Here is a 57,671-nt window from a genome sequence, read left to right as displayed (position 1 = left end):
CTGTGGATTCTGCTAGAGCACACCACGCTTGGCCGCAGCCTGTATCTGCTGGGCTCCAACCAGCAGGCGACGCAGTTCAGCGGCGTCAACACCGCCCGGGTGCAGATCGCGGTTTATATTCTGTCCGCCCTGCTCGGCTGGGGTGCGGCGCTACTGATGATGGCAAAATTCAACTCGGCCAAGGCCGGCTATGGCGAATCCTACCTGCTGGTGACCATTCTGGCTTCGGTGCTCGGCGGCATCAATCCGGACGGCGGCTTTGGTCGTATTCTCGGTCTGGTGCTGGCGCTGATCGTGCTGCAAATGATCGAAAGCGGCCTCAACCTGCTCGGCGTCAGCAGTTATCTGACCATGGCGCTGTGGGGCGGCGTGCTGATCCTGTTTATCGCATTACAAAATCGAAAAGCCTAGGTTGTGCTGCGCACTGTTAACCGGTGCAATCTTATACGGAGAAAAATAATGGCGAGTTATTTTATTGGCGTAGACGTCGGAACCGGCAGTGCACGCGCAGGCGTTTTTGACCTGAACGGCCGGATGGTAAGCCAGGCCAGCCGCGAAATTGACATTTATCGGCCAAAGGCGGATTTTGTCGAGCAGTCTTCCGACAATATCTGGCAAGCGGTGTGCAACGCGGTGCGCGACGCCGTCAACCAGGCCGACATCAATCCGATTCAGGTGAAAGGACTCGGTTTTGACGCCACCTGTTCGCTGGTGGTGTTGGACAAGGAAGGCAAACCGCTGACCATCAGTCCGTCCGGCCGCAGCGAGCAAAACATCATCGTGTGGATGGATCACCGTGCCATTACCCAGGCCGAACGCATCAACGCCAGCAAACACCGGGTGCTGGACTTCGTTGGCGGCGTGATTTCCCCGGAAATGCAAACGCCGAAGATGTTGTGGCTCAAGCAGCATATGCCGACCACCTGGGCCAACGCCGGTTACCTGTTCGATCTGCCCGACTTCCTGACCTGGCGCGCGACCCAGGATGCGACCCGTTCGCTGTGTTCGACGGTCTGCAAATGGACCTATCTTGGTCACGAGCAACGCTGGGACAAGAGCTATTTCAAGCAGATCGGGCTGGAAGACCTGCTGGAGCACGACGCGGAAAAAATTGGCAGCGACGTCAAAATCATGGGTGAACCGCTCGGTCATGGCCTGACGCAACGTGCCGCCAGCGAAATGGGCCTGATGGCCGGCACCGCGGTCAGCGTGTCGATCATTGATGCCCACGCCGGCACGCTCGGCACCATTGGCGCCACCGGCGTTTCTGGCGAAGTGGCAGACTTCGATCGCCGCATCGCGTTAATTGGTGGTACCTCGACCGGCCATATGGCGATGTCGCGCACCGCGCGCTTTATCGGCGGCGTGTGGGGGCCATATTACTCTGCCATTCTGCCGGAATACTGGCTGAACGAAGGCGGCCAGTCCGCCACCGGCGCGCTGATCGATCACGTGATTCAGTCGCACCCGTGCTATGCAGAACTGCTGTCGCAGGCCAAAGCGCATAACCAGACGATATATGAAGTGCTGAACGCCTTGCTACGCCGCATGGCGGGCGAACCGGAGAAAATCGCCTTCCTGACCCAGGACATTCATATGCTGCCGTACTTCCACGGCAACCGTTCGCCACGCGCCAACCCGACGCTGACCGGCACGCTGACCGGCCTGAAGCTGTCACGCACGCCGGAAGACATGGCGCTGCACTATTTGGCGACCATTCAGGCCATCGCGCTGGGCACCCGCCATATCATCGAAACCATGAATCAGAGCGGTTATAGCATTGATACCATCATGGCCAGCGGCGGTGGCACCAAGAACCCGATTTTCGTGCAGGAACATGCCAACGCCACCGGCTGCGCCATGCTGCTGCCGGAGGAAAGCGAAGCGATGCTGCTGGGCGGCGCCATGATGGCTACCGTGGCGGCCGGGGTGTTCGATACCCTGCCGGAAGCGATGAATGCCATGAGCCGCATCGGCAAAACCGTGACGCCGCAAACCAATGACATCAAGCGCTACTACGATCGTAAATACCGCGTGTTCCACCAGCTGTATCACGATCATATGAAATATCGCCAATTGATGCAGGAGGACGCATGAGCCAACAGGAGTGGCAACGCGCTAGCGAGGCCTGGCAACTGTACAGTCGCGAGCTGGCGCAGCTCGATCAGCGCATCGACGCCGCCGATTGGCAACGCCTGATGACGCTGTTAAGCGGCTGCCGGGGCAAAATTGCGGTAACCGGCGTTGGCACCTCCGGCATTGCGGCGCGTAAAATCGCCCATATGCTGGCCTGCGTCGAACAGCCGGCCATTTTTCTGGACGCGACCGATGCGGCGCATGGCGATCTGGGGTTTTTACGTGCCGACGATCTGCTGATCATGATCTCGCGCGGCGGCAATTCCGAGGAGCTGACGCGCCTGCTGCCGACGCTGGCCGCCAAAGGTGTGACGCTGATCAGCGTCACGGAAAACCCGGACTCCGCCATCGCTCGCGCCGCGCAGCTGGTGATCGCCACCGGGGTGAAAAATGAGGTAGATCCGCTGAATATGCTGGCAACCACCTCGATCGTGCTGGTACTGGCGATTTTCGACGCCGCCTGCGCCTGTCTGATGGTGCGAAGCGGCTACGATAAGGACCGGCTGCTGGCGGTACATCCGGGCGGCAACGTCGGCAAAAGCCTGCGCGAAGAGCATTAACGCTGCCATAAGGCCCGGCACGCCGGGCCCATAGTCCATCAGGCTTTATTGATCGCCGCGATAATCACCAGCCGATCGTTCAACTGCCGCTTCAACTGCGGATCGTCGGTGCCGGCAATTTGCTGTTTTAGCATCGCTTCCTGCTGACGGCGCGCCTGCGGATCGCTGAACAGCAATCCTTTTACGTTAATCGACGCCACGTTGCTGTAACGTCCATCCGCCGTGGTCGGCACGCTGATTTTACCGTCATTCAGCAGTTTTTCGACGATGTGACGTTCACGGTCATAGCCCGTCAGCCCAACCAGTTGCCAGCGCTGCTGCGTACTTCCCTGGTATTGCCCTTGCTTGACCTCGGTCAGATAACGCAGGGTCAGATTACGTATGGTGCCGGCCTCTTCGCCGTACTGCGCCTTGCTGTCGGACAATACCGGAAACTGCATCCCCTCCAGCGCGCCGCCCTGCTGCGTCAGGTGTCCCATGCGGTAACTGTTCATCCCCAGGCGTATCGGCATCTCGTCGGTGACCGGCGTGCCGTCGTTCATTTTCAGCTCGATAATGCGCTGCCCCACCGGCTGGCGCAGATCGATTTTATAGGTGACGCCGTCGAAGAAATCATTGGTGGAGTATTTGGAGGCGCGCCGCTGCGGGTTGAAGCTGTATGTCACGTCGCCGTCGTGCAGCTGATTGAAATAGCCTGCCGACCATTCCATATACTTTTTCAGTTCCTTGCCGCTGAGCTGATAGACGGTAATTTCACCACCGGCGTACTGATAATTAAAGGCAATGTCCTTGGCGGTGATGGTACCGACGTTAAGCTTCGGCCGATCGTTGTCTATCTGCAACGCAATCACCTGCGCCTGTGGCGCGTAATAGCGGCTGGCCTGCTGATACAGCCGGCTGATGCCGGTATCCTGCACGTGAACCTGTGGAATGCCCTTCACCGCATCCGGCGGCACCAGGTCCTGGCCGGACAGTTGGGCAATCGGCCGGTTGGCATTGGCGCGCAGGATAGTGTGGTACGGCTGATAGATTTGCTCCAGCTTTTTGTCCGACGCAACGCCCTTGATCGGGTAGGTGTAGCTGTCTTTGTTGACCAGCAGGTATTTGCCGTTGTGCTGCTCAAATTGCAGATCGATGCGCGACAGCGCGCGGCCGTACTTATCCGGTTCGGTGACAATCACGCCATTAATCACTTCCTTATCCACCTTGACGTGCATATGGCCGGCAACGATCGCCGCCAGCTCCGGGTTGGCGCGCGCGATATCGCCCACGCCGGTGCCCGGCCGCTGATTCTCGTTGTCGATACCCATATGCGCCACCAGCACGATGGCGTCCACTTGTCCCTGAATCTGCTGAATGACCTGCCTGACCGCCTGCACCGGATCGGTGAAGTTCAATCCCTTCACCCGATCGGTGCCCTTGGCGAATTCGGCGGTCATCGGCGTATCCATGCCGATAATGCCGATCTTCACCCCCTGACGTTCGATGATTTTATACGCCGGCAGATAAGGCTTGCCGCTGTCCCACAGGATATTGCCGGCCAATGCGGTGCCGGTGAACTGATTGATCGAGGTCGCCAGCGGCTTGAGACCAAAGTCGAATTCGTGGTTGCCCATCACCCAGACGTCATACTCCAGCGCATTAAAACCGAGGATCATCGGGCTGGTTTTTTCGTTTTTAAACGTTTCGACAAAATTACCCTGAATGGTGTCGCCGGCGTCAACCAGGATCACGTTCGGCTGCTGGGCGCGGATCTGCTGGATCTGAGTGGCGATCTGGCTCAGGCTGCCGGCCAGATTTTCGGTGTCGGTGGAATAATCCCAGGGTACGAAGGTACCGTGCAGATCGGAAGTGCCGAGAAGGGTGATATTGACAGGTTCAGCGGCCATCGCGGAGGTTCCCAGGCAAAGCAATACGGCAAGCAGCGTGTTTTTCATTTTTTATCTAATTATAGGCGGGGGAAATGAAAGGGAATCATGCGATCCACTTTGCATTTTATCCAGAGTGTTTTCAGGTTGATTCAGAGAAATGGGAGGTAGCTCAATGAATACTCCTCCCGATATTCGTCAATGCTGTACCAGCGTCGCAAGTACCGGGAGCTCGCCGAAATAATTGGCCTGGCGGCAAGTTGGCGCTGCAGCGTCAAGTATGAAGGGGATCCGGCATATAGATGTCGAAACGGTGATTTTTGGTGGTCGTCGCCGCATGTGCTGGCACGTTCGCCAATGGCGGCGCGTAGTCCGGGCGCTTCACCACGATGCGTTTGGTCGCCAGGCGGCGCGCCGGTGCCAGCAGGCCATCGGCGTCGTCGTCGCTACCCACCAGCGACTGGAATACCCGCATCTCTTTCTTCACCAACGCACTTTTCTGTTTGTGCGGATACATCGGATCGAGGTAGACCACTTCCGGCCGCGGTTCGAGTTCCGCCAGCGCCGTCAGGCTGGAGGCATGCAGCAGCGTCAGGCGCTCACGCAGCCATGGACCGATTTCAGCGTCCTGATAGCCGCGCTGCAGGCCGTCGTCGAGCAGTGCCGCCACCACCGGATTGCGTTCCAGCATGCGTACGCGGCAACCGAGCGCCGCCAGCACGAAGGCGTCGCGCCCCAGCCCGGCGGTGGCGTCCACCACATCCGGTAAATAGTTGCCTTTGATGCCAACCGCCTTGGCTACCGCTTCACCCCGACCGCCACCAAAGCGTCGCCGGTGCGCCATCGGACCGGTAACAAAATCGACGTAAATCGCCCCGAGCTTCGGCTCGTCGCGCTTGCGCAGCTCCAGCCGTTGCGGCGTCAACACTAACGCCATCAGCGCCTGGTCGTCCGATGTCAGTTGCCAACGATCGGCCAAAATAGACAAGGCGCCGGGATCGGCGCCTGCTTCACACAATAAACACACGCTCACGTGTCGAGTTACCCTTTGATTCCGTAATGGCGCAGCATAGCATCCAGCTGTGGCTCACGGCCACGGAAGCGTTTGAACAGCTCCATTGGCTCTTCCGAACCACCACGCGACAGAATGTTATCCAGGAACGACTGGCCGGTTTCAGCGTTGAAAATACCCTCTTCTTCAAAACGCGAATAGGCATCTGCCGACAGCACTTCCGCCCATAGATAGCTGTAATAACCTGCCGCATAGCCGCCGGCGAAGATATGGCTGAACGCGTGCGGGAAACGGCCCCAGCTCGGCGACGGCACCACCGCGACCATTTTCTTCACCTCGGCCAGCAGCGGCAGGATCTGCGCACCGGTTTGCGGATCGTATTCAAAGTGCATGCGGAAGTCGAACAGGCCAAATTCCAGCTGACGCAGAATGAACAGCGCCGCCTGATAGTTTTTAGCCTCCAGCAGCTTATCGAGCAGTGCGGTTGGCAGCGGCTCGCCGGTCTGATAATGACCGGAAATAAATGCCAGCGCTTCCGGCTCCCAGCACCAGTTTTCCATAAACTGGCTTGGCAGTTCGACCGCATCCCACGGCACCCCGCTGATGCCTGCGACGCCGGCGGTATCGATTTGCGTCAGCATATGGTGCAGGCCATGGCCAAACTCATGGAACAGCGTCGTCACTTCGTTATGGGTAAACAGCGCCGGCTGGTCGCCCAATGGACGGTTGAAGTTACAGGTCAGGTAGGCCACCGGTTTTTGCAACTCGCCGTTGGCTTTGCGCAGGCTGCCAACGCAGTCATCCATCCAGGCACCGCCACGCTTGTTCTCGCGCGCATACAGATCCAGGTAGAAGCTGCCGCGCAGCGCGCCGCTCGCATCGAACAAATCAAAGAAGCGCACTTCCGGATGCCAGGTATCAACGTCTTTACGCTCTTTGGCGCTAATACCGTAAATGCGTGTTACCACTTCAAACAGCCCATCGACAACGCGCTGTTCCGGGAAGTACGGACGCAGCTGTTCGTCGCTGATCGAGAACAGGTGCTGTTTTTGCTTTTCGCCGTAATAGGTAATGTCCCACGCTTCCAGCTGATCGACGCCATAATGCTGTTGGGCAAAAGCACGTAGCTGGGCCAGTTCCTGCTCCGCCTGCGGGCGGGCGCGCTTGGCCAAATCGTTCAGGAAGCCAATGACCTGCTGCGGGGTTTCCGCCATTTTGGTGGCCAGTGATTTGTCGGCGTAGGTCGCGAAACCCAGCAGTTGCGCCAGTTCGTGACGCAGCGCCAGGGTTTCCGCCATCACTTCGCTGTTATCCCATTTGCCCGCATTCGGCCCCTGATCGGAGGCGCGGGTGGTGAACGCGCGGTACATTTCTTCGCGCAGCGCCTGATTGTCGGCGTAGGTCATCACCGGCAGGTAGCTCGGCATGTCCAGCGTCAGCAGCCATCCTTCCTGCTCTTTGGCCTGCGCCATCGCCTGTGCCTGTGCCAATGCGCTGGCCGGCAGACCGCTCAGTTCGGCTTCGTCGGTAATCAGTTTGCTCCAGCCCATGGTGGCGTCGAGCACGTTATTGCTGTAGGTCGAACCCAGTTCAGACAGCCGCGCGACGATCTCACCGTAACGACGCTGTTTTTCCGGCGACAGGCCAATGCCCGACAGCTCGAAATCACGCAGCGCGTTTTCCACCGCCTTGCGCTGCGGCAGGGTCAGTTGAGCGAACGCATCACCTTCCTTCAGATTGCGGTAGGCTTGATACAGCCCTTCGTGCTGGCCTACCCAGGTGCCGTACTCCGACAGCAGCGGCAATGCCTGCTCATAGGCTTCACGCAGTTCCGGGCTGTTTTTTACCGAATTAAGGTGGCCGATAGGCGACCAGATGCGCGACAGGCGATCGTCAGACTCCGCCAGTGGCTGCACCAGATTATCCCAGGTGAACGGCCCCGGCTGCGCGACCACGCGTTCTACCTCGGCGCGGCAATCGTTCAGCGCGGATTGCACCGCAGGCACGATATCTTCAGGGCGAATAGCGGAAAACGGCGGCAGGGAAAACGGTGTCAGCAACGGATTTGTCATAGGGCAGTCCTGATTAGCGTTGGGGCCCGCCGCAACCGACGGGCCTTAAAATGCGTATGATTAACTAACATGGAGCCAAGCGAGGCGAAAATCAATGGTCGGCATTGATGGATAGTGCCTTAAACCACGCGTTAATAGCGCTGTCCGACACCGCTGGAGATGCCGGGTTATCAGAGGGTGCGGCATGAACGCGCCCATCCTGATCCGACAGATAGCTGGCCAGGCGGTGGCCGCGCTGGCATAGCGACAGGCTATCCACCCGCGCGCAACCACCATCACGTTTTTGCCGATACCCCGAGGGTTGCCTTATTCCCTGCGCTAATGCAGTTCAGTTTTTCCCGGCCAGACAGTTTATACTGTGCAGATTATATGCCTTATTGAAAGCTCCTCTCATGGAGCACAAGGAACCGTCACCAGCCATGTTAAGTTATCGCCACAGTTTTCACGCCGGCAACCATGCCGACGTGCTGAAGCACACCGTTCAGAGCCTGATCATCGAGTCGCTGAAAGAAAAAGACAAACCGCTACTGTATCTGGACACCCACTCAGGTGCGGGGCGCTATCAGCTGAGCGGTGAGCACGCCGAACGGACCGGGGAATATCTCGAAGGTATTGGCCTGCTGTGGCAACGTGACGATATTCCGCCAGAAATGGCCGCCTACATGAGCGTGGTGCATAATTTTAACCGCAGCGGCACCTTGCGTTACTACCCGGGCTCACCGCTGATTGCCCGCCAGTTGCTGCGCCCACAGGACAAGATCCACCTGACCGAGCTGCACCCTAGCGACTACCCGTTGTTGCGCAGCGAGTTTCAAAAAGACGAGCGCGCCAAGGTACAGCGCGCCGACGGCTATCAGCAGTTGAAATCACAGTTGCCCCCGACATCGCGCCGCGGGCTGATCCTGATGGATCCGCCTTACGAACTGAAAACCGATTACCAGGACGTGGTTAAAGGCATTCAGGAAGGTTATAAGCGCTTTGCCACCGGCACCTACGCACTGTGGTATCCGGTGGTGCTGCGCCAGCAGATCAAGCGCATGCTGAAAGATCTGGAAGCCACCGGCATTCGCCGCATTCTGCAAATCGAGCTGGCGGTGAAGCCGGACAGCGATCAACGCGGCATGACCGCCTCCGGCATGATTGTCATTAACCCGCCGTGGAAGCTGGAACAGCAGATGAAAAACGTGCTGCCGTGGCTGCACAAGGTGTTGGTGCCATCGGGCATTGGTCACCATCTGGTGAACTGGGTGGTGCCGGAATAATCCTGCATGGCGCGCACTGCGCGCGCCTTATTCCTGCCTATCACAGCCATTGACGCAATCTTTGCGACAAACCCGCATCAGGCGTTAAACTCTTACGTTCTTCAAATTACACAACTCATGGAAAACCCAGATGACGAAACATTACGATTATCTAGCAATTGGCGGCGGCAGCGGCGGTATCGCATCGATCAACCGGGCAGCCATGTATGGCCAGAAATGCGCGCTGATTGAAGCCAAAGAACTGGGCGGCACCTGCGTTAACGTGGGTTGTGTACCGAAGAAGGTGATGTGGCACGCGGCGCAGATCGCCGAGGCCATTCATCAATATGGTCCGGATTATGGTTTCGATACCACCGTCAACGCGTTTGACTGGAAAAAACTGATCGCCAACCGTACCGCCTATATCGACCGTATCCATACCTCTTACGACAACGTATTGGGTAAAAACAAGGTTGATGTAATCAAAGGCTTCGCCCGCTTTGTTGACGCTCATACCGTGGAAGTCAACGGCGAAAAAATCACTGCCGATCATATCCTGATCGCCACCGGTGGCCGCCCAAGCCATCCGGATATTCCGGGGGCGGAATACGGCATTGATTCCGACGGTTTCTTCGAGCTGGACGCGCTGCCAAAACGCGTTGCCGTGGTCGGTGCTGGCTACATCGCGGTGGAAATCGCTGGCGTGCTGAATGCGCTTGGCGCTGAAACCCACCTGTTCGTGCGTAAGCACGCGCCGCTGCGCAGCTTCGATCCACTGATCGTGGAAACGCTGGTAGAAGTCATGAACACCGAAGGGCCGACCCTGCACACCGAATCGGTGCCGAAAGCCATCGTCAAGAACGCTGACGGCAGCCTGACGCTGCAACTGGAAAACGGCAAGGCATGTACCGTCGACAGCCTGGTATGGGCGATTGGCCGCGAGCCGGCTACCGACAACCTGAATCTGGCCGTGACCGGGGTGAAAACCAACGCTCAGGGCTACATCGAAGTGGACAAGTTCCAGAATACCAGTGTGAAAGGCATCTATGCGGTCGGCGATAACACCGGCGCGGTTGAACTGACGCCGGTTGCGGTCGCCGCCGGTCGCCGCCTGTCCGAACGCCTGTTCAACAACAAGCCGAACGAGCATCTGGATTACAGCAATATTCCAACCGTGGTGTTCAGCCACCCGCCAATCGGCACCATCGGCCTGACCGAGCCGGAAGCGAAAGAGAAATACGGCGAAGACCAGGTCAAAGTGTACCGTTCTGCGTTCACCGCCATGTACAGCGCCGTGACCCAGCATCGTCAGCCGTGCCGCATGAAGCTGGTATGCGTCGGCGCAGAAGAGAAGATTGTCGGGATCCACGGTATCGGCTTCGGTATGGATGAAATGCTGCAAGGCTTTGCCGTCGCAGTGAAAATGGGCGCCACCAAGCAGGACTTTGATAACACCGTGGCGATCCACCCAACCGCAGCGGAAGAGTTCGTCACCATGCGCTAACGCGGCAAAGCGGCCATCGGTCGCTGTCGGTGTCGGTGTCTCAACGGTGTGACACCGCTTTCTCTCTAGGCCAACGGCTACGGCAGTTGGCCTTTTTTATCAGCCTGTCCCGCCTAAAACCCGATAATAACTGATGTCAAACACTGCCAGCAGCAACAAGGTAATTATTGTGGTGATTAATAAAAACTTCATATAATAAAAATGACATTATAGAAAAATGAAAGAAATAATATTTATCGGCAAGCCAGTTTGATTTCAAATGCTTAAAGCGTTTTTTCTGTCTTTTACTTTTTGACCAGCGCTGAGGTTAATCCTAATCATTCGGTAACGTTACCTGATACGTTGACAATAAACGGTTGTTGGTTAAGTTTGTTGGTGAATATATCCACTCTCAAACAGGAAGAAAAATGGCAATCGATACTTTTTTAAAGGTTGAAGGTGTTACCGGTGAGTCCCATGATTCCAATCACAAAAACTGGACCGATGTACTGTCATTTACCTGGGGTGCCTCTCAGCCAGGCAATATGTCGGTTGGCGGTGGCGGCGGGAGTGGCAAAGTCAATTACCGCGATTTGGAAGTCCAGGCGCTGATCGATAAATCTACACCGGCCATTTTAAAATTCTGCTCCAGCGGCAAACACGTCAATAAAGTTGAAGTCTCTATTTGTAAGGCCGGTGGTAGCCAGGTGGAATATGCCCGCATTGTGCTGGAAGACGTGCTGGTGACATTGGCCGATTTTACCGGCGTCGGCCATACCGATAATATTCTGGTGAAATACCGCTTCCAGGCGTCGAAAGTCAACCTGCATTATTGGGAACAGACGGATAAAGGCACCAAGGGCGCGGAAACCAAAGCCGGTTGGGATATCAAACAAAACAAAGAAATATAACCTGACCACGGGGGGGTTCTATGGCAGACCCAACACTGGATATCGAATCCGTTTTAAAAGGCAGCCTGCTCAGCCAGGATGACCTGCGGATCATTCTCGCCTTTATTAACGAGCTGGACGAAGAGACGCTGGCGCAGTTCGAAAACGATACCGACTCCGGCATCATGAACAACTTCATGGAGTTACAGCGCGCCAACCAGCGGCGGGAATCGTTGGAGGATTACGGCGCGCCACGCGACGATGAAGCGAGCATCGGCTTGCGCAATATGAATGGCAACGTGTTGCAAGACAACCCGTCGGTTTTCAACAGATACAACACCGCGCTCAAGGGCTACGGCGGTAACGTCTATGACGATACGCAAAAAAGCAATTACTCCATGGCCGCCGCAGCGGTAGGTGCCATTGGCGCACTGTCGGGTTCCGGCGCCGTTTTTGCCGCCACCGCCGCCGCCCAGGCCGGCCAGACGCTGATGACCAATATCTATGTCCGTTACGCCATGACCGCCGTTGGCACGCTGGGAATTTCGAGCGGCTGCGTGCTGGCGGTACGCAACTTTCTGTCTGACCGCCAGGTAGGGCAAAATAAGAAGCTGATAGACGCGATGAAAAAGATGGCGAAAAGCAGAAACAAGCTCACCACCTTTTTCAATGAAACCCGCGTCAAAATCCTCAAAGATGAGGAAAAAGCAAAAAAAAGCGCCATGACCTATATGAGCCGGCGCCCACTCGATCTGGCCAATGGTGGGGATGTCAGAACGCGGATGGAACGGCTGTTTTCTACCGTATTGCTGACCGATACCGCGCCGATGAAGGCGAAAATCCTGTTGCTCAGCAATGAGCAGTACGTTTCTTTAACCGATGATAGCAATCGCCCGACCTATATCTCCAAAAGTGACCTGAAGCTGATGGGTGAGATTTCGGGTATGTTCTAAATCGTCCCTTGCCCTGCTGCATCGAATAGCACGCAAAAGGGTGCTATTCTAACAGCAGGATGCTGTGGATCCCGTCCCAATGGCCGGCTTTGCTGGCCGTTGTCTTTTCTGTGACATCCTCCGGCATGACTCGCTGTTTTTGTCGCCGTTTAGCCTGCTAAATTTATCCATTGACTCTTGCCTGCCGTTGCGGAGAACCCCCCGATGCTGTCAACCATAATCAGAACTATTACGTTGGCGTTATTGGCCCTGATCGCTAGCCAAACCTCCGCGTTGAGTTTTACCCTGGAAGTATCAGGCAATATCAGCCGATTCACCGACCCGGTGAACAAACGTTATGTGTTTACCGACCAAGAGCTGTTCGCCATGCCCATGAGCAGTATTGCCACCACCACTTCATGGACGCCAAAGCGCAAATTTGACGGCGTGGCGGTGGCGGATATTCTGGCCAAGGTCGGCGCCAGGGGGCAAACGCTATCCATGCATGCGCTCAATGATTACTACATTGATATCCCGCGTTCGGACGTGGAGAAATACCATATTATTCTCGCCTACAAAATGGACGGAGAAATGCTGAAGATCAGAAACTTCGGGCCCCTGTTTCTGGTCTATCCGCGCGACGCCGCCGGCGCCGAATTAAATTCGCCTTTATATAACTCGCGCTTTATCTGGCAGGTCAACAGGATTGTGATCAAATGAAGTTAACCCAGTTCAAAAGCGGCGGCCGTCTGGCTATTCCGGCCATCTTCGCCGCACTGTTTCTTGTCGCTTCAACCATCACGCTCTATTACTACAGCGCGACGTTGTCGAAGAAAGGGTTATATGCCATCGCCGGTACGCAGGAGAATTACTCGTGGTCGATCGCCAAATTCTCGATCAAGCTGGCAGAATTTGAAACCTTCGTCGAGCAACAGAAAAATTCGCCCAAGGTTGATATTGAGGCGCTCAGGCTGCGTTTCGAAATCCTGTATTCGCGTTTTTACGTGCTGGAAACGGTCTCCGAGTCCACCCAGCCGCTATATCGCGAACCGGGTTATCCGCAGGTCATTCAACACATGCTGAAAGAAATGGATCGACTTGATCGGCTCATCAGCGCCTCGCCGCTCGATCTGTCCAACATCTCCCAAGCCATGCAGCACATGAAACCCTACGCGATCGAAATGGCCAACCTGGCTGACCATGCGGAAGTGAAACAGCGCACCGTGGCGTATGATGATTACATCGAAAAAAGGCTGATCATTTTTTATGGCCTGGTGATTATCATGTTCTCGGTGATTGCCCTGGTTGCCATTACGCTTATCGTGCTGCGTCAGCAACGTATCACCATTGAGCAACAGGCGAAGGCTATCGAAGCGGAGAAAGCGACCCGCACCAAAAACGCCTTTCTGGGAGCCATCGGCCATGAATTGCGCACTTCGCTGCAAAGCATCATGTCGGCCATCGATGTGTTGATGAACACCAAGGTTTCAGCCGAGCACGTCGATACCTTCCAGCGCCTGGAAACGGCAGCCCAGCAGATTGAAAGTCAGATGAAAGATCTCACCGACTACGCGCATCTGGACAGCGGCATGATGGAGCTGCGCATCGTGCCGTTCAACGCCGAGCGCCTGATCCAGGAAACGGCAGATGAAATCGGTATGCTGACGCGCAAAGCGCATATCAAGCTGCTGTGCGAAGTGGATTTTAGCCACGCGCAGGTGTATTCCGACCCGCTGCGCATACGCCAGATTCTGGTCAATCTGCTGACCAACGCCTATAAATACACCGAAAACGGCTCTATCACCGTGCATGGCTGCCTGCGACGCCAGCCGGGCGGTAATGCGCTGATCATTGAAGTGACCGATACCGGCATCGGTATCGAAGAAGAAAAACTCGGGCAGATCTTCCAGCCGTTCACCCAGCTCGACCAGTCACATACCAAACAATACGGCGGCGTCGGCATGGGGTTGGCGATCGTGCAGGGCCTGGTCTCGCTGCTGCAGGGCAGCGTCACCGTTTACAGCGAACAGGCCAAAGGCAGCACCTTTATCGTCAGCATTCCGGTTGACCTCGGCGACGCGCAGCCGGATCAGGCGGAACACCCGTTGACGCCGGCGGCCACCCGACTGAAAGAGCAGCAGGTTCTGGTGGTGGATGACAATAAATCGGTGGGCGACGCCTTCGCCGCGCTGCTGGATAAGCTGGGTTATCGCCATGAACAGTGTGATTCACCGGAGCGCGCGCTGCAAAAGCTGCTGCGGCGCCCTTATGATGCGCTGTTGCTGGACTTGCAGATGCCCGGCATCGACGGCGCGGCGCTGGCGAAAAAGTTGCGTAACCAGCGCGGCCCGAATCGGCATATTCCGATCATCGGCATCAGCGCCTATACGCCGGAGTTGCTGACCGCCGAGCAACGGGCGATGTTTGATGACTATTTAATGAAGCCAGTACGCATGGACGCGCTGTCCAACGCACTGGCGGCGCTGTTCGCTAAAGGTTGAAACAGCGTTGCAATGCGGCTTCAATCACGTGAAGCCGCACCGGTTTCTCGTACGGCCCCAGTACGTCGTAATCACGCATCGCCTGCGCAATCTCGGATTCGCGCAGACCGGTGCCAAGCTGGCCGGTCAGCACCAATACCGGCGCGTCGGGGTTGTCGGAGGCACGAATGGCTTCGATGCACGGCACCGCCGTTTCCTGCCCTATCAGCCAATCCACCACGTAACCGTCGAACAGGCTTTTCGATAACGCCTGACAAAACGCCGCCACGTCATAGAACGCCACCGCATGGAAACCGCGGCTATTGAGGTATTTTGTCAGCTCATCGGCCGCCTGATGGGAATCGTCTAATACCGCAATGCTCAGTCGCTCGTCATCGGCACTGTGCGGGCGGATCTCAATCAGCTCGACGCAATAACGGTTGCCGGTCGGCGCATCATCAACGCGATAAATCACCCATTGATCGTCATGCTGCAACGCCACGTAATCCGATAACCGCCCGCCATTCAGTTCGTGACCAATATAGGCGACACAAGGCAGTTCGACGCCAGCCACAGAAAAGATGGCATCCCGTGCAATAGTTTGCGCAGGGGCGTCACTGTCCACATTCATATCGACGATTGCCGCCGGGGTTTCATCCAACGCCGCTGCCACGCTGTTGATCTGTTCCAGCGTCCAGGGGCTTTGCCCCTTCAGTTTGCGGTGCGCATGCGAAAAACTCAGCGCCAGAATGCGGCTGAGTTCTTTTGCCTGTTGACGCTTGCCTATCCCATGATGAAGAAAAAGCGCTCTGACCCGGTTTGCAATCGACTGTGAATCGAATTTCTGGTGATTGTTATCCATTTTTTCCTTCGATTTTTTTCTAATTTTTCAGTCGCTTTGGAGTAAATAGGTGTTCAAGCTTGATACAATGTTAGCATCATATGCAATCTTATTCTCAAAACATTGCTTGACATACCAACTTCGATAGTCAAACATGGTATCAGAAGCTACACACAGCAACACACTATAAAAATAATACAAGAAACACAGTTATAATAACCATAATGACACCAGGGAAATCTGTTCAGGTGGTCGGTTCTGAAGAAAAACACGACAGAACAACGACATACCGTCCGGAGTAAAAGCCTTTAGCGCTAATAATAAAGATGTACCCCCCATTTTAACCGGTCCCCGTCAGGGGACCGTTTTTTTTTGCCGTCTCAACGTCAGGAAAGATCGATCTGTAATGCAATGCAATGTTCTCGACCAATCGTCAGGCCAGGTCCCAAGCGCCGCATCACCAGCCCCAGGTGTCGCATCATACGTTCAACCCCGAGTGTCGTCACCGTCACATAGGCTGTTAATTGCTGCTGACGTCCATACGCCATCATCTGTTCGATCATCTGCCGCGTCACACTGGAAAATCCCAGCCCACGATCGTTGGGTGCACAGTTGATAAAACGTGACAGTTCCCACACCGCTTCACTGCACGGTGGCTGATGGCAGCCCAACAAAGAGGGGAAGGTATTTTTCAGCATATAGGGTCCGGTGGTGGGCAGCATTCGCCAACAACCGTCGATCCGTTCACCGTCCTCATGCAGCAACAGCAGATAAAGGGGGTTCAACGCATCGTAAGCATCGATCTCCATACCATCGTATAGCACCACATCCCAACGCTTTTTATAATAGAAGGTGTCGGCACGTAATTGGTGCATATGCCGCAACAGGTTGGCATCGATAGCCGCTCGAGCCGCGATTAACGTTTTCATCATGCTCCTGACTCTGGGATAAAGATAAAACTATTATCGATATTAGAATTAAGGAGAACTATCTGTTTAGATAGTTGACATTCCGATCATCATTATCGCGCCGTTATTATATATTCCCTGGTGTAACTCCGGGTATTATAAGGTCAACGAGCCGCTGGCAATGGCTTTGATGATTGCCGCGCCACGAGAACTGACGTTAAACTTTCGACGAATATTTTTGAAATGAAAGTTCACGTTGGCCTCCGAGCAATTCAGTATGCGTGATATCTCCCACGTGGTTTTACCGATGGTGAACCATTTGCACACTTCTATTTCACGCGGGCTTAATACCGTGGCGGTCAATTTGTTTTTCTCATCAAGTAATCGAATGCAATGATGCAACAAAATATCCCGCAATATATAGAGCTCCCCCCATCGCTGCTGCATTAACTCGCGATAGTCGCGCTGACGTTGCCGACCCAGCGACAGGCTCAAGATCCCCTGTTCTCCCTGTACGCCATGCAGTGGAAACGATACGCCATGCGCCAGTCCATAATACGACGCCTCCTGCCAAAAAGGCGCCGTTTCCGCCGTTATCGGGCACGCCTGCCATTCCAGCGGAAACAGCCCGCCCAGGCAGTGTGCAACGGTCGGGTCGGTATTGATGTATCCCAACCGCGTATAGGTTTCGCGCCATGCCGGCGGATGGTTGGTCAACACCACCGCCTGGTTTATGTCGCGCCCGTGGCCAGTCACACCCAGCAAATACCCGTCAAAACCAATCGCCTGACATCGCTCTGCCAATACTTCATCAAGCTGACTAAAATTATCAATCCGAAAGCTGGCATAGCGATTGTATATTTCGTTCATTTTTCCTCCATAACGCTTAACATCAGACAATAAAGGACCTTCCCTTAGCATTATCCTTATGTTTGATCATGAATAATGAACATCGCTGCCGCAAAAGAGTGACGAAGGTAATAAAACAATATAAATAATTCTTCTTCCACCGACCGTGTCTGTTTGGTTAATAACCCTAGCGCATAAAAATTATATTGCTAGCTTCACCACCCTATCAAATTAGATAGTTGTTGGCTGCCGTAGACAAGTCAATAGTTAATTCGCTAATCGAGCACGTCAGATTATTCGCCACTGCCTATTTATTATGGCGTCGCAATGATCGCCGGCGTGAGCTTATCAATAAATATATCGAATTAACGACGGGAGTATATTATGAAAGTGTCTGCTATGGCGCTGGCGTTCAGCCTTGCCTTTTTCGGTATCTCTGCCAATAACGCGTTTGCCCTGGTGGAAACGCCAAGCAAAACCACCACGCCGGCAACGGCCTCAGACTTGACCAAACGTTATTACAACACCGCCAAAGATTGTGGCAGTGATTCAAAACCGGCATTTTTGTGTTCGGGGGTTATTTTTCGCGGCACCCAGCACTCTAACCAATACAAGTTTTGGCAACCCAGTCCCAAATCGGTACAGCAAGGCGGCGTATCATTTTCCTATCTACGCCAGGACGCCAAGTTTCAACGGCTGGCATATGGCTACAATAACGGCTTTATTCTTTACCCTATTTTTGGTGCGCCAAAAGAGCGACTAGACATTGAAGTCATGTGTGCCTTCCCAATCGATGCAGCAACCTTCGAACGCGACGCCAAAGGCTGCGGACAGAACCAGTATTCCCCGGTCACCAGCCGCGCCTGCCAGAGTCAGGGCATCCAAAGCGCTCAACAGTGGTTGCAGCACTATAACGCAACCGGCGTCAGCAACCGTCACCGCCATCAGTGTGGCTTTGACGTGAGCGATAATTCACGCAGCAACACCGCCGTGGCCTTTGATCAGACGCTAAAATCAATGAAACTGATCCAGGCCGAATCGATAACCCAGCAAAACGAACTGCGCTTGGCAACATGGACAGAACATGACCCGGCAAGACTGCCGATCGAAGCCCTGTTTTATATCAATGACGGTTTGAAGAACGCACAGCTTGATCAACAGGACTATAAAAACGCCACCGGCAAGTTCCTGCCGATCATTAAAATGACGCTGCCGCGCAGCGTCAATGAAGAAGCTACCTTCCACTTTGTGAAAACCGATCAGGTGGTTCAACCGTAATTCAGCGTATCAAAGGGGCTGCTAAGCGGCCTCTTGTTGTTCAATGTGGATTGCAGCCGGCTTTTTCCGTCGCTTCGTACCCGACGTCTTTACGGTAGGGATCCAGATTCCAGACCTGTTTTTTACGCGCGATGGAATAATGACAGGCGAACTGATCGCGCATTCCGCGGGTATTGCGCCAATATTTATCCTTGCCGAATTTATTCACCAGTTCGGCAAATGCCCGATCCGTTTCTCGTGAGTAAATACTGCGACCACAATCGGTTGGGATCACCGCCAATGTCATTTCGCCGTAGCGTTCGATCCAGCTGGCAGATTTTATATACCGTTGGCAATTACGATATGGATAATCCGCGCTGGCCGGCCAGGCGAAGCAACTGGCCAATACGCCACTGAAAAACCATGCCCATTTTTTCATGCTGTGTTTCCTGTTTCGCCAAATAAAAACGGGGCCAGCTCGCTGACCCCGCCCAATCATGCCAATCAGAAACGCCAGGTAAAACCGGCGTTGACGCTGTTATCCTGGTAATGATCGGACAACAAGCCCCCATAGCCCAGCGATAGCGCGGCATTGGCGCTCACCGCCACTTCCGCACTGGCCTTGATCACCGCACCGTCGCGTGATGCCGACACGCTATTGACCACGAACGGCGCATTACTGCCGTTAAACTTCAGGCCTGTATCCCGATCCAGATCGCCGTACTGATGCTGCCAACCCAGCTCACCCCGTAATGCCACCGCCGTTTCACGACCGACCTGCCACTGATGGTCGGCGCGCAGACCGAGCGTCGACACCGTTGCATCGGTGTGTTGCTTGTCGCCATGCAATGCCGCGGCGCCGCCATCCTCGCTAATGCCGTTGTTCTGGAAGTTGATATACGCCAGGTTGGCGAACGGCTCCAGATTGACCCAACCGGTTTTCACACTGTAACCGGCTTCGACGAACAGTTGCTCGGTACGTGCGCTGTATTTGGCGGTTTCACGATCGGACTGCAAGCCGTAATTCACCGAACGAGCGGTATCGAAGCGATGCCAGGTATATGCCCCGCCGGCACGCAGCGCAAAATCACCGAACTGTTTGCCGCCGTACGCCGCCAGATGATAATTGTCGCTGTCGGCGTTCGAGCCGTAGCCACCGTCGAGAGAGGTGCGGGTATAACCGGTCGCCACCCCTAAACGCCATTCGTCGGCATAGGCGCTATCGAGCCCCAGCAATACGCCGTAGGTCGAGGCCTGATAGCCGGTGGCATTGGCATCGCCGGACGCATGATCCCATGCTCCCAACAGTTGCGCCCAGGCACCGCCGTCGTCAGCCTTGATGTCCGGCGAGCTGGCCAACCCCTCAGCCTGGCGCAGGCGGCCGTTCAGCGCGTCACGCAGGTAGCGGCTGTCGTTGATCTGCGCCGCGGCAATATCGGCATGGATTTGCCCGGACAGCTGACGGAACGCCTGCCGCGCCCGATCGGTGCTGTCAGAAGACAGGATGCTTTGGTACACCGGGTTGCCCACCGCCAGGCCGTCAGCCGCCGAGGCGACCGCACGCTCGTTGGCCGTTGCCGCCACGCTGGCGAAGGTGGTGGCATTACGCGCGACGCTGGCAGTCAACCGAGTGCCCTGCGTTGCCAGATTGGCATCCAGGAACGGAGAGGTGGTGCTTGCCGAGCTAAATTGACCGCTAATCCCATCGTCGGCCTGCAAAATGGTGTAGGAACCAAGCAGATTCGCTGCCGCGGTGCCCGACAGCAGGTTCTGCTGTTCCAACAGCAGTGCAACCTCGCCGCCGTTGAGGGTGGCCGATCCGCCGCTGTGGATGCGATCGCTGCTGCCGTCGGTGGCGGTTTCGACCAGATAGCGCGAGCCGGCTTCGAAGCTAACATCATTGGTGACATTCAATGTACCAATGGAATTGCCCGGTGCCACGGTAGCGCCACGGTTGGCGGTCAGGGAACCAATGCGGCCCGAGCCGCCCAGCACACCACCGTTCTGCACCGAAACATCCGACACCACCGTGCCGTTGATCGCCAGCAGGCCCTGATTTACCAGCGTCGGGCCGGCGTAGCTGTTATTGCCAGTCAGCACCAGCGTACCAATCCCCTGCTTGGTCAAGCCGCCGTGGCCGGAGATGTCATTGCTCCACACGTCCAGGCCGCAATGCACGTCGTCACACACCCGCTCCGTCGGCTTGCCCTTATCGATAACCGCGCCAATACCCGGCAGGTCAGCAACGAACTGGCCCGAGCCGTACGCCACATCATCGCCAGCCGGCACGCGGAATTGCTGAGGAATATCGGCCGCGGTGTAGAACATTCCCGGGCCATTAATCGCTTTGCCCAGGTTGATCATCCCCCAACCATACAACGCATCAATACCCGGATCGCCCATATCGGTAGCGGTGGTTTTCAGTACCGAAGCGACCTGGGCACCGGTCATGTAGGGGAAACGTTCCATCAGCACCGCGATGCTGCCGGCCACATGCGGCGCCGCCATCGAGGTACCGCTGTATTTGGCATAACCGGTAGTGAGATTTTCCAGGCTATTGCCTTCGATTATCGAGCTGTAAACGCGGGTGCCCGGCGCCGAAACGCAGAAACTGGCGGTATAGCCGCAGCGCGAAGAAAAGGTGCTGATGCTGTAATCACCGTTGTTGGCCGGATCCTGCAAGCTGGCAACCGACAGCCAGTTCGGCGCGATATCCGGCACGAAGTACGCCAGACCGGCCATGGCGTCGGGATTATTCAGATTGTCGTCATTGCCGGCGGCAAAGATGGTGACGATGCCGCTACGGGCCGCATCGATCGCCCCCTGGTAGGCGCCGCCCTGCCTGGTGCCGAGGATTTTCCTGATCTGATCGAACTGTTTACCGGCATCATCCACCGTGAAGTGTGGGTAGGCCGGGTCCTTGCCGCCCTGCTCGAATTTTTCGGTGATGCCGATACCCCAGCTGTTGTTGATGATACGTGCGCCGCTGGCAATCAACGCATCCCAACCGGCCTGATAAACCGCGCCATCGTTGCCGAGGATAATGCCATCCTCAGGGCCGGGATCGCCGTTTTCCGCGCTGATGATCTGCGCATTGAACGCCACGCCATGCATTTCTCCGCCGTCACGGTTGCCAGCGGCAATACCGCCGACGTGGGTGCCATGCGACCCCAATTCGCCGTCGGAATCGACGCTCGGCGTTCCGTCGTAACGGAATGCATCGCCCTTTTTCACCGGAATATACGGATCGGTATATTCACGAATCCCGCTGGTCACCAAATTTATCACCTTGCCTGAGCTGGCAAACTCCGGGTGCTGGGCATACACCGGCTGGTCGAATATGCCCAGTTTTACCCCTTTGCCGGTATAGCCGGCAGCGTAGGCACTATCGGCATGAATAGCTGCCAGGCCCCATTCGGCGTTGAATTCATTGCTACGCCAGCTTGCCGCATCACCCGGCTTGCCATTTTCTACATATGACGCCGCCTGCGCCCCGCTGCCTATTACCGCCAGGCAGCAAGCCATCGCACTCAATTTCATTCGATGCTTCATCTGCGGAGCGGAGCGAGCAACGGCCGTTGTCGCGGATTTATTTCCTCTACGATTTCTGTCCATCCCAGATACCATCCATTGTTGGTTTGCAAATGTTTTATTGATTTAGTGTGTGACGATTTCGCGACACCAAATAAATAAAGCACAACAATGAAAATCTCGCCTATTGCCGACGAAGCACAATAAATATCCAGGAAAATTTCCGCGTAAAATAATAGATAACGCACGGGATAAGACATTGCAGGCGTGGATCGATTCTCAGATCGAGTTGCTGTTGATTTTCACGAATATATGAAAACGCAATAGATTGAATAATAACAATAAATTAATCCAGGAAGGCCGCAAAACCCTATTGTCTGCGGCCCATCGGAAAAAGCGGTTCCTGATACTATTATCAGTAAAAATTATAACTACATAAGCGCTTTGCTTAGTGAAATATGCTAGTTTTCGCGGCGGTTGGCGACGAAAAATGGATTATCCTGCTGGCTATTTTTTGCTGTTGCGCACGTCTTCTTCCGCCTGACGAATAATCGCTTTTGCCATCCATTGCGTGACATCCTGAATGCCATGCAAATCCAGTCCCCAAATATCCTTCAATACCAGAAAAACCTCAGAGCCATAAATCAACGAGAAGGAATGAATAACCCGCTGCAACGCCTCCGAGGGTAATTTATCTTGCAATGGCTCAACCGCAAGCTTCAGCAGACGCTTGCGGTTGCCGCGCACAAATTTTTCGCCCGGCGTCGCGTTCGCCCACTGTTGTAGCGAAAGTTGCAATGCCGCGCGTAAAGCGCCTTCGTGCCGTTCCATTTGCGGATAGGCAAAGGCCAGTAATTGCTGAATGCGTAGCAATGCGTCGTTGTCGCGTGGCTCCCATTGTAAAATCGGACCCAGGCTTTCCGCCACCACCGCGGCAATCAAGGCGCTTTGTGTCGGGAAATAGCGGTATGCGGTGGCACGGGAAACTTGCGCATGGGCGGCCAACTCGGTAATCGAGGGGAAAGCGCCGCCGTCGTAGAGTTCCATTGCGCTGGCAAGCAGCAACTTACGGGTTCTGGCCCGAGTATGCGTTAAAGATTCGTCCCGCGGCGCGGGGAAAGCGGTAAGTGGCACATCAACCTCGCACTTCTCATGCCTTCCAGCTCCGGAATCGACATGTTTATAAAACGAAACTGGCGGATCCTGGCTCCTCCAGCAGCGCAAAAGCGACTTTAAAAAAACCCAAAATGAGACGGCAGTCTCACTTTTGATTAAATTAAGCTTGCATAAATGATACTACCGTCTCATTATGTATATAAATTCATCGGCTGTATCTAATTGTCTCAACACCAGGGTTCCAACTTTAATAATAAGTTATCATTAGAAACAAACAGTTCGGTCAACATCCGGACCTTTCCAGGAACAGACGATGAGAAATGCCCCAGCTTTTGTCTATATTGCTACCACAGCAGATACCAAAGGACAAGAGTTGGCGTATGTGCGTAGCTTGATTGACAACCTCGGTTTACCCACCATAACGGTCGATCTTTCTACATACAACATGCCAGCACGCTACCCGGCCGATATTTCTGCGGCCGACGTAGCCGCTTTTCACCCGCATGGTGCCGATGCCGTGTTTTGCCGCAACCGCGGCCAGGCCATTGCCGCCATGGCTATCGCTTTCGAACGCTTCATGCTGTCCCGTACCGACGTTGCCGCCCTGCTAGGCATGGGAGGTTCCGGCGGCACAGCCATGATCACTCCAGCCATGCAACAACTGCCCATCGGTCTGCCAAAGCTGATGGTGTCCAGCATGGCGGCGGGCGATGTTTCCGGTTATATCGGCGCCAGCGACATCGCAATGCTGTATTCCGTCACCGATATCGCCGGGCTGAACCGGATTTCACGTAAAGTGCTCGGCAACGCCGCGCACCAGATTGCCGGCGCAGTGCGCTTTCATACCGACGACGAAGCGGCCAGTAAACCCGCCACCGGATTGACCATGTTTGGTGTGACCACGCCATGCATTCAGGCGGTGACTAGCGCCATTGAAGCACAGTGGGACTGCCTGGTGTTTCATGCTACCGGCAGCGGCGGCGGCGCCATGGAAAAACTGATCGACAGCCTGCTGCTAAACGCAGTGCTGGATCTGACCACCACCGAAGTGTGTGATTACCTGTTCGACGGGGTACTGGCCTGTGGTGAAGACCGCTTCGGCGCAATTGCGCGTACCGGCATTCCATGCGTGATGTCCTGCGGTGCGTTGGACATGATTAATTTTGGCCATCCGAAAACCGTGCCGGCGCGCTACGCCGATCGCACCTTTTACAACCACAATACCCAGGTGACGCTAATGCGCACCACGGCGGAAGAAAATGCACATATGGGGCGCTGGATCGGCGAAAAGCTCAACGCCTGCCAGGGAGAAGTGCGTTTGGTGATCCCGGAGGGCGGAGTATCAGCACTTGATGCGCCGGGGCAACCGTTTTGGGATCCGCATGCCTTGGCCGCGTTCGTCCGTGCATTGGAACGCACCATGATACAGACGGAAAAGCGTCGGCTAATCAAAACGCCGTATCATATTAACGATCCGGCTTTTGCTCAGGTGATAATTGAGCAGTTCCACGCGATTACCGCCATATCGTAATAATGTGCCGCGGCATATAAGAAAAAAGATAAAAAGCGGTCGTGTAGACCATAAAAAAGGCCGGATAATCATCCGGCCCATGGTTATGTATTCGTTTATGACGTTAATTATTCAGCAGTAGCCATCTTCTCTTTCATTGACTTCATATGCTCCATCATTTTCTGTTCGCGTTGCTGATAATTTTCGTTGTACTGTTTTTTCTGCTCTGGCGTCAGCAGGTTATACATTTTGTTTTCCGCTTTTGCGCGTTCCAGCATGCGTTCGGACTGCGCCTTGCTGATGGTATCAATCTGCGCCTTGGCTTTGGCTTCGTCAAAGTTGTCGGATGCCACCATGTTGTGCAGTGCCTGACGCTCTTCTTTCATGCCCTGGCCGCGCTTCTGGTGCGCCTGTTTCATAATGTCACGCATTTGCTGGCGTTGCTGTTCGGTCAGGTTCAGGCCGGCAAACGGGCCGCCCTTGCCAGGGCCATTATGGTGCATCATTTTCATTGGCGCGTTGTCGGCGGCCGGGGCGCTGGTGTCGGCGGCAAACGCCATGGAAGCAGACCCCAGGGCCAGAGTAGAAGCGACAAATAAAGCGGTCAGTTTACGCATAATATATTTCCTTAAAATTTCTTCATCAGGAGCGCTGTACTTAACAGGCTCATCGTGTCGTCGAAGATAATAATAGGCTTATAAATATAGAGAAATGCGAGGGAGTGTAAACTTTTTAAAATGCAAAAAATAATTATTAGGCAAATATGAATAAATTATGGAGGAAGCGTTTTTTTTGCGAAAAGCCAACTGCGATTCAGATAAATCTCCTATAAAAAATCTATTTCCCTTCCTGGAATAATGACAATTTATCACAGCGATTTCTTATCGTCGCGCAACATCACCACTTGGCGATAAAATTCTTCCAACACGCGGTTCTGTTTCTACACTTATAAGCATTCGCCGGGCAGGTAGCGTCGCCGGGCAAAATGAATCGTTGCATCTATAATAGTTTCATTGAATCATTATCTCACGCCAAAAAGCGTGTTATATGATGGGGATATATGCTGTAAGGCCGGACTGGCCTGAAACGGCCGCCGAGGCTTACCCCGCCGTGCCGTTGCTCTTTTGAGGACACATCATGTTTGCAGATCCGGGACCCGTGCTCCTTAACACCCTGTTTGGTACCAGCAGCCCTCACTGGCGGCTGTCTTTTGACAGCAACGCGCTGGAGCTGACCGCCGTGAAAGGCACCACGCATATTGCCGTCACCCTGACGGCCCTGCAGGCGGCAAAAATCCGTCGGCTGACCGGCGTGACCAGCAGCCTGGACATTGCCATCCAGTTATCCGGTGAACCGATCCATTTGCATCTGGTTGGCCGCCGAGTCAATAAATATGAGTGGGCCGGCACCGCTTCGGCCTATACCGATACCAAAGCCGTGGCGCGCGATCTGGTGCACGGTCTGTCGTTTGCCGAGCAGGTGGTATCGGAAGCCAATTCGGTGATTGTCATTGTCGATCAGCACGGCTACATCCAGCGCTTTAATCGCCTGAGCGAAGAATATACCGGGCTGCGCGAGCAGGACGTCATCGGCAAAAACGTCTTCAAGCTGTTTATGAGCCCGGAAGAAGCCGCCGCTTCGCGCCGTAATATTGCCGGCTTTTTCAAAAACGGCTCCTCGTACGAAGTGGAGCGCTGGATCAAAACCGTCAAAGGCGAGCGGCTGTTTCTGTTTCGCAATAAGTTCGTCCACAGCGGCAGCGGCAAGAACGAAGTCTTTTTAATCTGCTCCGGCACCGACATTACCGAAGAACGGCACGCGCAGGAACGGCTGCGGGTGCTGGCCAATACCGACATCATCACCGGGCTGCCCAACCGCAACGCCATTCAGGACAAGATTATCCAGGCGATCGAGGCACGTGCGGCAAGCAGCGTGGGGCTGGTCTATCTCGACCTCGATAATTTCAAGAAAGTGAACGATGCCTATGGTCATATGTTCGGCGACCGCCTGCTGGTTGAAGTTTCACGGGCGATCCTCGACTGCCTGAACCACGGCGAAGTGCTGGCGCGGCTGGGCGGCGACGAGTTTCTGGTGCTGGTCTATCAGGCAGACCGCGTGATGCTTCAGGAACTGGCGCAGCGTATTATCGATCGGCTGAAAACGCCGTTTCGCATTGGTTTGATCGAGGTCTATACCGGCTGTTCCATTGGCATTGCCTTGTGCCCAGAACACGGTGACGATCTTGACGGGCTGATCCGCAGCGCCGATACCGCCATGTATGTTGCCAAGGAATTGGGTAAACGGACGTTTACCGTGTTTTCCCCGGAGATGAACCAACGGGTGGCGGAATACATGTGGCTCGACACCAATTTGCGCAAGGGATTGGAGCAGAACCAACTGGTGGTGTATTACCAGCCGAAAATCGATGCCTACAGCGGCGAGGTACACAGCGTGGAAGCGCTGGTGCGTTGGGATTCTCCCGAACGCGGGCTGATCCCGCCATTACAGTTTATTTCTTATGCGGAAGAGTCCGGGTTGATTACCCCCTTAGGTCAATGGGTGTTGAAGACCGCGGCCCGTCAAGCGGCCGACTGGCAACGGCAGGGGCTGAACCTGCGGGTGGCGGTCAATCTTTCCGCCCGACAGTTAGTGGATGATTCGGTGGTAGAGGATCTGCAACAGGTGTTGCAGGAAAACCACCTGACCCACTGCCCGCTGGATTTTGAACTGACCGAAAGCAGTCTGATCGAAGATGAAAACCGCGCACGCACCGTCATCACACGGCTGCGACAGTTGGGAGCACAGGTTCACCTGGACGATTTCGGCACCGGTTATTCGTCGCTGGCGCAGCTGGCGCGCATTCCATTGGACGCCATCAAGCTGGATAAAAGTTTTGTGCGCGGCGTCAATCTGAACCCGGTGTCGCAATCGCTGGTGCGCGCCATTGTGGCGGCAGCCGAAGCGCTGCAGTTTCGCGTCATCGCCGAAGGCGTCGAAACCGAAAGCGAAAACCACTTCCTCGACTGCGTTGGGGTCGACGAAAAGCAGGGTTTTCTATTTGCACGCCCGATGCTACCGACGCAGCTTGAAGATTGGTTGCGTCGTTACCGCCCGCATCCAGCACCCCTGTAATGCGGGCGGGTGTTGGTCAGCCGGCACGCTGCAGGGTTTGCGTATGCCGATCTTGCAGCATCACCAAACGTTCAATGTATTGCCGATCCTTTGGCTCAATGGTGAACGCCGCATGTACCCAATCTTCGGTGATATCCATCAGCTCGGAACGGGTCAGTTGCAGCACTCGCTGCCGCGCTCGCAGCATGGCGCGCATGCCGTTCAGCTTGGGACGGATGGTGTCGATAAAGGTGCGCGTTGCCAGATACCCCTCCCCCGGCTGGAACAGCCGATCGACCAGTCCGCGGCTTTCGAACCATTCCGCGGTGTGTGCGTCGCCACTCCAGATAAGCTCCTCCGCCAGCCGCATGCCGGCTTTGCGCGCCACCAGCGAATAGCCGCCCATACCGGGGAACAGATTGAAGGCAATCTCTGGGAATCCCATACGCGCATTGTTCTGCGCCAGCAAGAAATGGTGAGCCAATGCCGCTTCAAAACCGCCGCCCAGGGCGCTGCCCTCCACCATCGCGATGCTCACCGCTCCGGTATCGAAGCCGCGCGCCGCCGCGTGTACGCAGTCGATACAGGCTCGCGCGTAGGCGGTCATCGCCGCACGATTACGGGTTTTGATCGACTCGGCGAAGAAGTTCAAATCCCCGCCCACGTTGAACATATTTGGCACCAGTGAGCCGGTAACCCAAAAATCAAACTGCAGTGACGACTCTTTGGCCGCCTGCGCCAACGCCATAATGTCTTCGATTAACGCCTGATTGAAACACGGACGCGGCTCGGCGCGCAGCAACATCCACATAATGTTGCGCCCTTCTTCGTAATAGGCCGAAATCTGCGACAGATTGCCTGCCTCGGTGAACAGGCGGCAGGTGGGGTGATCGAGTAATTTCATAGAACCTTCCAATTTAACCAGTAACAACGATGAAACCGCTCCAGCCCTTACGGCTGTCGTTCGGTAGCGCAGTGGTAAACCACATGGCTACACCATCAGTAAACGCTTTCGTGGCGCTGAAAGAGAAAAATTGGCGGAAAAAATCGGCTGACTCGACGACAAGGGATCGGATTATTACCTATATGTGTGGCAGGAAAAGCCTGGGGGTTAAACAGTTAGCCGGCAAACCAGAGAAATCCCCTAATTCACCGTTGCAACGGCCAAATCGACGGGCGGTTTAGCTATAATCAGTGACAGACCGTCTTTTTATCGTTAAGGAAATCGTGACGTAATGCCTATAGGATCAGATAAAGAACCTCGTCAGCCCGACAATGAAACACCAGCCAAGCCGCTGATCGACCTCAAAACCGGCAATCACAGCATTGACCAGGGCATCTCCGGGTTTTCCCGTCTGGTTGAGCGCATCAAGGCCTGGCCAAGCATTGCCCACCTGCTGCGTGCCACCGAACGTTTCAACGATCGGCTTGGCAGCCAGTTTGGTGCGGCCATTACCTACTTTTCGTTTTTATCGCTGATTCCGATCCTGATGGTGTCATTTGCCGCCGTCGGCTTCGTGTTAGCCTCCAACCCGGATTTGTTGGCTGAACTGATCAACAAAATCGTCGGCAGCATCAGTGACCCGACGCTGGCCAGTACGCTGAAAAACACCGTCAATACCGCCATTCAACAACGCACTACCGTCGGGCTTACCGGGCTGGCGCTGGCGCTGTACTCCGGTATCAGCTGGATGGGCAACCTGCGTGAAGCCATCCGCGCTCAGTCACGTGACGTTTGGGAGCGTAATCCGCAGGATCAGGAAAAAATCTATTTCAAATATACCCGCGATTTTATTTCGCTGATCGGCCTGGTAGTGGCGCTGATCATTACGCTGTCGCTGACGTCGATTGCCGGCTCCGCGCAGGCTGCCATCGTCAATGCGTTGGGGTTGGGCGATATAGAATGGCTGCGCCCGGCGATGACGCTGATCGCGCTGTCGATTTCCATTTTTGCCAACTATCTGTTGTTCTTATGGATATTCTGGATGCTGCCGCGCCATAAGCCAAAGAAGAAAGCGCTGCTGCGTGGCACCTTAATGGCGGCAATCGGTTTTGAAGTGATCAAGTTCGTCATGACCATGACATTGCCACAGGTGGCCAAATCGCCCTCCGGCGCGGCATTTGGCTCGGTAATTGGCCTGATGGCGTTCTTTTACTTTTTTGCCCGCCTGACGCTGTTCTGCGCCGCCTGGATCGCCACCGCACAGTACAAAGAGGATAAGACGCTACCCTCAACACGGTAGCCGGGCCACCTGGCAATGTGAATATACCGGCCTTTCGCATCAGGCTGGTATATTGCTTCAATAGAAAGGCAAAAAACCAGCATAAAATACCAATCAGAAAGCTATGGAACGGCTAAACCAGAATAACAAACTACCCAATAACTTTTCTTTGCCGGTTTTTCAGCGATAAACACTGCCTGAAAGTACATCTGCCACGTTAAAATCTACAAATCACCATACTAATAAAACATTAGTCTTATTAACCGGTTATCGTACACGCTGTACAAAGTTGCGCCGTTGAAAAGGCATTTTGCTGTGTCTAAGATGGCCTTTTAGATAATCAAAATATAAGAAACAACTATGCAAGCCTCCATCGCACCAACCGTCGACGCCGATGATGCGTCCACGCCAGTCAATTCTCGGGGAAAGGTGCTGGTCGCCTCTTTGATCGGCACTGCCATCGAGTTCTTTGATTTCTATATTTACGCCACCGCGGCCGTGCTGGTGTTCCCGCATATTTTCTTCCCGCAGGGCGATCCGACCACCGCGACACTACAATCGTTGGCTACCTTTGCCGTGGCCTTCGTGGCACGCCCTATCGGTTCAGCGCTGTTCGGCCACTTCGGCGATCGCGTCGGCCGCAAGGCCACGTTGGTCGCCTCGCTGCTGACCATGGGGATTTCCACCGTGTTAATCGGCCTGTTGCCGAGTTATGAAACCATCGGCATCCTGGCGCCTATGCTGCTGGCGTTGGCGCGTTTCGGCCAGGGGCTGGGACTGGGTGGCGAATGGGGCGGCGCGGCGCTACTGGCCACCGAAAACGCCCCACCGCGCAAACGCGCGCTGTACGGTTCATTCCCGCAGCTCGGCGCACCTATCGGTTTCTTCTTTGCCAACGGCACCTTCCTGCTGCTGTCCTGGTTGCTTACCGACCAGCAGTTTATGGATTGGGGCTGGCGCGTCCCGTTCGTGCTGTCAGCGGTCTTGGTATTGATCGGTCTGTATGTGCGGGTATCCCTGCATGAAACCCCGGTGTTCGCCAAAGTGGCCAAAGCTGGCAAACAGGTAAAAATCCCGCTTGGCACCCTGTTAAGCAAACATATGAAAGTCACCATCCTCGGTACCTTCATCATGTTGGCCACCTATACGTTGTTCTACCTGATGACGGTGTATTCCATGACCTACGGCACCACCGCACAACCGCTGGGGCTGGGTTATTCGCGTGAAAGCTTCCTGTGGATGCTGATGCTGGCGGTGATCGGCTTTGGCGTGATGGTGCCAATCGCCGGGCTGCTGGCCGATGCATTCGGGCGCCGCAAGACCATGATCGTCATTACCCTGCTGATGATCGGCTTCTCCTTCCTGTTCCCGGTGATGCTTGGCTCCGGCAACCAGGTGCTGGTGATGGCGTTCCTGCTGTGCGGCCTGAGCATCATGGGGCTGACGTTTGGCCCGATGGGCGCACTGCTGCCTGAACTGTTCCCGACCGAAGTGCGCTATACCGGCGCTTCGTTTTCGTATAATGTCGCCTCGATTCTCGGCGCCTCGGTAGCGCCGTACATCGCGACCTGGCTGAACGCCAATTACGGTCTGTTTTATGTCGGCATGTATCTGGCGGCGATGGCAAGCCTAACGCTGCTGGCCCTGCTGCTGATGAAAGAAACCCGCCACAAGTCGCTGTAAACCCCGCTCGGCCCCGCCGGTGTGCGGGGCCACTCTCCCTACCGCACTGTTTTTTGTCACAAAAGCCGTTTATCCTGCCATTCTGCTCAATAACGCGAGTGTTATCATGTCGCTGCGTCGCTGGTTTTTATTACTGTTCATGCTACTGGCACTGGCCGTTGTGGCGATCTACTGGTGGCTGAAGCCTTCACACCCGGATGCTCTGTGGCGCATCGTTAGTCAGCAATGCCTGCCGAACCAGCAACAACGACACCATCCCGCCCCCTGTACGCAGGTGGATCGGGCAGCCGGTTTTGTGGTGTTAAAAGATCGCAACGGCCCGTTGCAGTACCTGCTGATGCCGACAGCGAAAATCACCGGCATCGAAAGCCCGCAGTTGCTGGCAACCACTACCCCTAACTTTTTCCAGCAAGCCTGGCAGGCACGCCGGTTTATGGCGCAGAAATATGCCAAACCGATTGATGATGCAGATATTTCTCTGGCGATTAATTCCGAATATGGCCGCACGCAGAACCAGCTGCATATTCATATTTCCTGCCTGTCACCGGCGATAAAATCCCGGCTGACACAGTTGGCTCCCGGCGTCGGCCAACGCTGGCAATCGCTGCCCGGTGGCCTGCTGAATCATGATTATCTGGCGCGTCGGGTAACGCCAGAACAGTTGGCGCAACAGGGGGCATTCCGCCTGCTGGCCAGCGGAGTCGCCGACGCCGAGCAACATATGGGCCGCTTTGGGCTGGCGATGACCGCGCTGCCCGACGGCGATTTCCTGCTGCTGGCCACCGAACGCAATCTGCTGCGCCTCAATCTGGCCTCGGCGGAGGAGATTCAGGATCACCACTGCCGGCTATTGTCCCCGGCGCCCTGAGCGCCGTTATTTTTTTCCCTTCATTTGGCGCAGTATCTGCCCGCACTGGTTTTCATCGCCCCCGTCGCTGGGCGACACCAGCGCCAGCAGCGCGGCGGCAGGTGCCACTACCACGCCGAGCGCCACCGCGGCAGCACCACGGGCAATCAACGGTCCCGGCTTCACGCCGGCATCCGGGTTCTTGAAGGTTCCGCGCACATAGAGCGGCGAGCGCAACGTCAATACGCGCATACCCTTGCTTTCCGGATTGATGGACAGATCCATACGCTCGCTGGCGAAGTTGGCATTGCCGGTAATGTTGATAATCGCGTTTTCGGTATCGAATACAAATAGCCGTGGCGCTGCAACGCCGTTACGCACCTCAACGTCGGCCGCAGCACAGTTGATGCCCACCTCGTCGTCGCCGAATATCTGCGCCACCAGATAGTTGCCGACGTTCAATCCCAGGATCTCCATCAGGCTGCGGCTGATGACGCCGTCGTTAATCAACAGCCGCAAATCGCCACTGCTGCTGCCGAGCAATGCCGCCACCGAGTTACCGCTGCCGCGTAGTTTAGCGTCCCCGTTCAGTTCTCCCAGGCTGCGCTTCATCGACTCGACGTTCGGTAACAGCTGCTTAAGCTGGAATTTGCGCGCATGCATATCCACCCGTCCCTGCATGGGTTTTTTACTGCCGTCGAGCCGTACGGTGGAATTAAGATTGCCGCCGGCAACGCCAAAGCGCAGCGGATCCATCAGCAATACGCCGTTATCCAGTTTCAAATGGGTAGACAAATCGCTGAGCGGTAAAGAATTACCATGCTCGATACGCCTGGCGGAAAAACGCACGTCGGCATCCATCACATCCCAGCTGTTGCTGTCAAAGCGCTCTACCGGCAATACTCTGTCTGACGGTTGACGCGTTTTTTCACCACGATTGGCTTTTTCAGCGTTGGTATCGGCGCCGATCAACGGTGCCAGATCGGCAAAACGCAGCTGTTTGGAAACCACCTCTCCGGTCAGTTTCGGCCGAGGTTTACTGGCGACGTAGCGTAAATCGCCATGAATATCGCTGTCGCCGATTTTGCCGGCGAAGTTCTGGTACTGATATACCGCACCGCCCTTGTCATGCAGTTTGGCCGTCAGATGGCCGTCGGTGGCGTACGGCGGCGTGTTTGGCAGCAGTACGCCGGTCAGAGGATAAAGATTACCCAGGCTGTCGCCGGAGAATTTCAACTGCACATCCAGCCCTGCCAGCTTTAACGGATCGCTCAACGTGCCGGCCACCACCACGCGGGTCGAGCCGGAACGGACGTCGGCCTGCAACGGGAACGGCAGTTGCGCATTTTGCAGCGACAGCATGCCGCCGATCTTGCCGCTGCCGCTCAACGGCTCGCCGTTATATCTGCCCTGGACTTTCCAGCCAAAAACATAATCCGGCGTTACCGCTTCACCCTGCTGCTTTTTACCGGTCACTTCACTGAACGGCAGCGGCTTGCCAAGCGGATCGATCTGCGCACGGAAATCGGCCTTCAGCACGGCATCTTTATAATCAAGCTGGCCGCGATCGAACACGATATCGTGAATGTTCACCGACCAGTCGGAGGCCGCTGCCTGCGGGTCGCTGTCGCTATTCGCCAGATGGAATGTCCAGTTGTTTTCGCCATTGGCCAAGCGCTGCAATCGCGCGTTCGGTTGCTTCAACCAGATACGCGGGATCGACAGCTGCTTACCCAGCAGCGCCAGCGGCGCAATGCTGGCATCCACCCGCTGTAGCGTCACCATATGCTCGCCGGGAATCGCCGCCGGGTTGCCAAGCACAATATCTTCGGCGTGGATATGCGGCCACGGCACCCAGGCACGCCAACCGCCTTCGTCCTTGTTGCGCGTCCATGCGACGCCCAGGTCGCCGCGAATGGCAAACGGCCGTTGTAGTTCGGCAGAGACCTTCTCATTGATGGCGGGCTTAAGGCGGTTCCAGTCGAACGTGGCGATCAGCACGACCAAAGCTACCGCCACCACCATCACTACCCCGCCCAGCCAACTAAAAACTTTTCCTGTTTTGCTCATAACGGATTCCTGAACGCACTCGTCAATCGTTGGATTTGCCTGGCAGAATTGATTAATAACTCTTATCAAGCCTAGTTGATGACCAGTAAGAATTCACGCTGAAGGCGGCGGATGTAACATCGCCAACCGCCGATCGCGCGAATATGTTGGCCGCTGGGTTTAGCAGAAAAAAGAGATCGCGGGACATTTTACGACCACGATCAAAATAAACTAAAACACTGTTTTATTTGTATTGACTCACTGCCGCGTTGCCATGAGACTGAGGATATTGCTCAGTAACCAGACGTGTTTTTAACGCAGGGAATCCCATGAATCACAAAAATCTTGCCGTGATCGGTGAATGCATGATCGAACTGTCGCAGAAGGGCGACGATCTCAGCCGTGGTTTTGGCGGCGATACGTTGAATACCGCGGTCTATGTCGCCCGTCAGGTCGCGCAGCAGGCGCTGAATGTGCATTATGTCACCGCTCTGGGTAACGACAGCTTTAGCGACGAAATGCTGCGCACCTGGCAGCAGGAAAGGATCGGGACTTCACTTATCCAGCGCATGGACAACAAACTGCCGGGGCTTTACGTGATTGAAACCGATGAGACCGGCGAGCGCACCTTCTACTATTGGCGCAACGATGCCGCCGCACGCTACTGGCTGGAAGGCCCGCAGGCGGACAGTATTGTGTCGCAACTGGCGCGGTTTGATTATCTCTATCTCAGCGGCATCAGCGTGGCGATCCTCAATGCAGGCAGCCGGGCAAAACTGCTGACGTTGCTGTGCCAATGCCGCAGCAACGGCGGCAAGGTGATTTTCGACAATAACTATCGCCCGCGCCTATGGCAAAACAAGGAAGAAACCCGGCAGGCGTACCGCGATGTGCTATCTTGCACCGATATTGCGTTCCTGACGCTGGATGACGAGGATTTATTGTGGGGGCAGCAGCCGGTAGAACAGGTGGTGAGCCGCACCCGTGGCTTCGGCGTACAGGAAATCGTAATTAAACGCGGCCCAGAGTCGTGCCTGGTATTCAGCGCTGAAGGCGGCGAATACGACGTGCCGGCGGTGAAACTGGCCAAAGAGAAAGTGGTGGATACCACCGCCGCCGGAGACTCCTTCAGCGCCGGTTACCTCGCAGTGCGGCTGAACGGCGGCAGCGCACAACAGGCAGCACAGCGCGGACATCTGACAGCCAGTACGGTGATTCAGTATCGTGGGGCCATTATTCCGCTGGCGGCCATGCCAGCGTGATGCCAAACCGCGCATCAAGGCGATCGGCGGCCTTCTGAGGGGGCGCCGTAGCCATACTGCGACTGCGGGTCGGGGAGGATCGTTCGCCAAAGCACAGCCGTCTCCCTCACCATTAATTGTGCAAAATAGCATGAGAGAGATTGACTGTATCGTTTGATAGCGAAGATAATACTGCTAGATAAATTTTCCCTGGTGTTAGCCAATTGGCAACCTGATCTAAAAGGTCAGGTTTTTTTTCGAATCTTTATACTTTCATTTTATGAACGCAGTATATGTTTTCTTCATTCCGTCGGGTAGTTAGACTTAGGTCTAGGTTTGGGCTATACTTTTGTTAGTACAGGGACGTTATAGTTTCACTTGAGGTAATTAGATGGCTATTTTATTTTCCAATAATGACATCATCAATGACACGATAAAAAGTTATCTCGATCGCAAGCTGAAAATGTACGGTGATATAAAATATTCCTATCTGATTCTTAATAAGAAAAACCCCGCCGAGATAAATATAATTTCTAATTACCCTGATGAGTGGGTGAATATTTATAAAGAAAATAACTATCAGCACATTGATCCCGTGGTGATTATCGCATTCAATAAAATAGCGCCATTCTCATGGGATGAGAACCTTGCTATCAATTCCAGTTTAAAACTTTCAAAAATATTCAACCTATCCAGGAAATATAATATTATTAACGGCTTTACCTTTGTCCTGCACGATCCTAATAATAATCTGGCCATGTTATCCATCATGTTGGATGAAGAAAAAAGCAACGAGATAGAAGAAAATATCGAAAGTAACAAAGAAAAACTGCAAATGCTGTTAATTTCCGCCCATGACAAGCTCATCTCTCTATACCGAGAGATGAGCCAGAATAAAGATGAGAAGATATATAACGATAAAGAAATATTCTCACATCGTGAGAATGAAATTCTTTATTGGGCCAGCATGGGGAAAACTTACCAGGAAATCGCACTTATACTGGGTATAAAAACTGGCACTGTAAAATTTCATATTGGCAACGTAGTCAAAAAACTCGGCGTATTGAATGCCAAGCACGCGATAAGACTCGGCATTGAGCTGCAGCTCATCAAACCGGTCATTCAGTGAAAGCCAACGATAACGGCCAATGTGTCAAGGTATTCTCGGCAAGGCTCTCATGCTGCTTTATTCGGTTAATCAGTTCCGCCTGGTTTTGGCTGTCGGTCGGTAGAAACAGCAGATAGATGGGCTTTTCCTTTTCTGACAGCCCTTGCTCAACCACAGAAATCCCCCAACCAGAACGTTTTAATATTGTCAGCATCGGATGACTGACGATGGTGAATATGCCTTCATAACCCGCATTGATTGAATAGTTAATCATGGCAAGAAACAGAATGGAACTGATAGGGAATCGACTATCAAACATCGATTTGACCCTTTTTTTATCCACAAAGAACCGGCTGGACTCCAGATAATTCCCTACTGGAATGTCGATCTTGTCAAAATAGCTGAAAAAGGTGCCGGTTATCATATTAGGATATTTCGTTTCTATAAATCTTACACTACAGATCACCGAACCATTATTGACGCCTAATAGATAATTGGTGTTATTATTATCATAATCGTCAAATTCCATACCATTATTGCAATTTACCGCCCAATCGAGACGATCTTTGAAGGTTTCTTTGCGCAGTGTAAATAATTCTTCCGATACGTCATTGGCCAACAAACTATAATTTACATCAAATATCTCTAACATATTCCCTCCGTTAACGGCATGTTTGCATGTCAAATACAACCACACAACAATTTTTCTTATATCCAGCGGCGTTAGTCGACTTCATTATATAATTTGACGTTTATGTTAGCTATTGTACAGGCACTTCGTATTGTAGGAGCACTGCACAACCAAAGCCGCAGCTGATTCGTCCGCAAGGGGGTTGATATTACATGATGCACATGGAAGGAAGAAGACAAGACGCGCATTGGCGCTATAAATGACAAAAGCCGGCAAATGCCGGCTTTAGATGTTTTTAGCCGGGCGTCAAACCACGCCCGGATGCTTTGGCTAGCAATTAGCCGGCCACGGCGATGCGCTTCATATCGGTCATGTAACCACGCAGTTTACGGCCCACCGATTCGATCGGATGGTTGCGAACCGCTTCGTTAACATCGCGCAGTTGCGCGTTGTCGACGCTGGTGCCGGCCACTGACTGGCCCAGATCGCCTGCCTGCAGGGTGTTCATAAAATCTTTCAGCAACGGTACCGCCGCGTAGGAGAACAGGTAGTTGCCATACTCTGCAGTATCGGAGATCACCACGTTCATTTCATACAGACGCTTGCGCGCAATGGTGTTGGCAATCAGCGGCAGCTCGTGCAGGGATTCATAGTACGCGGATTCTTCGATGATCCCGGAATCAACCATGGTTTCGAACGCCAGTTCAACGCCGGCTTTCACCATGGCCACCATCAGTACGCCGTTATCAAAGTATTCCTGCTCGCTGATTTTGCCTTCGAACTGCGGGGCGTTTTCGAATGCGGTTTTACCGGTCTCTTCACGCCAGGTCAGCAGTTTCACATCGTCTTCCGCCCAGTCCGCCATCATGCCGCTGGAGAATGCGCCAGAAATGATGTCGTCCATATGTTTTTGGAACAGCGGCGCCATGATCGCTTTCAGTTGCTCGGACAACGCATAGGCACGCAGTTTCGCCGGGTTGGACAGACGATCCATCATCAGGGTGATACCGCCCTGCTTCAGCGCTTCGGTAATGGTTTCCCAGCCGAACTGGATCAGTTTTTCGGCATAGGCCGGATCGCGACCTTCGGCCACCAGTTTGTCGAAGCACAGCAGCGAACCCGCCTGCAACATGCCGCACAGGATGGTCTGCTCGCCCATCAGGTCAGATTTCACTTCGGCAACGAAGGATGACTCCAGTACGCCAGCACGGTGGCCACCGGTAGCCGCAGCCCAAGCCTTGGCGATGGCCATGCCTTCGCCTTTTGGATCGTTTTCCGGGTGAACGGCGATCAGCGTCGGTACGCCAAAGCCGCGTTTGTACTCTTCACGTACTTCGGTGCCCGGGCACTTCGGCGCCACCATTACCACGGTGATGTCTTTACGTACCTGCTCGCCGACTTCAACGATATTGAAGCCGTGAGAATAGCCCAGTGCCGCGCCGTCTTTCATCAACGGCTGCACCGCGCGCACCACCGCAGAGTGCTGTTTGTCCGGCGTCAGGTTAACCACCAGATCGGCCTGCGGGATCAGCTCTTCGTAAGTCCCAACCTTGAAGCCGTTTTCGCTCGCCTTACGCCAGGAAGCGCGTTTTTCTTCAATCGCTTCCTTACGCAGGGCATAGGCAACGTCCAGACCCGAATCACGCATGTTCAGGCCCTGGTTCAGCCCCTGGGCACCACAGCCGACGATCACCACTTTTTTCCCTTTCAGGTAGCCGGCTTCGTCAGCAAATTCGTCGCGCGCCATAAAACGGCATTTACCCAATTGCGCCAACTGCTGACGCAGGTTCAAGGTGTTGAAATAGTTAGCCATGGTGGTACTCCAGTTAGATGTTGTGTCTTGCATGTTATTTTCATTCCCCGCCCTGTCTGTGCGGAGATTCGTTAAACTCAATGTATAACAGGATCTGCGTTGCTCAAATTGATATATTAACAATGTCATATTGCAATTTATGCAACGTAATCACCGCGAGCGTACAACTATGGATTTACGTGATTTAAAGCTGTTTCTGCACCTGGCAGAAGGCCGTCATTTCGGTCGTACCGCCAAGGCGATGCACGTCAGCCCGTCCACGCTTTCGCGCCAGATACAGCGGCTGGAAGACGAACTGGGGCAGCCGCTGTTCCTGCGTGACAACCGCACCGTGCAGTTGACCGACGCCGGGGAACAGCTGAAAGTTTTTGCCCAGCAAACGCTGTTGCAATACCAGCAGCTGAAACATGCACTCGGCCAGCACGGCCCTTCGTTAAGCGGCGAGCTGCGGCTGTTCTGTTCGGTGACCGCGGCTTACAGCCACCTGCCGCCGATTCTGGATCGCTTCCGCGCGCAGCATCCGCTGGTCGAAATCAAACTGACCACCGGCGATGCCGCCGATGCGGTCGACAAAATTCAGTCGAACGAGGCCGATCTTGGCATCGCTGGCCGGCCGGAAAGTTTGCCCAACAGCGTGGAATTCACCAAAATCGGCGAAATTCCTCTGGTGCTGATCGCGCCGGCGTTGCCGTGCGCGGTGCGTGCCCAGGTATTTGCCGAACAGCCGGACTGGGCCAATATTCCGTTTATCCTGCCGGAGCACGGGCCTTCGCGTAAACGCATCGAGCTGTGGTTCCGCCGTCAGCGCCTGAGCAACCCGCTGATATACGCCACCGTCGGCGGCCATGAGGCCATCGTTTCCATGGTGGCGCTGGGTTGCGGCATCGCCCTGATCCCGAGCGTGGTTGTGGATAACAGCCCGGAGCCAGTGCGCAACCGCATCTCGCAGCTGGACAATATTTCGATGGTCGAGCCGTTCGAACTGGGCGTTTGCGTGCAGAAAAAGCGCCTCAGCGATCCGTTGATCGACGCGTTTTGGCGGCTGCTGTAAACGGTTAAAATTTACCGCCGCTCCTGACCCCGCCAGACGGCGGGCCAGTCAAAAACGCATTTATAGGTCCGCCGGATCGACCTGTTTCATCGCCTCCACCTTCATCAGCCACTGGTAGAGCGGTTCGAGTTGTTGAAACGCGTCGATCAGCAGCGGCACCATATTGGCGCTGAACAGTTTTTCGACCTGATTATCGCTGACCATCACGGCAAAGGACTTACGGTGATACCAGGTCGAGATTTCCGCCGCCAGATCCTTCACCAGCAACCGTTTATAGCGCTCGCCCACCAGTTCAAACGGCGGTTGGCAGCAGGCTGCCACCTCAAGAAACTGTTGCGGTTGGCGCCGTAGCGTATGGCGGAACAGATCCATGGTTTGCTTGTTGGCGCTGTAATAGCCCAGGCCGTAACGCAGCAGATCGGGCCCAATTTCGAAGAAATATACCGGCGCGTCTTTCCAGTCTTTGCTTGGCCGCTTGAACGTCAGCCACATCCGGCTGCGATAGCGTGATTTGTCATGGGAAAACCGGGTATCGCGATGAATGCGCGACAGCGTTTTACCGATCGCCGGGCGGATTTCGAACTGCGGATCAATCATCAGCATTGCAGGAGCCAAGTCGTTCACCAGCGTGCGAAACGGCGTCAGCAACTCCCGTTCATAGACATCGCGCTGTGCCTCAAACCAGTCTTTGTCGTTTTCAACCCGCACCTGTTGCAGGAAATTCAGCCCCTGCTGACTAAAACCGTTGAACCGCTGCGCCATATCTCTCCCCACCGTTTTCCGTTATCCGCCATTTGCCAGCGCCGCCAGTAACATGATCTCCAGCATGAAGTGGTAATTCATCATGCACCCCTAAACGCCATCAGTGTTGGCAGTATAGAAATGCACGACAAAATCACAATAACGACCCCCATCAACGGGCTTATGCGTCACGGTTACTGATCACGCCGACTTAGCCCTGCAAAAAGAAGCGAAATGCCGGGTTAGTGGTTTCATCATGACAATCGTAGCCCAGCGCCGCCAGGTGCTGTTCAAACTCCGGTTCGGTTTGCGACAGTTCAAAGCCCGCCAGCACGCGACCGAAATCAGTGCCATGGCTGCGATAATGGAACAGCGAGATATTCCAGTGGGTGCCCAGGGTATGAAGAAACTTCAGCAGCGCACCCGGCGACTCCGGAAACTCGAAGCTGTACAGACGCTCGCGCAACGGCTTGGAGGGGCGCCCACCCACCATATAGCGCACGTGCAGCTTGGCCATTTCGTCGTCGGACAGATCCACCACCTGATAGCCACCGACCGCCAGTTCGCTGATGATTTCCTGGCGTTCCGCATGGCCGCGCGTCAAACGCACGCCAACGAAAATGCAGGCGTTATCAGCATCGGCATAGCGATAGTTGAACTCGGTCACCGCCCGGCCACCCAGCAGTTGGCAAAACTTGAGGAAGCTGCCCTTCTGCTCAGGGATAGTGACCGCCAACAGCGCTTCACGCTGCTCGCCCAGTTCGCAGCGTTCAGAGACGTAACGCAAACCGTGGAAGTTGAGATTGGCGCCGGACAGCACATGGGCCAGCCGTTCGCCCTGGATGTCATGCTGCTGCACATACTTCTTCAAGCCGGCCAATGCCAGGGCGCCCGAAGGCTCGGCGATGGCGCGTACGTCCTCGAACAGATCCTTCACTGCCGCGCAGATGGCATCGCTGTCAACGGTGATGACATCGTCGAGATATTCGCGGCACAGCCGAAAGGTTTCATTGCCGATGCGTTTCACCGCCACGCCTTCGGCAAACAGCCCAACGCGTGGCAGATCGACCGGCTGCCCGGCGTCCAATGCCGCACGCAGGCAGGCGGAGTCTTCGGCTTCGACGCCAATCACCTTGATCTGCGGCATCAGCTGCTTGATCAACACCGCCACGCCAGCCGCCAGCCCACCGCCACCGACCGGCACGAACACGCGATCCAGGTGCGCGTCCTGCTGGAGCAATTCCATTGCCAGCGTTCCCTGACCGGCAATCACCGCCGGATGATCGAACGGTGGCACAAACGTCATGCCCTGCTGCTCGGAAAGTTCGATCGCCTTGGCTTTGGCTTCGTCAAAATTGGCGCCATGCAATAGCACTTCGCCGCCGAAACCGCGCACCGCGTCCACTTTGATATCGGCAGTCGACACCGGCATCACAATCAGCGTCTTGATGCCAAGGCGGCTGCCGGAAAGCGCCACGCCCTGCGCATGGTTTCCGGCCGACGCTGTCACCACGCCGCGCGCCTTTTGTTCTTCATCCAGCCCGGCGATCATCGCATAGGCTCCACGCAGCTTGAAGCTGTGCACCGGCTGCCGATCTTCGCGCTTGACCAGCACGGTATTACCGAGGCGCGCGGAGATTTTATCCATCGCCTGCAACGGGGTGACTTGCGCCACCTCGTAAACCGGTGAACGGAGCACCGCGCGCAAATATTCGGCGCCGCAGGGGGCGTCGGGTAGGGGTTGTGATACCGCCATGGTGCTTAGCCTCCCAGCTTGCTCTTGTCGCGAACCGCACCCTTGTCGGCGCTGGTCGCCAGCGTCGCGTAAGCACGCAGTGCATAAGACACCTGGCGCTCACGGGATTTTGGCGTCCAGGCCGCATCACCACGTGCCAGTTCGGCTTCACGGCGGGCCGCCAGTTCGCGATCCGCCACATCCAGCACGATGCCACGGTTTGGAATGTCGATATCAATCATGTCGCCGTCCTGCACCAGCCCAATGATGCCGCCGCTTGCCGCTTCCGGCGACGCATGGCCGATAGACAGACCGGAAGTACCGCCGGAAAAACGCCCGTCGGTGATCAGCGCGCAGGACTTGCCCAGCCCCATGGACTTCAGATACGTGGTCGGATACAGCATTTCCTGCATCCCCGGCCCCCCCTTCGGCCCTTCATAGCGGATCACCACTACGTCGCCCGCCACCACGTTGCCGCCAAGGATCGCGTCCACCGCATCTTCCTGGCTTTCATACACTTTGGCCGGGCCGCGGAAGGTCAGGCTGTCCTTATCCACGCCAGCGGTTTTCACGATGCAGCCATCTTCGGCCAGATTGCCGTACAGCACCGCCAACCCGCCGTCCTGGCTATAGGCGTGCTCGCGGGTACGAATGCAGCCTTCCTGGCGGTCGGTGTCCAGCGAGTCCCAACGGCAGTCCTGCGAAAATGCCTGGGTGGTGCGGATACCCGCCGGGCCAGCCGAGTACATTTTCTTCACGCTTTCGTCGCTGGTCAGCATGACATCATAGGCATCCAGCGTTTGCGGCAGGTTAAGACCCAACACGTTGCTGACGTCGCGGTTCAGCAGTTCGGCGCGATCCAGCTCGCCCAGAATGCCGATCACCCCGCCGGCGCGGTGAACGTCTTCCATATGGTATTTTTGCGTGCTCGGTGCCACTTTGCACAGATGCGGTACCTTGCGAGACAGGCGATCGATGTCCGCCATGGTGAAATCGATTTCGCCTTCCTGCGCCGCCGCCAGCAGGTGCAGCACGGTATTGGTCGAGCCGCCCATGGCAATATCCAGCGTCATGGCGTTTTCGAACGCCGCCTTGTTGGCGATGTTACGCGGCAGGGCGGTTTCGTCATCTTGCTGATAATAACGTTTGGTCAGTTCGACGATGCGTTTGCCGGCGTTGAGGAACAGGTCTTTACGATCGGCGTGGGTCGCCAGCAGCGAGCCGTTACCGGGCTGCGACAGCCCCAGAGCCTCGGTCAGACAGTTCATCGAGTTGGCGGTGAACATGCCGGAACAGGAACCACAGGTTGGACAGGCAGAACGTTCAATCTGCTCACTGTCGGCATCGCTGACATTCGGGTTGGCCCCCTGAATCATCGCATCGATCAGATCCAGCTTGATGATCTTGTCTGACAGCTTGGTTTTACCGGCTTCCATCGGGCCGCCGGACACGAAAATCACCGGAATATTCAGGCGCAGCGACGCCATCAGCATCCCCGGGGTGATTTTGTCGCAGTTGGAAATGCACACCATCGCATCCGCGCAGTGCGCATTGACCATGTATTCCACCGAATCGGCAATCAGTTCGCGCGAAGGCAGCGAATAAAGCATGCCGCCGTGGCCCATGGCAATGCCGTCATCCACCGCAATGGTGTTGAACTCTTTCGCCACGCCGCCGGACGCTTCGATCTGTTCGGCAACCAGCTTGCCCAGATCGCGCAAATGCACGTGGCCTGGCACGAACTGGGTGAAGGAGTTGACCACCGCAATGATCGGCTTGCCGAAATCGGCGTCGGTCATGCCGGTCGCGCGCCATAATGCGCGGGCGCCCGCCATATTGCGGCCGTGGGTGGTGGTGGCTGAACGTAACTTAGGCATGCTCTTTTCACTCCAATATAGGCTGTTTTGTCCGAGCGGCGAACGAACCGCGCGGACATGATGTCTGTCTGTCTATCGTTATGGCTTATGCGTTGATTGGGTCTAACCAGCCGTATTTATCTTCGGTTTTACCGGTAAACAGGCCAAAGAATGCCTGCTGGATCTGTTTGGTGACTGGGCCGCACTTGCCAATACCGACCTGAATGCCGTCAACGCTGCGAACCGGCGTGATTTCCGCTGCGGTACCGGACATGAACACTTCGTCGGCCAGGTACAGCGACTCGCGTGACAGCACCTGCTCACGCACTTCAAAGCCCATGTCCTTCGCCAGCTTGATGATGGCGTCACGGGTGATGCCCGGCAGGGCCGATGAGGTGAACGGCGGGGTGAACAGCACGCCGTCTTTGACTTCAAACAGGTTTTCACCCGCACCTTCGGAGATATAGCCGTGCACGTCCAGCGCAATGCCTTCCTGATAACCGTGGCGGCGCGCTTCGCTACCCACCAGCAGCGAGGACAGATAGTTGCCGCCGGCTTTGGCGGCGGTTGGAATGGTGTTTGGTGCGACACGTTGCCAAGAAGAAACCATCGCATCGATGCCTTGATCCAGCGCTTCTTCACCCAGATATGCGCCCCAAGGAAACGCCGCGATAATCACGTCTGTCTTGTAGCCGGCCGGCGGATTCACCCCCATACCCACGTCGCCGACAAACACCAGCGGACGAATATAGGCGCTAACCAGATTATTTTTGCGCAGCGTGGCGCGGCAGGCTTCCATCAGTTCATCTACGCTTTGCGACACCGGCATGCGGTAAATTTTTGCCGAATCATGCAAACGCTGCATGTGTTCACGGTGGCGGAACACCACCGGGCCTTTGTGCGAATCGTAGCAACGCACCCCTTCAAACACCGAAGTGCCATAATGCAGCGCGTGTGACATCACGTGCACTTTGGCGTCAGCCCAAGGAACCATCTCACCATTGAACCAAATATAATCGGCTTTGCTCGTCATTGTTCTTTCCTTCTTTCGCTTTAGGCGCGTATTTGTTGTGATGTTTGCTGCTGGATATCGACTCGGGAGACATCCATCAGTTTGCTTAATTGTGATGACAGTAAGTCCACCGGACGCTGGCTGGCAACGGTCAATTCAATGTTGATATTGTCGCTATTCAGGCCCGCAGCCATATTCATAGCACAAACCTGAAAGCCGCGATGACGCACGACGCGCAATACGCGCTCTAACATTTCTGGGCGAAAGCGGGCCTGGATCGAGAGTTGATGCTGCATCATGATACTTTCTCCAACATGGTTTCGTTGCCTGCGCCCGGCGGTACCAACGGCCAGACATTTTCGAGTTCATCAATGGAAACCTGCAACAGATAAGGCCCTTCGCTGTTGAGCAAGGCGTCGAGTGCGTCTGCGACCTGGTCTTTACGGGTAATGCGCTGGCCGGGGATGCCGAAGGCGCTGGCCAGCATCAGGAAGTCAGGGTTATCGGACAGGTTGGTTTCACTGTAACGCCCGTCAAAGAACAGTTGCTGCCACTGGCGAACCATGCCCAACCGCTGGTTGTCCAGTAACACGATTTTCAGCGGTAACCCTTTGCGTTTTATGGTGCCCAGTTCCTGCACGTTCATCATGAAAGAACCATCCCCCGAGATGCAGATCACCATGTCGTCCGGGCGTGCAACCTGAGCCCCCACCGCCGCGGGAACGCCAAAGCCCATGGTGCCCAGGCCGCTGGAGGTGATGAAGTTCTCCGGGCGGTCGAAGCACATGTGCTGTGCGGTCCACATCTGATGCTGGCCGACGTCGGTTGTCACCACCGTGCTGGCCGGCATGCACTCGGACAGCTGCTTGAGCAACAGCGGCGCGTAGATCGGCTGGCCGGGATGATCGTAACGCCAGCGGTGCTCCTGTTTCAGTTCGGCGACCCGCTGTTGCCAACCGGCAATCTGCAGCGGTTGCTGCAACGCCGGCAACAGCGTTTTCAAATCCCCCTGCAGCGCCACGTGCGCCTGACGCAGTTTGTTCATTTCCGCCGGATCGATATCCATGTGGATTACCTTGGCATGCGGAGCAAAGGCATTCAGCTTGCCGGTAACGCGATCGTCAAAACGCGCGCCGACCGCCACCAGCAGATCGCATTCCTGCACCGCCAGGTTGGCCGCCTTGGTGCCATGCATGCCCAGCATGCCGAGGTAATACGGATGCCGGGCATCAGGAGCGCCCAGGCCCTTCAGCGTCGCGACTGCCGGGATGTGCGTCACGGCGATAAACTCGCGCAGCGCCGGAACCGCCTGCGCCATGCCAACGCCGCCGCCGACGTACAACACCGGCTTTTTCGCCTGCGCCAGCAGCGCGGCAGCCTGTGCCAATGCCTCGGCCGGGTGGGAAAACGCATCTTCGACCGGCATCAGGTGTGGCGGTAAATCGCCTTGCGCCAATTGAATGTCTTTTGGGATATCGATCAGAACCGGCCCGGGGCGGCCGCTGGCAGCGATAGCAAACGCCTCAGCCATGATGCCCGGCAAGGCCTCCAGCGACTCCACCAGGAAACTGTGCTTGGTGCAGGCCAACGACAGGCCCAGCACGTCGATCTCCTGGAAAGCATCGGTGCCGATCAGCTGCGAGCCTACCTGGCCGGTGATGGCGACAATCGGTACCGAGTCCAGCAGGGCATCGGCCAGACCGGTGATCAGATTGGTGGCTCCCGGGCCTGAGGTGGCGATACATACGCCGGTTTTACCGGTGGCGCGCGCATAACCGATGGCAGCCATGGCAGCGCCTTGCTCGTGGCGGCACAGCAGATGTTCCACCCCACCGTCATACAACGCATCGTAGACCGGCATGATGGCACCGCCCGGATAGCCGAATACCGTATCAACACCCTGCGCACGCAACGCTTGAACCACCCACTGAGCACCATTCATGGTTATTCCCCCGCCATCTTGCGGGATTTGCAGGATTTTATTCTGTTGTACATTCTCTGCTCCTCACTTCACTTTTCTCTTGCCAATAAAAAACCCCCGGACCTGACGGTGCGGGGGTTCTCTTGCGATTCCGGCTTGTTTTCTAAGCCATTCTTCGTCCAAGTGCAGCCCCGCACGGTGGGATAATAATCACCACCACGCTAATCACGACTAGGCTAATCACTTGGGCAAAGGCTTTCATAATAGGGTTGTTCACTGTGCTCGTGTCGAACTAATATCTACAGAGGTACCATAGTCACGCGCGGCGTGACAACACTTTTTTTGCGTTATTATTCGACGCAGTCTGGTCATACCTCAAGCAAAGTGCTGCGTTTTCAAACGTTAGCGTGCACTTTCGGCGCGTCGACCGTACCGGCGATCGCTTTGCCGCGCGTGTCCCTGCCAAAAAACACCAGCACGGCAATCACGATAGCCACCGTACCGGCAATGATTGCCATCGCCATGCCGTAGTTATGGCCATGACGCTCGGCGATGGTGGCCTGTAAGGTCGCATTGACCGAAGCAATCAAATTACCCAACTGATAGACAAATCCAGGCAGCACGGCGCGCGTATTGCTCGGCACCAGCTCATTGAGATAGGTCGGCACCACGCCCCAGGCGCCCTGCACCATAAACTGCATCAGAAACGCCCCGATCCCCAGCATCAGAGAACCGCTGGAAAAAGCCCACAGCGGGATCACCGGTAGCGCCAACAGCGCAGCGATGATAATCGCCTTCTTGCGGCCGATTTTTTCCGACAGTACGCCAAACAGCACCCCACCGATAATTGACGCGATATTGTAGCTAATGGCGATGATACTGACGGTTTCAGGAGAGAAACCATGCTGAACTTTCAAAAACACCGGGTACATATCCTGCGTGCCGTGCGAGAAGAAATTAAACGCGGCCATCAGCAACACCAGATAAATACACAGCTTCCAATGGCTCTTGAGCACCGGCAGTAACGCGGTGCTTTCCTTGCGTTCTCGCGCCGCCAGCCACACCGGTGATTCCTGAACAAAATAATAAATAAACGGCAGCAGCAGAATCGGCAGCGCACCGATGACAAACATGCCACGCCAGCCAACCACGTCAAACAGCAGGCCGTAAACCACTGCCGCCAGCAAATAGCCAAACGGGTAGCCTGCCTGGAAAATACCCGACATCAGGCCCCGTGAGCGATCCGGAATGCTCTCCATCGCCAACGACGAGGCCACGCCCCAGATCCCTCCCATCGCGACCCCGTACAGCACGCGCAATATCAGGAATACCGTCAGCGATGGCGCAGCGGCAGAGAGCAGCTCAAAAATCGAGAAAAAGACGATATTGAGCATCAGAATCGGCTTGCGCCCGTACTTTTCCGCCGCGCGCCCAAACAGCAATGCGCCAATCGGCCGCACCGCCAGCGTCAATAAAATGGCCAGCGTGACTTCTTCCATACCGACGTGAAACGCCTGTGCGATATCACTGAGCAGGAAAACCAGTACGAAGAAATCAAAAGCATCGAGCGTCCAGCTGGAAAAGCTGGCGATGGCTGCATTACGTTGCAGCGAGGTCCAACCAAACATAACGTTATCCCTACCGTTGAGTACCAAGTCAGTGAGGTTCTGTGGCTGCCGCGTCTGAATGCGCGGCGGTCAGGTGCTGTTAAAAATATGAGTATTATTTTAAACAATTGTTAAATACACCCATTAACCCTCGGGTTGCAACTTGATTAGCATGCTAATTTGTTGCAGCGCTCAGGTAAGTGTTAAGAGGTATTGCGATAGCCTGCGAGACAAAGCGCAAAAAACGCGCTTCTTATTGAAATTGATTAATTTTACTGGAAAAGACTCCGCAATCTTGGCCATAGGGCACGGCATGCCGCAAGGTTAACTGGCACGCTATGACTCTCAGCAAGGAGAGCTCTATGTCGCTAGCGGTTGTCTATACCCGCGCCCTTTATGGCGTTCAGGCCCCATCGGTCACGGTGGAAGTGCATATCAGCAACGGGTTGCCCGCGCTGGCGTTGGTAGGATTGCCTGAAACTACGGTCAAGGAAGCGCGCGATCGGGTGCGCAGCGCGTTGCTCAATAACGGCTTCACCTTCCCGGCCAAGCGCATTACCGTCAATCTGGCACCGGCGGATTTACCCAAAGAAGGCGGACGCTACGATTTACCCATTGCGCTAGCGATCCTCGCCGCCTCCGAACAGCTGCCTGTCGATCGGCTGGCTGAATATGAATTCCTCGGCGAACTGGCGCTGTCCGGTGCACTACGGGCGGTCCACGGCGCCATTCCGGCGGCGCTGGCGGCAGAACAGGCCGGGCGAAGCCTGATCCTTGCCAGCGAAAACAGCGGTGAAGTGGGGTTGATTCCCGGCGGCAGGGCTCGGGTAGCCGGCCACCTGCTGGAGGCCTGCGCGTTTTTACAAGGCCAGGGCAATCTGCCGCCGGCTATCGCTCCACCGGCTGCTCCCGTCACCACGCACGGCGATCTCAGCGATATCATCGGCCAGCAGCAAGCCAAGCGTGCACTGGAGATCGCCGCTGCCGGCGGCCATAACCTGCTGTTGCTCGGGCCACCGGGCACCGGCAAAACCATGCTGGCCAGCCGATTGACCAGCTTACTGCCACCGTTGACCGATTGCGAGGCGCTGGAAAGCATCGCCGTTACCAGTCTGCTGCATCACCCTGCCTGCTCACTGCCGTGGCGGCAGCGGCCGTTTCGTGCGCCACACCACAGCGCGTCAATGGCGGCACTGGTCGGCGGTGGTTCGCTACCGCGCCCGGGCGAGATATCCATGGCGCACAACGGCGTGCTGTTTCTGGATGAACTGCCCGAATTTGAGCGACGGGTGCTGGATGCACTGCGCGAACCGCTCGAATCAGGCGAAATCGTGATTTCCCGCGCCAGCGCCAAAGTGCGTTTTCCTGCTCGCGTGCAGTTAATTGCCGCCATGAACCCAAGCCCTACCGGACATTATCAAGGGGTACACAACCGCACGCCACCCCAGCAGATATTGCGCTATCTGGGCCGGCTGTCCGGGCCGTTTCTCGACCGTTTCGATTTGTCGATAGAAGTGCCGCTGTTGCCGCCCGGCATGCTCAGCCAGCAACGCAGCGCCAGTGAAAGCAGCCATCAGGTGCGGGCGCGGGTGCTGCTGGCGCGTGAACGTCAATTACGTCGAGCGGGTAAAATCAATGCGTTGCTGAATAACCGTGAAGTGGATCGGGACTGTCGCCTGCGGCCCGAGGACGCCAGCTACCTTGAAGCGACGTTGATCGCATTGGGATTGTCGGTACGTGCCTGGCACCGCATTTTAAAAGTGGCGCGTACGCTGGCCGACCTGATGGATGACGACATCGTCACTCGCCGCCATGTCAGCGAAGCATTGGGCTATCGCTGTATGGATCGCCTGCTGATGCAATTACACCGCAGCCTGGAATAAAAAATGGGGCCGAAGCCCCATGATGTCTAATCGTCGCTGTCGGTATAATCTTCCACCGCATCCGCCTGCGGTTTGCCGCCAGACAGGGTATGGAATTTTTTCGGGCGGCGAGTGCGCGCCAGATATTTAGACCATACTTTTTCCTGCTCGGTTACCGGCTCGCGTTCACCGCGGCACACTGCGACGAACAGCTGTTCTTCTTCAGTGGCTGGCTGACGTTTTCCGGCGTCCAGCTCATTGAACGCATATCCAAAGCGCTCTAGCAATTGCGCTTCTTTAATGGTGAAATCGCCGTGACGGGAGAACCCGCGGGGATAGTGTTTATTATCAAAAAAACGATTGGTCGTGGTGAAGCTATCCGCCATCTGACACGCTCCTAATTCTCTCATGGCCGTGCTGTTTATGGCGCGGAGTATTAGATAGGCTTGACATTGTGTAAAACAAAACATTTAAATCTTAACGACAAAAATTTTTGGAGATAGCTGTGGATACCGAATTACTGAAAACCTTTTTGGAGGTCAGTAGAACGCGTCACTTTGGCCGGGCCGCAGAATCCTTGTACCTGACGCAGTCGGCGGTCAGTTTCCGTATCCGTCAGTTGGAAAATCAATTGGGTGCAAATTTGTTCACCCGTCATCGCAATAATATTCGTCTGACGCCGGCCGGAGAACGTCTGCTGCCGTATGCAGAAAGCCTGATGAGTACCTGGCAACTGGCAAAAAAAGAAGTGGTGCGATCGCTACAACACAGCGAACTGTCGATCGGCGCCACCGCCTCATTGTGGGAGGCCTATCTGACGCCGTGGCTGCAATCGCTTTATCAACAGCGCGAAGCGTTACAGTTGGAAGCCAGAGTGGCGTTGCGACATTCGCTGGTAAAACAGCTACATGAACGGCAGCTCGACTTGCTGATTACCACCGAGCCGCCAAAAATGGATGAACTGGCAAGCCAGCTGCTGGGTAACTTCTCACTGCGACTGTTCGCGTCTTCGCAGCGCAATCGGCAAGCACCGATGCCCTACATCAAGCTAGAATGGGGCGCGGATTTCCATCAACAGGAAAATCGCATGCTGGACAGCGATACCATGCCGGTGCTGACCACCACGTCGGCACACCTGACGCGGCAGCTGTTGGAAACCACCGGCGGCTGCGCCTTTTTACCAAGCCAATGGGATAAGACCTATCCGCATCTGGAGGCGACTCCCGACGTGCCCACCATCGTCCGCCCGCTGTATGCCGTCTGGTTGCAAAACAGCGATCAGCAGCCGCTTATTCGCCAGCTGCTGAAAATACCTTTAAATACCGCAGCATAACGCGCTATGACGGCTTCAGCGTTGGATGACGGGGTCTTGAGCGCCTTGAGAGCCAAAACGCGCTCAATGCCTTCTGAAGGCCAATAAAGCAGAACAACAGGATGCCGATGACGATTTTGGTCCACCATGAGCTGAGCGTGCCGTCGAAGGTAATATAACTCTGGATCAATCCTTGTATCAGTACGCCGAACAGCGTACCAAGAATGGTGCCGACGCCGCCGGTCAGCAACGTACCACCAATCACCACCGCGGCAATGGCGTCCAGCTCTACGCCGCTGGCTGCCAACGCATAACCGGCCGAGGTATACAGCGAAAAGACAATCCCCGACAGCGCTGCCAAGGTGCCGGACAGCATATAAATCAGCACCGTCGTGCGTTGCACCGGCACGCCCATCAGCCCCGCGGATACCCGGTTGCCGCCAATCGCATACACGTTATGACCGAAACGGCTACGATGCGCCAGCACCATCCCCACGGCCACTACCAGCAGCATCACCAGCGCCAGCAGGGTAAAACGCCCACCGCCCGGTAACTTCCAGGCATAGTTGGCCAGCGTGGCATACAGCGGATGATCGATGGGGATCGATTCCTCGGAGACAATAAAGCTCATGCCACGCACAAAAAACATGCCAGCCAGCGTGATGATAAACGCCGGTAATTTCAGCGCATCAATGATCCACCCCATCAGCGCGCCAAACGATGCCCCCAGCAATAAAGCAATGGCAAACGCATACAGCGGATCGATACCATAGCTGCCAATCAGCTTGGCAAGCAGTACGCCAGTAAAGGCAATGACCGAACCGACCGACAGATCGATACCGCCGGACAGGATAACAAACGTCATGCCCACCGCGACAATGCCGAGGAAAGCGTTGTCGGTCAGTAAATCGCACCACACGCGCGTCGAAGCAAAGCCGGGGAACTGGCTCAGACAAAAGCCGTAGCCCAGCAGAAATACCGCAATGGTGATCAATAACGGCAAATTGCGCTTCATCATGTCTTGGGTCTCCGCAGCAGGCGGCGCCACGACAGGCTGGGTGATTGCACCATCAGCACCGCCAACACCACCAACGCTTTCAGCACCAGGTTAAATTCCGGCCGATAACCAGATAACAGAATACCGGTGTTCATGCCCTGGATAATTAACGCACCGATGACTGACAACACCAGGTTGAAACGACCGCCAAGCAGCGAGCCGCCGCCTATCACCACCGCCAGTATCGCGTCCAGCTCCAGCCACAGGCCGGCGTTGTTGGCATCGGCACCGCGAATGTCCGCCGTCACGATCACCCCGGCCACCGCAGCGCACAGCCCGCAAATCACATATACCGCCATCACCACCCATTGGGTGCTGACACCGGCATGATGTGCCGAGCGCAGGTTGATACCCACCGATTCGATAAACAGACCAAGCGCGGTTTTACGCGTCAGCAGCCAAATCAATAACAGCATCAGCGCGGCAATGATAATCGGCATCGGCAAGTACATCAGCGAGCCGCTGCCCAACTGTGCCAGCCCGGCACGTTCAAAGGTGACAATCTGACCTTCGGTGATCAACTGGGCGATACCGCGTCCCGCGACCATCAGCATCAGCGTCGCCACAATCGGCTGGATCTTCAGTACCGCCACCAGAAAGCCGTTCCATAGTCCGCACAGCGCACCTGCGGCCAACGCCGCCGCCAGGACGTAACCCAACGGATACCCTGCGCTGGTCAGCGTTGCCGCCGTCGCACCGGCAATCGCCATCACCGCCCCGACCGACAAATCGATGCCACCGGTGGCGATCACCAGCGTCATGCCCAATGCCAGCAGGGCAACCGGCGCACCACGATTAAAAATATCTATCAGGCTGCCGAACAGCCGCCCGTCCTGGATATGAATAGAGAAAAAATGCGGGGCGACCAGGCTGTCGATCAACAGGATGGCCAACAGGGCGCCGACCTGCGTTGCGCCGGCCGGTAATACCCATCTGACTTTACGAGGCTCACCGGTCATGAAGAAGCTCCTTTGGTTCATATCGTCTCCTGCTGCACGGCGATCGCCTGCATAATGGCCGGCACGCTGATCGCCTCATGATCCAACTGGGCGACATGCCGTCTGTCGCGCAGGACGACGATCCGATCGGCATAGCCTGCCAGCTCTTCCAGTTCAGAAGAGATCACCAGCAGCGCCAGACCTTCGCTACACAACCGTTCGATCAAGCGAATGATTTCCGCATGCGCTCCCACATCGATGCCGCGGGTCGGCTCATCCAGAATCAAAAAACGCGGATTGGTCGCCAGCCAGCGGGACAGCAACACCTTCTGCTGATTGCCACCGGAAAGATATTGGATTTGCTGTTCCGGCCCTGGGGTACGAATGCCCAACAGTTGAATAAAGCTTTCGGCAATACGGGTTTGCTCGCGCAATGGGATCGGGCGCAGCCAGCCACGCTGCGCCTGTAAGGCCAGAATAATATTTTCGCGTACCGTCGCGGCTCCCACGATGCCATCGGTCTTGCGATCCTCCGGGCAATAGCCAAAACCGAGGCTGGCGGCTTTACGCGGTGAGCGAATAGCGGCGGCGCTACCTGCAACCTTTGCCGTACCGCTGTCCTGCGCCTTGATGCCGAAAATCAGCTGTGCGGTTTCGGTACGCCCCGATCCCAGTAATCCCGCCAGACCGACGATTTCGCCCGGGCGTATCGACAGATCAAACGGCTCCACCAGACCGCGCCGCCCATAACCGCTGAACTCGACCAACGGTGCCGCAGTTACCGCCTCGTGTTCGCCTCGCTTCAACAGCCCTTCATCGAAACTGTGGCCCAGCATCATTTGCACCAGTTCGATACGCGGCAGATCGGCGACGGCTTTGGTGCCGACCAGCTTGCCATTGCGCAGCACGGTAATGCGATCGCTAATGCGATATACCTGATCGAGGAAGTGGGTAACGAAGATCATGCCCAATCCCTGGGCTTTAAGCTGGCTCAGAATGGCCAACAGCATGGTGACTTCCTTCGCGTCCAGGCTGGCGGTCGGTTCATCGAGGATCAACACCTTGGCCGAAAGATCGACCGCCCGAGCGATCGCAACGATCTGCTGAATGGCGATCGAGTAGTTCCCCAGCGGCTGGCTGACGTCCAGCGGCAAACCATAGCCTTGCAGTAGTTGAACCGCCTGCTGTTGCAGCCGGCGTTGATCAACCAGCCCGAAACGCGTCGGCTCGCGGCCAAGAAACAAATTGGCGGCCACCGACAGGTTCGGCAACAGGTTTACTTCCTGATATACCGTACCGATACCTAATGATTGCGCCTGCGCGGTACTCTGCGGCGCAATCATCGTTCCATCCAGCCAGATGTCGCCGGCAGAACGTGAATAAACGCCGGTCAATGCCTTGATTAACGTTGACTTGCCGGCGCCATTCTCACCGAGCAATGCCATCACTTCACCACTGCGCACGGTCAGATCCACCTGATCCAGGGCTTTTACCCCCGGGAATTCGACGGAAAGTCCTTTAATCGCTAACAGATCGTTGGCCATCATTCACGCCCGCCGCTGGTTAGTAACCCATGCTCTTTTTCATGTCGAATTCCTGCTTGGCAGTATCCGGCTGCAGCAGCTTCGATTCGGTCTGGATGAATTTAGGCGGTTGAGTGCCGTCTTTTTTCATCGCCAGCAGTGCGTCAAATGCCGGGCCAGCCATGTTTGGCGTCAACTCTACCGTCGCATTGGCTTCACCGTTCATCATCGCTTTGAAGATATCCGGCACCCCGTCGATGGAAACAACCTTGATTTGTGAACCCGGCTTCAAGCCGGCTTCTTTGATCGCCTGGATGGCGCCAATGGCCATATCGTCGTTATGCGCATAAACCGCGCAAATGTTCTTGCCGTTCTGTTCCGCCTTGATAAAGCTTTCCATCACTTCTTTGCCCTTCGAGCGGGTAAAGTCACCGGATTGCGAACGGACAATCTTCACGTTGCTGGCCGCGGCGACCCCGTCGGCAAAACCTTTTTTACGGTTAATTGCCACGCTGGAACCAACCGTGCCTTGTAGTTCCACCACGTTGCAGGGGTTGCCGGCCACTTCTTTCACTAACCAATCACCTGCCACTTTGCCTTCATGTACGCTGTCAGAGGCAACCGCCGCGGTATACAGCGATGGGTCGCTCACTTCAATCATCCGATCCAGCAGAAATACCGGGATTTTGGCTTCCTTGGCTTCCTGCAATACCGGAGTCCAGCCGGTGGCGACCACTGGCGCAATGAAAATGGCGTCAACGCCCTGAGCGATAAACGATCTCACTGCCTTGATCTGGTTTTCCTGTTTTTGCTGTGCGTCGGCAATCTTCAGCGTAATCCCGCGTTTTTCCGCTTCCTGTTTAGAAACTTTAGTTTCTGCCGAGCGCCAGCCGGATTCTGAACCGATCTGGGAAAAGCCCACCACAAGAGGGGCTGCCTGAACGGTTCCCATCAAGATGCCGCTCACGGCGACCGCTAACAATAAACGCTTGTGCATGTTGTTCTCCTGGCTCCGCTCACGATGACTACACGGGCAGAGATGATGTTGTTGTTTTCACACTGGTGATGTTGAGCGCTAAATAATGCAGGCGCCCATTAGGTTTAGACCAAATTGACGCAGGAATAATGAGCGCCGTCACAACGCAGGAGAACAATCAATTTGTACATGAATTCAGCTAAAAAAGTCTAAATTGGGAACGTTTCCGAAAGGAGGATCAGGCAAGCTTTCAATGCGGTGGGCAAGATGGCAGGGAAGCAGAAAGCAAAAAAAACCCTTTGCTTTCGCAAAGGGTTCTTAATATGGCAGGGGCGGAGAGACTCGAACTCGCGACACCCGGTTTTGGAGACCGGTGCTCTACCAACTGAGCTACGCCCCTATATCACGCTTACCATTACGCCTGCTGGGTAAGCAGGCATAATGTAAATAAGTGGCGGAACGGACGGGGCTCGAACCCGCGACCCCCTGCGTGACAGGCAGGTATTCTAACCAACTGAACTACCGCTCCACCGGTTCTGTTACGTTGCTTCTTGCGAAGCCGGCAAACCTTCTGGGTTTTGCCATTATCAGGTGTCACTCTGATAACGTGTGTTTGATGCCTGGCAGTGTCCTACTCTCGCATGGGGAGACCCCACACTACCATCGGCGCTACGGCGTTTCACTTCTGA

The 57,671-nt window shown here is 55.4% G+C and carries 47 protein-coding genes and 2 tRNA genes (1 of these 49 running past the window's edge); 20 read left to right on the top strand and 29 right to left on the bottom strand.

Annotated elements, in window-relative coordinates; translation table 11 throughout:
• The 3 genes in view from ACCC84_RS17940 to ACCC84_RS17930 are tightly spaced (at most 48 nt apart) and all read left to right on the top strand, a layout consistent with a single transcriptional unit that may run on beyond the window.
• A protein-coding gene (locus ACCC84_RS17940) for an ABC transporter permease (RefSeq protein WP_004956417.1) crosses the window boundary here: on the top strand, nucleotides 1-411 show its 3' portion. 543 nt of this gene lie to the left of the window's left edge; the window shows 411 of its 954 coding nt (coding positions 544-954); the start codon falls outside the window, past its left edge; the stop codon is at nucleotides 409-411.
• A 48-nt stretch (nucleotides 412-459) separates the two neighbouring features.
• Complete coding sequence (locus ACCC84_RS17935; RefSeq protein ID WP_198773693.1) at nucleotides 460-2,097, top strand: FGGY-family carbohydrate kinase; 1,638 nt, start codon at nucleotides 460-462, stop codon at nucleotides 2,095-2,097.
• Nucleotides 2,094-2,696 (top strand): KpsF/GutQ family sugar-phosphate isomerase, encoded by a 603-nt coding sequence (locus ACCC84_RS17930; protein ID WP_004956420.1) that lies wholly within the window; start codon nucleotides 2,094-2,096, stop codon nucleotides 2,694-2,696. The genes ACCC84_RS17935 and ACCC84_RS17930 overlap by 4 nt, the downstream gene beginning before the upstream one ends.
• A 38-nt stretch (nucleotides 2,697-2,734) precedes the next feature.
• Here ACCC84_RS17930 and ACCC84_RS17925 read toward each other — a convergent pair whose 3' ends face one another.
• The 3 genes from ACCC84_RS17925 to prlC all read right to left on the bottom strand — a co-directional run bounded on the left by ACCC84_RS17925 (nucleotide 2,735) and on the right by prlC (nucleotide 7,648).
• Complete coding sequence (locus ACCC84_RS17925) at nucleotides 2,735-4,633, bottom strand: bifunctional metallophosphatase/5'-nucleotidase (protein WP_371902144.1); 1,899 nt, start codon at nucleotides 4,631-4,633, stop codon at nucleotides 2,735-2,737.
• Nucleotides 4,634-4,838: 205 nt separating this feature from the next.
• On the bottom strand, nucleotides 4,839-5,597 hold the full coding sequence (rsmJ, locus tag ACCC84_RS17920) for a 16S rRNA (guanine(1516)-N(2))-methyltransferase RsmJ (protein ID WP_039991384.1): 759 nt from the start codon (nucleotides 5,595-5,597) through the stop codon (nucleotides 4,839-4,841).
• An 8-nt stretch (nucleotides 5,598-5,605) separates the two neighbouring features.
• Nucleotides 5,606-7,648: an oligopeptidase A gene (gene prlC, locus ACCC84_RS17915; protein ID WP_004956424.1), complete on the bottom strand. Its 2,043-nt coding sequence runs from the start codon at nucleotides 7,646-7,648 to the stop codon at nucleotides 5,606-5,608.
• 419 nt (nucleotides 7,649-8,067) lie between these two features.
• On the opposite strand from prlC, the gene ACCC84_RS17910 reads away from it, so the two are divergent.
• From ACCC84_RS17910 to ACCC84_RS17885, 6 genes are all read left to right on the top strand, one after another.
• Nucleotides 8,068-8,910, top strand: coding sequence for a 23S rRNA (adenine(2030)-N(6))-methyltransferase RlmJ (locus ACCC84_RS17910; RefSeq protein WP_039991385.1), 843 nt, complete (start codon nucleotides 8,068-8,070; stop codon nucleotides 8,908-8,910).
• Between the two features lie 130 nt (nucleotides 8,911-9,040).
• Complete coding sequence (gene gorA / locus ACCC84_RS17905) at nucleotides 9,041-10,393, top strand: glutathione-disulfide reductase (RefSeq protein ID WP_004956429.1); 1,353 nt, start codon at nucleotides 9,041-9,043, stop codon at nucleotides 10,391-10,393.
• 407 nt (nucleotides 10,394-10,800) lie between these two features.
• Nucleotides 10,801-11,283, top strand: a complete 483-nt coding sequence (locus ACCC84_RS17900) for an Hcp family type VI secretion system effector (RefSeq protein ID WP_004956430.1) — start codon at nucleotides 10,801-10,803, stop codon at nucleotides 11,281-11,283.
• A gap of 20 nt (nucleotides 11,284-11,303) precedes the next feature.
• Nucleotides 11,304-12,215: a hypothetical protein gene (locus ACCC84_RS17895; protein ID WP_004956431.1), complete on the top strand. Its 912-nt coding sequence runs from the start codon at nucleotides 11,304-11,306 to the stop codon at nucleotides 12,213-12,215.
• A gap of 204 nt (nucleotides 12,216-12,419) precedes the next feature.
• Nucleotides 12,420-12,914, top strand: coding sequence for a putative pterin-binding protein (locus ACCC84_RS17890; RefSeq protein ID WP_004956432.1), 495 nt, complete (start codon nucleotides 12,420-12,422; stop codon nucleotides 12,912-12,914).
• The gene (locus ACCC84_RS17885; RefSeq protein WP_004956433.1) at nucleotides 12,911-14,695 is read left to right on the top strand and encodes an ATP-binding response regulator; all 1,785 of its coding nucleotides are present in this window, start codon (nucleotides 12,911-12,913) and stop codon (nucleotides 14,693-14,695) included. The genes ACCC84_RS17890 and ACCC84_RS17885 overlap by 4 nt, the downstream gene beginning before the upstream one ends.
• Here the strand turns inward: ACCC84_RS17885 and ACCC84_RS17880 are convergent.
• The 3 genes from ACCC84_RS17880 to ACCC84_RS17870 form a co-directional block, all read right to left on the bottom strand.
• Complete coding sequence (locus tag ACCC84_RS17880) at nucleotides 14,685-15,536, bottom strand: helix-turn-helix domain-containing protein (RefSeq protein WP_004956434.1); 852 nt, start codon at nucleotides 15,534-15,536, stop codon at nucleotides 14,685-14,687. The two genes, ACCC84_RS17885 and ACCC84_RS17880, sit on opposite strands and share 11 nt — an antisense overlap.
• 365 nt (nucleotides 15,537-15,901) lie before the next feature.
• Nucleotides 15,902-16,447, bottom strand: a complete 546-nt coding sequence (locus ACCC84_RS17875; RefSeq protein WP_004956435.1) for an acyl-homoserine-lactone synthase — start codon at nucleotides 16,445-16,447, stop codon at nucleotides 15,902-15,904.
• A 132-nt stretch (nucleotides 16,448-16,579) separates the two neighbouring features.
• Complete coding sequence (locus tag ACCC84_RS17870; protein WP_004956436.1) at nucleotides 16,580-17,293, bottom strand: helix-turn-helix transcriptional regulator; 714 nt, start codon at nucleotides 17,291-17,293, stop codon at nucleotides 16,580-16,582.
• 363 nt (nucleotides 17,294-17,656) lie between these two features.
• On the opposite strand from ACCC84_RS17870, the gene ACCC84_RS17865 reads away from it, so the two are divergent.
• The gene (locus tag ACCC84_RS17865; protein ID WP_004956438.1) at nucleotides 17,657-18,550 is read left to right on the top strand and encodes a hypothetical protein; all 894 of its coding nucleotides are present in this window, start codon (nucleotides 17,657-17,659) and stop codon (nucleotides 18,548-18,550) included.
• A gap of 40 nt (nucleotides 18,551-18,590) precedes the next feature.
• Here ACCC84_RS17865 and ACCC84_RS17860 read toward each other — a convergent pair whose 3' ends face one another.
• From ACCC84_RS17860 to ACCC84_RS17850, 3 genes are all read right to left on the bottom strand, one after another.
• Nucleotides 18,591-18,968 carry a DUF2599 domain-containing protein gene (locus ACCC84_RS17860; protein WP_004956439.1) on the bottom strand — a complete coding sequence of 126 codons (378 nt, stop codon included), beginning with the start codon at nucleotides 18,966-18,968 and terminating at the stop codon, nucleotides 18,591-18,593.
• A 65-nt stretch (nucleotides 18,969-19,033) separates the two neighbouring features.
• The gene (locus tag ACCC84_RS17855; RefSeq protein WP_039992465.1) at nucleotides 19,034-22,054 is read right to left on the bottom strand and encodes an autotransporter outer membrane beta-barrel domain-containing protein; all 3,021 of its coding nucleotides are present in this window, start codon (nucleotides 22,052-22,054) and stop codon (nucleotides 19,034-19,036) included.
• A 513-nt stretch (nucleotides 22,055-22,567) separates the two neighbouring features.
• Entirely contained in the window at nucleotides 22,568-23,107 is a 540-nt protein-coding gene (locus ACCC84_RS17850) for a TetR/AcrR family transcriptional regulator (protein ID WP_004956441.1), read from the bottom strand.
• A 382-nt stretch (nucleotides 23,108-23,489) separates the two neighbouring features.
• On the opposite strand from ACCC84_RS17850, the gene ACCC84_RS17845 reads away from it, so the two are divergent.
• Nucleotides 23,490-24,707, top strand: a complete 1,218-nt coding sequence (locus ACCC84_RS17845) for a Tm-1-like ATP-binding domain-containing protein (protein WP_004956442.1) — start codon at nucleotides 23,490-23,492, stop codon at nucleotides 24,705-24,707.
• Nucleotides 24,708-24,814: 107 nt separating this feature from the next.
• On the opposite strand, the gene spy is transcribed toward ACCC84_RS17845, so the two are convergent.
• Nucleotides 24,815-25,303: an ATP-independent periplasmic protein-refolding chaperone Spy gene (gene spy / locus ACCC84_RS17840; RefSeq protein WP_004956443.1), complete on the bottom strand. Its 489-nt coding sequence runs from the start codon at nucleotides 25,301-25,303 to the stop codon at nucleotides 24,815-24,817.
• Nucleotides 25,304-25,823: 520 nt separating this feature from the next.
• Between spy and pdeR the strand changes: the two genes are divergently transcribed.
• Complete coding sequence (pdeR, locus tag ACCC84_RS17835; RefSeq protein WP_198773687.1) at nucleotides 25,824-27,818, top strand: cyclic di-GMP phosphodiesterase; 1,995 nt, start codon at nucleotides 25,824-25,826, stop codon at nucleotides 27,816-27,818.
• A gap of 16 nt (nucleotides 27,819-27,834) precedes the next feature.
• Here the strand turns inward: pdeR and ACCC84_RS17830 are convergent, their stop codons facing one another.
• Complete coding sequence (locus tag ACCC84_RS17830) at nucleotides 27,835-28,701, bottom strand: crotonase/enoyl-CoA hydratase family protein (protein WP_004956448.1); 867 nt, start codon at nucleotides 28,699-28,701, stop codon at nucleotides 27,835-27,837.
• A gap of 331 nt (nucleotides 28,702-29,032) precedes the next feature.
• Between ACCC84_RS17830 and yhjD the strand changes: the two genes are divergently transcribed.
• From yhjD to ACCC84_RS17815, 3 genes are all read left to right on the top strand, one after another.
• The gene (gene yhjD / locus ACCC84_RS17825; RefSeq protein ID WP_273871182.1) at nucleotides 29,033-30,040 is read left to right on the top strand and encodes an inner membrane protein YhjD; all 1,008 of its coding nucleotides are present in this window, start codon (nucleotides 29,033-29,035) and stop codon (nucleotides 30,038-30,040) included.
• 339 nt (nucleotides 30,041-30,379) lie between these two features.
• Nucleotides 30,380-31,702, top strand: a complete 1,323-nt coding sequence (locus ACCC84_RS17820; RefSeq protein WP_004956450.1) for an MFS transporter — start codon at nucleotides 30,380-30,382, stop codon at nucleotides 31,700-31,702.
• A gap of 106 nt (nucleotides 31,703-31,808) precedes the next feature.
• Nucleotides 31,809-32,570: a CDP-diacylglycerol diphosphatase gene (locus ACCC84_RS17815; protein ID WP_039991389.1), complete on the top strand. Its 762-nt coding sequence runs from the start codon at nucleotides 31,809-31,811 to the stop codon at nucleotides 32,568-32,570.
• Between the two features lie 6 nt (nucleotides 32,571-32,576).
• Here ACCC84_RS17815 and ACCC84_RS17810 read toward each other — a convergent pair whose 3' ends face one another.
• Complete coding sequence (locus ACCC84_RS17810) at nucleotides 32,577-34,619, bottom strand: AsmA family protein (protein WP_088499837.1); 2,043 nt, start codon at nucleotides 34,617-34,619, stop codon at nucleotides 32,577-32,579.
• 308 nt (nucleotides 34,620-34,927) lie between these two features.
• Between ACCC84_RS17810 and kdgK the strand changes: the two genes are divergently transcribed.
• On the top strand, nucleotides 34,928-35,860 hold the full coding sequence (gene kdgK, locus ACCC84_RS17805) for a 2-dehydro-3-deoxygluconokinase (RefSeq protein ID WP_371902142.1): 933 nt from the start codon (nucleotides 34,928-34,930) through the stop codon (nucleotides 35,858-35,860).
• Nucleotides 35,861-36,230: 370 nt separating this feature from the next.
• Nucleotides 36,231-36,968, top strand: coding sequence for a helix-turn-helix transcriptional regulator (locus ACCC84_RS17800; RefSeq protein WP_004956454.1), 738 nt, complete (start codon nucleotides 36,231-36,233; stop codon nucleotides 36,966-36,968).
• Here the strand turns inward: ACCC84_RS17800 and ACCC84_RS17795 are convergent.
• Both ACCC84_RS17795 and ilvC read right to left on the bottom strand, forming a co-directional pair.
• The gene (locus ACCC84_RS17795; RefSeq protein ID WP_371902141.1) at nucleotides 36,958-37,599 is read right to left on the bottom strand and encodes an acyl-homoserine-lactone synthase; all 642 of its coding nucleotides are present in this window, start codon (nucleotides 37,597-37,599) and stop codon (nucleotides 36,958-36,960) included. The two genes, ACCC84_RS17800 and ACCC84_RS17795, sit on opposite strands and share 11 nt — an antisense overlap.
• 316 nt (nucleotides 37,600-37,915) lie before the next feature.
• Nucleotides 37,916-39,391, bottom strand: coding sequence for a ketol-acid reductoisomerase (gene ilvC, locus ACCC84_RS17790; protein WP_004956456.1), 1,476 nt, complete (start codon nucleotides 39,389-39,391; stop codon nucleotides 37,916-37,918).
• A gap of 169 nt (nucleotides 39,392-39,560) precedes the next feature.
• On the opposite strand from ilvC, the gene ilvY reads away from it, so the two are divergent.
• On the top strand, nucleotides 39,561-40,442 hold the full coding sequence (gene ilvY, locus ACCC84_RS17785; RefSeq protein WP_004956458.1) for an HTH-type transcriptional activator IlvY: 882 nt from the start codon (nucleotides 39,561-39,563) through the stop codon (nucleotides 40,440-40,442).
• A 60-nt stretch (nucleotides 40,443-40,502) separates the two neighbouring features.
• Here the strand turns inward: ilvY and ACCC84_RS17780 are convergent, their stop codons facing one another.
• The 8 genes from ACCC84_RS17780 to ACCC84_RS17745 form a co-directional block, all read right to left on the bottom strand.
• Entirely contained in the window at nucleotides 40,503-41,204 is a 702-nt protein-coding gene (locus ACCC84_RS17780; protein ID WP_371902140.1) for a DUF2461 domain-containing protein, read from the bottom strand.
• A gap of 190 nt (nucleotides 41,205-41,394) precedes the next feature.
• Nucleotides 41,395-42,939 carry a threonine ammonia-lyase, biosynthetic gene (gene ilvA / locus ACCC84_RS17775; protein WP_004956460.1) on the bottom strand — a complete coding sequence of 515 codons (1,545 nt, stop codon included), beginning with the start codon at nucleotides 42,937-42,939 and terminating at the stop codon, nucleotides 41,395-41,397.
• Nucleotides 42,940-42,944: 5 nt separating this feature from the next.
• Nucleotides 42,945-44,795 (bottom strand): dihydroxy-acid dehydratase, encoded by a 1,851-nt coding sequence (gene ilvD, locus ACCC84_RS17770; RefSeq protein WP_039991390.1) that lies wholly within the window; start codon nucleotides 44,793-44,795, stop codon nucleotides 42,945-42,947.
• Between the two features lie 85 nt (nucleotides 44,796-44,880).
• Nucleotides 44,881-45,807 carry a branched-chain-amino-acid transaminase gene (gene ilvE / locus ACCC84_RS17765; RefSeq protein ID WP_004956462.1) on the bottom strand — a complete coding sequence of 309 codons (927 nt, stop codon included), beginning with the start codon at nucleotides 45,805-45,807 and terminating at the stop codon, nucleotides 44,881-44,883.
• A gap of 20 nt (nucleotides 45,808-45,827) precedes the next feature.
• On the bottom strand, nucleotides 45,828-46,085 hold the full coding sequence (gene ilvM / locus ACCC84_RS17760; RefSeq protein ID WP_004956463.1) for an acetolactate synthase 2 small subunit: 258 nt from the start codon (nucleotides 46,083-46,085) through the stop codon (nucleotides 45,828-45,830).
• Entirely contained in the window at nucleotides 46,082-47,728 is a 1,647-nt protein-coding gene (gene ilvG / locus ACCC84_RS17755) for an acetolactate synthase 2 catalytic subunit (RefSeq protein WP_371902139.1), read from the bottom strand. The genes ilvM and ilvG overlap by 4 nt, the downstream gene beginning before the upstream one ends.
• 142 nt (nucleotides 47,729-47,870) lie before the next feature.
• Entirely contained in the window at nucleotides 47,871-47,969 is a 99-nt protein-coding gene (ilvL, locus tag ACCC84_RS17750; protein ID WP_015962288.1) for an ilv operon leader peptide, read from the bottom strand.
• A 133-nt stretch (nucleotides 47,970-48,102) separates the two neighbouring features.
• On the bottom strand, nucleotides 48,103-49,335 hold the full coding sequence (locus ACCC84_RS17745; protein WP_004956466.1) for an MFS transporter: 1,233 nt from the start codon (nucleotides 49,333-49,335) through the stop codon (nucleotides 48,103-48,105).
• Between the two features lie 341 nt (nucleotides 49,336-49,676).
• Between ACCC84_RS17745 and ACCC84_RS17740 the strand changes: the two genes are divergently transcribed.
• Nucleotides 49,677-51,197, top strand: a complete 1,521-nt coding sequence (locus tag ACCC84_RS17740; protein ID WP_039991393.1) for a YifB family Mg chelatase-like AAA ATPase — start codon at nucleotides 49,677-49,679, stop codon at nucleotides 51,195-51,197.
• Between the two features lie 26 nt (nucleotides 51,198-51,223).
• Here the strand turns inward: ACCC84_RS17740 and ACCC84_RS17735 are convergent, their stop codons facing one another.
• Entirely contained in the window at nucleotides 51,224-51,562 is a 339-nt protein-coding gene (locus ACCC84_RS17735; RefSeq protein ID WP_039991394.1) for a MaoP family protein, read from the bottom strand.
• Between the two features lie 119 nt (nucleotides 51,563-51,681).
• Between ACCC84_RS17735 and hdfR the strand changes: the two genes are divergently transcribed.
• Nucleotides 51,682-52,509, top strand: coding sequence for an HTH-type transcriptional regulator HdfR (gene hdfR / locus ACCC84_RS17730; protein ID WP_039991396.1), 828 nt, complete (start codon nucleotides 51,682-51,684; stop codon nucleotides 52,507-52,509).
• Between the two features lie 4 nt (nucleotides 52,510-52,513).
• Here the strand turns inward: hdfR and yjfF are convergent, their stop codons facing one another.
• The 6 genes from yjfF to ACCC84_RS17700 form a co-directional block, all read right to left on the bottom strand.
• Entirely contained in the window at nucleotides 52,514-53,506 is a 993-nt protein-coding gene (gene yjfF, locus ACCC84_RS17725; RefSeq protein WP_004956470.1) for a galactofuranose ABC transporter, permease protein YjfF, read from the bottom strand.
• Nucleotides 53,503-54,525, bottom strand: a complete 1,023-nt coding sequence (gene ytfT / locus ACCC84_RS17720; RefSeq protein WP_004956471.1) for a galactofuranose ABC transporter, ATP-binding protein YtfT — start codon at nucleotides 54,523-54,525, stop codon at nucleotides 53,503-53,505. Before ytfT ends, yjfF begins: the two co-directional genes overlap by 4 nt.
• Nucleotides 54,522-56,030: a galactofuranose ABC transporter, ATP-binding protein YtfR gene (ytfR, locus tag ACCC84_RS17715; protein ID WP_004956472.1), complete on the bottom strand. Its 1,509-nt coding sequence runs from the start codon at nucleotides 56,028-56,030 to the stop codon at nucleotides 54,522-54,524. The genes ytfT and ytfR overlap by 4 nt, the downstream gene beginning before the upstream one ends.
• A 16-nt stretch (nucleotides 56,031-56,046) precedes the next feature.
• Nucleotides 56,047-57,003 (bottom strand): galactofuranose ABC transporter, galactofuranose-binding protein YtfQ, encoded by a 957-nt coding sequence (ytfQ, locus tag ACCC84_RS17710; RefSeq protein ID WP_004956473.1) that lies wholly within the window; start codon nucleotides 57,001-57,003, stop codon nucleotides 56,047-56,049.
• 303 nt (nucleotides 57,004-57,306) lie between these two features.
• Nucleotides 57,307-57,382 (bottom strand) — tRNA-Trp (locus tag ACCC84_RS17705).
• Between the two features lie 52 nt (nucleotides 57,383-57,434).
• Nucleotides 57,435-57,511 (bottom strand) — tRNA-Asp (locus ACCC84_RS17700).
• Between the last annotated feature and the right edge of the window lie 160 nt (nucleotides 57,512-57,671).

Source organism: Serratia odorifera (assembly GCF_041448735.1).
Taxonomy (GTDB): Bacteria; Pseudomonadota; Gammaproteobacteria; order Enterobacterales; family Enterobacteriaceae; genus Serratia_F; species Serratia_F odorifera.
The sequence above is the reverse complement of the archived record's forward strand: the minus strand, read 5'-3'. Positions and strand labels throughout refer to the sequence as shown.

Coding starts and splice junctions, on each gene's coding strand:
- ACCC84_RS17885 (WP_004956433.1), top strand. CDS start 12,911: ATGAAGTTAACCCAGTTCAAAAGCGGCGGCCGTCTGGCTATTCCGGCC.
- ilvY (WP_004956458.1), top strand. CDS start 39,561: ATGGATTTACGTGATTTAAAGCTGTTTCTGCACCTGGCAGAAGGCCGT.
- ACCC84_RS17935 (WP_198773693.1), top strand. CDS start 460: ATGGCGAGTTATTTTATTGGCGTAGACGTCGGAACCGGCAGTGCACGC.
- ACCC84_RS17820 (WP_004956450.1), top strand. CDS start 30,380: ATGCAAGCCTCCATCGCACCAACCGTCGACGCCGATGATGCGTCCACG.
- ACCC84_RS17860 (WP_004956439.1), bottom strand. CDS start 18,968: ATGAAAAAATGGGCATGGTTTTTCAGTGGCGTATTGGCCAGTTGCTTC.
- ACCC84_RS17855 (WP_039992465.1), bottom strand. CDS start 22,054: ATGGCTTGCTGCCTGGCGGTAATAGGCAGCGGGGCGCAGGCGGCGTCA.
- ACCC84_RS17850 (WP_004956441.1), bottom strand. CDS start 23,107: ATGGAACTCTACGACGGCGGCGCTTTCCCCTCGATTACCGAGTTGGCC.
- ACCC84_RS17900 (WP_004956430.1), top strand. CDS start 10,801: ATGGCAATCGATACTTTTTTAAAGGTTGAAGGTGTTACCGGTGAGTCC.
- ACCC84_RS17930 (WP_004956420.1), top strand. CDS start 2,094: ATGAGCCAACAGGAGTGGCAACGCGCTAGCGAGGCCTGGCAACTGTAC.
- yhjD (WP_273871182.1), top strand. CDS start 29,033: ATGCCTATAGGATCAGATAAAGAACCTCGTCAGCCCGACAATGAAACA.
- ACCC84_RS17795 (WP_371902141.1), bottom strand. CDS start 37,599: ATGTTAGAGATATTTGATGTAAATTATAGTTTGTTGGCCAATGACGTA.
- ACCC84_RS17810 (WP_088499837.1), bottom strand. CDS start 34,619: ATGAGCAAAACAGGAAAAGTTTTTAGTTGGCTGGGCGGGGTAGTGATG.
- yjfF (WP_004956470.1), bottom strand. CDS start 53,506: ATGATGAAGCGCAATTTGCCGTTATTGATCACCATTGCGGTATTTCTG.
- ACCC84_RS17780 (WP_371902140.1), bottom strand. CDS start 41,204: ATGGCGCAGCGGTTCAACGGTTTTAGTCAGCAGGGGCTGAATTTCCTG.
- spy (WP_004956443.1), bottom strand. CDS start 25,303: ATGCGTAAACTGACCGCTTTATTTGTCGCTTCTACTCTGGCCCTGGGG.
- ACCC84_RS17830 (WP_004956448.1), bottom strand. CDS start 28,701: ATGAAATTACTCGATCACCCCACCTGCCGCCTGTTCACCGAGGCAGGC.
- pdeR (WP_198773687.1), top strand. CDS start 25,824: ATGTTTGCAGATCCGGGACCCGTGCTCCTTAACACCCTGTTTGGTACC.
- ACCC84_RS17845 (WP_004956442.1), top strand. CDS start 23,490: ATGAGAAATGCCCCAGCTTTTGTCTATATTGCTACCACAGCAGATACC.
- ilvE (WP_004956462.1), bottom strand. CDS start 45,807: ATGACGAGCAAAGCCGATTATATTTGGTTCAATGGTGAGATGGTTCCT.
- prlC (WP_004956424.1), bottom strand. CDS start 7,648: ATGACAAATCCGTTGCTGACACCGTTTTCCCTGCCGCCGTTTTCCGCT.
- ytfR (WP_004956472.1), bottom strand. CDS start 56,030: ATGATGGCCAACGATCTGTTAGCGATTAAAGGACTTTCCGTCGAATTC.
- ACCC84_RS17865 (WP_004956438.1), top strand. CDS start 17,657: ATGAAAGTGTCTGCTATGGCGCTGGCGTTCAGCCTTGCCTTTTTCGGT.
- ilvG (WP_371902139.1), bottom strand. CDS start 47,728: ATGAATGGTGCTCAGTGGGTGGTTCAAGCGTTGCGTGCGCAGGGTGTT.
- ilvM (WP_004956463.1), bottom strand. CDS start 46,085: ATGATGCAGCATCAACTCTCGATCCAGGCCCGCTTTCGCCCAGAAATG.
- kdgK (WP_371902142.1), top strand. CDS start 34,928: ATGAATCACAAAAATCTTGCCGTGATCGGTGAATGCATGATCGAACTG.
- ilvC (WP_004956456.1), bottom strand. CDS start 39,391: ATGGCTAACTATTTCAACACCTTGAACCTGCGTCAGCAGTTGGCGCAA.
- ytfT (WP_004956471.1), bottom strand. CDS start 54,525: ATGAACCAAAGGAGCTTCTTCATGACCGGTGAGCCTCGTAAAGTCAGA.
- ilvD (WP_039991390.1), bottom strand. CDS start 44,795: ATGCCTAAGTTACGTTCAGCCACCACCACCCACGGCCGCAATATGGCG.
- ilvL (WP_015962288.1), bottom strand. CDS start 47,969: ATGAAAGCCTTTGCCCAAGTGATTAGCCTAGTCGTGATTAGCGTGGTG.
- ACCC84_RS17740 (WP_039991393.1), top strand. CDS start 49,677: ATGTCGCTAGCGGTTGTCTATACCCGCGCCCTTTATGGCGTTCAGGCC.
- ytfQ (WP_004956473.1), bottom strand. CDS start 57,003: ATGCACAAGCGTTTATTGTTAGCGGTCGCCGTGAGCGGCATCTTGATG.
- ACCC84_RS17890 (WP_004956432.1), top strand. CDS start 12,420: ATGCTGTCAACCATAATCAGAACTATTACGTTGGCGTTATTGGCCCTG.
- ACCC84_RS17880 (WP_004956434.1), bottom strand. CDS start 15,536: ATGGATAACAATCACCAGAAATTCGATTCACAGTCGATTGCAAACCGG.
- ACCC84_RS17910 (WP_039991385.1), top strand. CDS start 8,068: ATGTTAAGTTATCGCCACAGTTTTCACGCCGGCAACCATGCCGACGTG.
- ACCC84_RS17895 (WP_004956431.1), top strand. CDS start 11,304: ATGGCAGACCCAACACTGGATATCGAATCCGTTTTAAAAGGCAGCCTG.
- ilvA (WP_004956460.1), bottom strand. CDS start 42,939: ATGGCGGTATCACAACCCCTACCCGACGCCCCCTGCGGCGCCGAATAT.
- ACCC84_RS17735 (WP_039991394.1), bottom strand. CDS start 51,562: ATGGCGGATAGCTTCACCACGACCAATCGTTTTTTTGATAATAAACAC.
- gorA (WP_004956429.1), top strand. CDS start 9,041: ATGACGAAACATTACGATTATCTAGCAATTGGCGGCGGCAGCGGCGGT.
- ACCC84_RS17925 (WP_371902144.1), bottom strand. CDS start 4,633: ATGAAAAACACGCTGCTTGCCGTATTGCTTTGCCTGGGAACCTCCGCG.
- ACCC84_RS17745 (WP_004956466.1), bottom strand. CDS start 49,335: ATGTTTGGTTGGACCTCGCTGCAACGTAATGCAGCCATCGCCAGCTTT.
- ACCC84_RS17870 (WP_004956436.1), bottom strand. CDS start 17,293: ATGAACGAAATATACAATCGCTATGCCAGCTTTCGGATTGATAATTTT.
- ACCC84_RS17800 (WP_004956454.1), top strand. CDS start 36,231: ATGGCTATTTTATTTTCCAATAATGACATCATCAATGACACGATAAAA.
- ACCC84_RS17875 (WP_004956435.1), bottom strand. CDS start 16,447: ATGATGAAAACGTTAATCGCGGCTCGAGCGGCTATCGATGCCAACCTG.
- ACCC84_RS17815 (WP_039991389.1), top strand. CDS start 31,809: ATGTCGCTGCGTCGCTGGTTTTTATTACTGTTCATGCTACTGGCACTG.